Below are 57,671 nucleotides of genomic sequence, written 5' to 3'. Positions count from 1 at the left end.
CTTGACGCCGCGGGCGTGAGCCTGATGATAGGGCTTGGCGCCCTTGAAACCGGGTAGGAAGCTGTGATGGATATTGATGCAGCGACCGGAGAGGAAAGCGGCGAGATCGTCGGAAAGTATCTGCATGTAACGCGCCAGGACGACCAATTCCGCTCTCGTTTCCTCGACCAGCGCCTTGATCTGCGCTTCCTGCTGCGCCTTCGTTTCGCGGGTGACGGGCAGGTGGTGGTAGGGAATCGCGTCCATCAGCGACGTGTGAAGCACCTCGCGCGGGTGGTTCGATGCGATCGCCACCACCTCCATCGGCAGCTCGCCCAGCCGCATGCGGTACAGGAGGTCGCCCAGGCAATGGTCCCATTTGGATACCATCAGCAGCACCTTTTTGCGGCTGCGCTGATCGTTGAGCGACCAATCCATCCCGGCCGCGCCCGCGATCGGCGCGAATGCCGCGCGTACCGCATCAAGGCCCGCGTCGCTGCCGGGCCGGAACGCGACCCGCATGAAGAAGCGATCGTTTAGCGCATCGTCGAACTGCTGCGCATCGACGATGTTGGCACCGCTTTCAAACAGGAAGGTGGCGACACGCGCGACAAGGCCGGGGCGATCGGGGCATTGCAGGCGCAGCGTATAGAGTTCGGGCATCATGCGTTCCCCAAGGTGTGCCGGCGCGCGGCGCGTTCGTATCCGTGGTCTGCTGGGCCATCATCAGCATCTACACCGGTGCCGACAAGATTATCACCGCGCGGGCCGAAAAGATCAGCATGCCAGTGGCTTCGGCGCTGATACCGAGATGGACCTACGCAAAATAGCCCGGAAAGAGTTCAGATGCCGACCAGATCAGCGTCTTGACTGGTCATGGGGTGCGCAGCGGAAGCGTTTGACGCTCGCCGCGCAAGTCGCGCAGCCGGGACACCAGCGCCGTCATGTTGACTGGTTTGGGCAGATAGGCCGCATCGGCGAGGTCCGGGGGGAGCGCCGACGCGTCATAGCCGGTCGCGAACAGGATCGGCACGCCGTCCCCGCGCAGGCCGCGGCCCACTTCGATGCTCGTCTCGGCGCCGAGATTGACGTCGAGCACGGCGAGATCGGGGCGCGCGCCGCGCAGCGAAGCGAGCGCGCCCGCCGCGTTTGCGAACGGGCCCAGCACGCGGGCGCCGGCCCGCCTCAGCGCCTCGGCGATATCGTCGGCGAGGTAGAAATCGTCCTCCAGGACGAGGACGGAACAGCCCTCAAGCGATGGTGCGGTCACGATCCGGTCTCCCGTATGTTCGGCAGCGGCGGCGAATTGGTCTGCAGGATGCTGTCGCCGGCGGCGAGCGGGAAGGCGATGCGGCAACGCAGGCCATCCGCAGCGACCGTGAGTTCGCCTTCGCCGCCCAGCTCATAAGGAACGCGGCGGGTGATCAGTTCGGTGCCAAAGCCCCGGCCATGCCCCGCGTCCGCCGGGTTCTCGACCGCGCTCTCGCGCCATTCCAGCGCCAGCCAGTCGCGTTCGTCCCGCCGATCGAGCCGCCAGCCTACCGTGATCCGGCCGCGCGGTTGCAACAGCGCGCCATATTTGGCGGCGTTGGTGGCAAGCTCATGGATGGCGAGCGTCAGCACTTCGGCGGCCTTGGGCGACAGCGAGATCTGCGGCCCGGCGACCTTGACCCGGCTCTCCTCCGCGTCCTGCGCGATCAACTCGTCGCGGATGATGCCCTCCACCGCGACGCCGACGCCCGGGCCCCGCGTCAGCAGCGCCTGCGTGCGGGCCATCGCCGCGATGCGTCCGCTCAGCCGGTCGCGAAACTCCTGCGTGCTGACCGCCGCGTCGCCGCGCTTGACCACGGAGGCCACCATCGCGAGCACGTTGCGAACGCGGTGCTGCAGTTCGGCCAGCAGCACGGTCTGGCGTTCCTCGTTGCGTTTGCGATCGGTGAGATCCTGCCCGATCTTGAGGAACCCCGCGACCGTTCCGTCCGGGTTGCGCAAGGCGATGGTCTGGCCATCGACAAAGACGCGGCCGCCGCCTTTGGTGACGTGCCAGCGGAAGTCCGGCGCCTTGCCGTTGGCGCGCGCTTCCGCGCTCTCGCGCTCCGGGATACCGCTGAGGCGATCTTCGGGGGTGAAGATGTCGGCCATCGTCCTGCCGATCATCTCTTCCTCGCTCCAGCCGAACACCTCGGTGGCGCCGGGAAACCAATCGGTGATGATATCATCCTGATCGGACAGGATGATCGCGAAGCCATGCGCGTTCTCGACGACCAGCCGAAAACGCTCGTCGGTGCGCTCCAGCGCGGCCATCTTGAAGAGCCGGTCGACGATCAGCCCGAGCACCGCGCAATAGGTGCGCAGGAATGCGATGTCTTCTTGGTCGAACGCGCCTGGCGCGCGCGCGAGCGCCTGGAACACCCCATAGGGCTTGCCGCCCGGCAGGATGATCGGCGCGCCGACGATCGCGCTCACGCCCCGCGCGCGCAGGGACCGGGTCGGCGGGGCGGTGTCCTGCGTCATGGCGGGGCTTTCCGGCCCGATCGAACGCACCGCGAAGGCGGTTTCGTCCGCGTCGAGATGCGTGCCGACCATATCCGCCGCCCAGCCGATGCCGGCGCGGACCCGCGCCGCGCCGCCATCCGCGTCGAGTTCTACCACCCTGACGACGTCGGTGCGCAGCGCCCGCGCGACGATGCGGCAGCCTTCGGCAAGGACGGCGGAAAGGTCGTCGCAACGCAGCGCGAACGCGCCGAAATCAGCGAGAAGGCGGTGTCGCTCAGCGAGTTCGTCGCGGCTGGCGGTCATCTTCACCCTTTGATTTCATAGGGATGAAACCCGCTGCGGGCGCAAAGGTGCCGAAAGCCCGGCCATTGCGAGACCCGTCACCATCTCGCACTTGCACAATAGACTCTAATCATCCATATACCATCCACACAGATGGTAGGGCGGTTGCGATGGCGGAAGTTCACGAGTTCAGGCCCAAGGCCGACAGTGAGAAGATCACCATCAATCTCGGCTATGTCGATCTCGGCCATATTGACCTGATGGTGCGCGACGGCTTCTATTCGAACCGCACCGACTTCATCCGCACGGCGATCCGCAACCAGCTCGAACGCCATCGCCAGGCCGCCGAAAAGTCGGTCGTGCGCAAGCGCCTCGATCTCGGCATCAGCTATTTCTCACGCGCGCAGCTCGAGGCGGTGCGCGATGCGGGCGAGGTGCTCGAAATCCGTGTGCTCGGCCTCACCAGCATCGATCCCGAGGTTTCCCCGGAGCTCGCGAGGGCGACGATCGCGTCCCTCACCATCCTCGGCGCGCTGCACGCGACGCCGGCCGTCAAGGCCGCGCTCGCGGATCGCATCGCCTGACCATCGAAGGATATCAACATGGCTCTCAAGACATCGATGGAAGAGGCGCTGCGCCTGACACGATCGGGCAAGCTGCTCGAAGCGACCGCCTTGCTCCGCTCCGCCTTCACGCGCGGCGGCGGTGCGCCGGCTCCGGCAGGCGCGGCCGGCGGCACGTTGATCGAGAACGTCCCGTTCGGGCGGACGAAAGCCGCGCCTGACACGACCACCGCGCCCGGCCGCGAAGCGCGCTTCGAGGAGCGCAGCTACAGCGGCCCGGAGGGGACGATGCACTACCGGCTTTACCGGCCCGCGCAGGCGAGGGCGGGAATGCCGCTGATCGTGATGCTGCACGGCTGCACGCAATCGCCCGAGGATTTCGCGCGGGGGACGGGCATGAACCGGCTGGCGGACGAACACGGCTTCCTCGTCGCCTATCCACGCCAGACGCAAGCCGCCAACGCGCAGAAATGCTGGAACTGGTTCAAACCCGGCGATCAGCGGCGTGATCGCGGCGAGCCGGCGCTGCTCGCCGGCGTCACCCGTCAGGTGATTGCCGAGGAACGTGCCGATCCCGCGCGTGTCTATGTCGCGGGCATGTCGGCGGGGGGCGCGGCGGCGGCGATCATGGCGGCGGAATATCCCGATCTCTATGCCGCGGTCGGCATCCATTCGGGCCTCGCCTGCGGCGTGGCGCGCGACTTGCCGAGCGCGCTCCACGCGATGAAGCGGGGCGGCGGCACGCGCGCGACGGACACCGGGCGGCGGTTCGTTCCCGTCATTACCTTCCACGGCGACCGCGACGCGACCGTCAACGAGATCAACAGCCGCGAGATCGTGGCGGCGGCCGCCGCCGTCGCGCCGGCGCCGCTCACCGCCACGGTCGAGACCGTCCGCAATCCGGCCGGGCGCTCCTACACGCGCGAGACGAGCGCCGACGGGCGGGGCAGGGTGCTGATCGAACGCTGGACGATCGCGGGCTCCGGCCATGCCTGGTCGGGCGGAGACGCATCCGGCTCCTACACCGACCCGGCCGGCCCCGACGCGTCGCGCGAAATGGTGCGCTTCTTCCTCGAACGCAAACGCGCCACCGTCTGATCCTTCCCACGTCGCCGCGGAAAGGGCGCGTGGGCTGCGGGATGGTGGGCTTGTGCGCGCGATATCGCTGGCGGAGAGCCCTCTCCGTCGCGCCAATGCGCGCCACCGCTCCGCACGGGAAGCGGCCCTCTTACGGTGCTACCATCTCGGCGATCTTGGCGCTCAGCGCCTCGATCGCGAACGGCTTGGTAATCATCGCCATGTTGGTGCCGAGGAATCCCGCGCGGATCGCGGCATTCTCGGCGTAGCCGGTCACGAACAGGATCGGCAGGTCGGGCCGATGCTCGCGCGCAACTTCGGCGAGCTGGCGGCCGTTCATGCCGGGCAGCCCGACGTCGGAGATCATGAGATCGATATGCTGGTTCGATCGCAGGATCGGCAGCGCGCCGTCGGCATCGCTCGCCTCGATGGTATGATAGCGCAATTCTTCGAGAACGTCGCCCACCAGCAGGCGGACCGATTGGTCGTCTTCGACCAGCAGCACCGTCTGGCCGTGTCCGTCGATCGCCAGCGGCGGCGTGTCCGGCCCTTGCGCGAGCGGAGCCTGTTCGACCGGCAGATAGATTTTCACCGAGGTGCCCTGTCCCGGCTGGCTGTGGATACGCACCTGCCCGCCCGATTGCCGCGCGAATCCATAGACCATCGACAGGCCGAGTCCGGTGCCCTGGCCGGTCGGCTTGGTCGAGAAGAACGGCTCGAACACCTTCTCCAGCACCTCCGGCGACATGCCCACGCCGGTATCCGACACGCCGATCATGACATAGCGGCCGGGTTCGATATCGGGCTTCGCCGCCGCATAGGCCGCATCGAATTCGACCACGCCGGTCTCGATGGTAAGCTGCCCGCCGTCGGGCATGGCATCACGCGCGTTGATCGCGAGGTTGAGGATCGCGTTTTCGAGCTGATTGGCGTCGGTCACGGCGAAGGGAAGGCCGGGCGCCAGCGCGAAGTCGAGGGAGATGTTCTCGCGGATCGAGCGCCGCAGCAGATCGTCGAGCGAGCGCGCGAGCGCGTTGACGTCGGTCGGCTTGGTGTCGAGCGATTGCCGCCGCGAGAATGCCAGCAGGCGCGCGGTCAAGGCCGCCGCGCGCTGCGCGGAGGCGGCGGCGGCATCCATGAACCGTTCGAGGTCGTCGGTCCGGCCGCTCGCGAGCCGCCGTTTCATGATGTCCATCGCGCCGATCACGCCGGTCAGCATATTGTTGAAATCATGCGCGATGCCGCCGGTGAGCTGCCCGACCGCCTCCATCTTCTGGCTCTGCCGCAGCGCCGCCTCAATCCGGCTGCGGTTCGCCATCTCGGCTTCGAGTTCGGCGGTACGTTCGGCGACCTTCTGCTCAAGCGTGCGGTTCAACTGGTCGAGCTGCTCGCCCTCGCGCCGCAGCGCCTCCTGGGATTCGGCAAGCGCGCGCTCGGCCGCCTTGCGCGCGGAAATGTCCACGACGGTGCCGAGGAAGCGGACGCGGCCCGTGGCGTCGCGGATCGTGCGGCCGCGCGCATTCACCCAGCGGGTGACTCCGTCCTGCAAGCCGATCGTGCGATATTCGATGTTGTAATGGCCGTCGCCATCGGGATCGAGTGATCGCTCGACCGCCGCCAGCGCCCGCGCGCGATCGTCCTCGTGCAGCCCGGCGACGAACGACCCCTGATACGTCACCTCGGCATCGGCCGGCAGCCCGAACAACGCCTTGCAGCGCGCGTCATAGCTCAGCACGTCGCGTTCCGGGTCATATTCCCAGGTGCCGATGTCCGCCGCGCCGCTCGCCAGCCGCAACCGTTCCTCGTTGGTCGCCAGATCGCGCAGCCGGTCGCGCAGGTCGAATTGCCGCTGGCGCGGCCGCATCGCCGAGCGGATCGCGCTCAGCAGCGAGGCGGTGCCGAGCGGCCGTTCGAGCACGATCGTGTTCGACAGCACCTCGGCGATCCGCAGCCGCGCCCGCTCGCTCGATCGCCCCTCGATGTCGCGCCGCGAGGCGAGCAGGATGAACGGTATGTCGGACCAGGCGGGTTGCGCGGCCAGCGCGGCTTGCAGCGGCTCCAGGCCGCCCCGCAACGCCTCCTCGGTGACGAGGACGACGCCGGTTCGTTCGTCGAGCGCGGCGGCGAGGTCCGGCACGCTCCCGCGAACGCATACGTCGTACCCTTCTCCCGCCAGCAGCGCGGACACGCTCTCGGCGTCACGCCCATAAGGCGCGCTGATCAGAACCCGGTGGCCGAGCGGGGCGTGCCTATGGCTCAAGCCGGTCTTCCATCAGCGGATCGTCTCCGCCCCGATATTCGGGCGTGCCCGTCATCACCCCCTTGAACTCGGTCAAGGGCTCCCCGACGCGAACGCCGCGTGGGTCGATACGCAACTCACGGATCGCGTCCTCATGCTGGCCGCCGCGATTCTTGATGACCGAGATCGCCTTGCGGAGCCGCCCACCCGCCTCGAAGAAGCGCAGCAGCAGCACCGCGTCGGCGACATACGAGACGTTGAGATTGCTCGTCATATTCCCGAGCAAGCCTTGCTGCGGGTTGATGAGGAACGTCACGACGCCCTGCTGGCTGAGGTGGGACAGCAACTCGTGCATTTGCAGGATGAGCTGCTGTTCCTGCGGCATCGCCGCGATATAGCCGTTGAGGCTGTCGAGCACGATCATCCGCGCGCCGCGCGCCTCGACCTCGCCGCGAATCCGGCTCGCGAATTCCCCGGGCGAGATTTCCGCCGGGTTGATCTGCTCGATGCGCAGGCAACCGCTGTCGAGATGTTTTCGCAGATCGAGGCTGAACGCCGTCGCCCGCGTCAGCAGCGTTCCGATCCGCTCGTCGAATTCGTAGATCGTGGCGCATTCGCCGCGCTCGCAGGCGGCGTGGACATATTGCAGCGCGATCGTCGTCTTGCCCGTGCCGGCCGGCCCGGTGACCAGCGTGCTGGTGCCGCGCATCGGCCCGCCGCCGAGCAAAGCGTCGAGCTCCGCCACCCCGCTCGCCACCGGCTCGTCCGCATAGTCGCGGTGGTGATCGGCCGCGATCAGCCGCGGGAAAACATCGAGCCCACCCTTGCGGATCACGAAATCATGATAGCCGGCGATGAAATCGACGCCGCGCAGCTTCTGCACCTGCAACCGCCGCCGCGCCGCGCCGAAATCGAGCGTCAACCGCTCCAGCGTGATGACGCCGTGGCAGAGGCTGTGCAGTTGGGAATCGCGGCTGGTCTCCGATCCGGTCATGTCATCGACCAGCAGCACCGTGCCGCTGCGCCCGGCGAAGAACTGCTTGAGCGCGAGCACCTGCCGACGATATCTGAGCGGATCCTGCGCGAGCAGCCGCATCTCCGAAAGGCTGTCGAACACGACGCGCGTCGGCTTGACGCGGTCGACCGCGTCCTGGATGAGCTTGATGGTCTCGCTCAGCTCCATTTCCCACGGATGCAGGATCGACTGATCGCGCGTGTCCCCGAGAATCTCCGCGGCCGAATCGAACTCGAAGATCGCGAAATCGTCGATCCCCCAGCCGTGCGAGGCCGCGACCACCGCGAGTTCCTCCTTGGTCTCGGACAGGGTGATGTACAGGACGGGTTCGCCCCGAGCGACGCCTTCGCGCAGGAATTGAAGCGCCAGTGTCGTCTTGCCCGCGCCGGGCGCGCCTTCCAGCAGATACAGCCGGCTCGCGGGCAATCCACCCTTCAGGATCGTGTTCAGACCGGCATTGCCCGTGGATATGATGGTGTTGCCCGACATTTGCCCGCCATTCGCCAGAAAACACCGATCCTAAACTACGCCCGCCGGCGCGCGAAATCGTTGACTTTGAAGATTCGTCACAAAGCGCGATGATCTAAACTTGGATCAATCGAAAAAGATCCAGCCGCGCGCTTGGGTGCGTGTGGCGACTGCCGTCCCTTTGTCCCGGCTGCCGGAACGTGGCGCGGCGGATCATGCCTGCGCCCGAACCACTTGAGCTTGGAGATTTGCCGCCGCTTCGAATTTATAAATCGTTGAAAAACAACGAATGGTGACCCCTACGAGTGTAGAACTTTTGTCTCAGGCAATGCCGGGACGTCTCTAACTACACTGTAAAATCAATGATTTCTCTTGTAAGGTGTTCGCGGTCGGTCGCTCCGGTTTGCCTGAATTTGGCTCAAAATGTGGGAACGATTGTGGGAACGCTTGCCCGCTGAAAATGTGGGAACGCCCGCAATGCCCAAACAGGGAACCGAACCGATGGCACTTACAGCATTGAAGGTGAAGAACGCGAAGCCCGGTCGCCATGTCGATGGCCGGGGGCTTTGCCTGTTGGTGAAACCGAGCGGCGCGCGGACATGGCTGCTAAGGATGCAGCGGCATGGCAAGCGGCGCGACTATGGGCTGGGGTCGGCGCTGGACGTATCGTTGGCCGAAGCGCGGGACGCAGCGGCGGCGCTGCGCCGTCAGGTGCGCGAGGGAGCCGACCCGGTGGCCGAGCGGCGCAAGGCGCGCAAGGTCATGCCGAGCTTCGAGACAGCCGCGCGCGACTGCTACGAGGCGTTGAAAGAGGGCTGGAAGAACCGCCGTCATGCCAACTGGATTTCCAGCCTTGAGAACCACGTCTTTCCGATGGTCGGAACGCGGCCGGTGGATCAGGTGGACAGCGCCGCCGTGGTCGAGGTGCTGTCCCCCATCTGGCTCACCATCCCCGACACGGCGCGGCGCATCCTGCAACGCATCGGCGCGGTGCTGGACTTCGCCCATATCAAGGGATGGCTTGCCGATGAGGTATCGTTGCGCTCCGTCCGCAAGGGGCTTCCGCGTCAGGTGGACAAGGGCGGGCATCTGGAAGCCATGCCCTATGCGGACGTTCCCGCGCTTATGCAGAAGCTGGCGGCGGCATCGCCCACGACCGGCCGCGATGCCTTGCGCTTCACGATCTACAACGCCGTGCGGTCGAACGAGACGCGCTTTGCCGTCTGGACCGAGTTCGACCTGGACAAAGCTATCTGGACCATTCCGGGCGAGCGCATGAAGGCAGGCGAAACCCATGTCGTGCCACTGTCCGCGCCCGCCGTCGCATTGCTTCGCAAGCGGTGGAAGGAACGCACCAGCGACACCGGCCTTGTGTTCAGCAACGATGGCAAAAAGCCGATCAGTGACATGACCATGACCAAGCTGCTCCGCGATGACGGCATCAAGGGTGTGACCGTTCACGGCTTCCGTTCCGCCTTCACCGACTGGTCGTCGGAGCGGACGCGCTTCCCTAAGGAGGTCGCCGACAAGGCGCTAGCGCACAAGCTGCCCAACAAGGTGGAAGCGGCCTATCGCCGCACCGATTTCTTTGAGAAGCGCCGGAACCTGATGGCGCGTTGGGCCGAGTATCTGGACCGCAAGGGGAAGGACGCCGCCGCCACGGCGTCCGAGCCTATCCCGCTCCGCGCTGCCGCCTGATGAGGTCATGCAGACTGGCCGTGGTGATGCGGGTGGATTTGCCGAACTTCACCGTCTCGACTTCACCGGCCGCGATCAGCTCGTAGAGCTTGGTCCGGCCGACGCCGATCATGCGCGCCGCGTCATTAACGCGAACGCAGATCGGATCAGGAGGTAGGGGCGCGGTCATGGGCGACCCTTTCGGCACCGTTGGCGCGATAGGCGGCGGGATTGGCGATCCAGCGTTGGACGGCGGACTCATGCCAGCCAGCGCCGTGGATGCTGATTGACACTTGGCGGGGAAATGTCCCGTCCGCGATCTTGCGATAGAGGGTGGAGCGGGAAAGGCCGGTGCGTTGCAGAACCGTCTTGAGGCGGATAATCCTTTCACTGTTAGGCATAGCTTAATTTCCGTTTATGGCGTTGGCACAAACCCCCTACGAACAGAATTGGTGGCCGGGATTCGCGGCGCAAGAGCCACCCGACCGAGATATGACGAAGATACAGCTCACGGCGGTCTAAGTGTAGGCAACGGTGGGAAACGGCGGCGAACTACGGCAAACGGTGGCGTATGGCGGTGGACGGCGGCGACCGGCGGTAATAGGTGGTCTATACTTGTACGTTTATTTGCCGATCGTGACAAATAAGCCACGCCATCATGCGACTTTCTGGCAATCAATACGACCCGATGAACTTGGCGTGATTCCGATTCGCACGACACGGCGGAGCCTTCCTTTCAGGTGGCCCGCCATTGCCACGAAACCATGCTGTATCAGTTCATTCCGCCGCGCAAGAGGGGGGGCACTACAGTGCCGCCCATCGCCAACTTAGTAGCAAAAGCGCGAAATCAGTCGTAAATGCGCCAATACAGTCGCACAGAGCACAATCTTGTCCGTTCCGGCAAACGGCCGTCATAGGGCATGGCACATGATGGCCTTGGAAGGTTGCCGTTTGCTCGCTATATTGGCTCCATGACCAAGGCACACGCAGCACCGACCGAAAAGATCGTCCGCGATTCCAAGTCCGGGCGGTCTGTTGTCGTGCGCGGCGTCGGCGCGCTCAAAGGGCATTTGACGCTCAAGAAGGGCGTCGATCTTACCAAGCCCATTGCCTCGCAGGCCATGAAGGGCGCGAAAACGCGCAAGCTCGAACCCGCCCACGCAAAGCACTGACCCCTTGCCGGGAATCCTGCTCGACACGCACGCGCTCTATTGGCTCGTGAGCGGCGAGGAAGATTTGCTTGAGCAAGCCCTGGTCGCGATCGGCGAGAACCAGGAAGCCGGAACGCTGTTTGTGTCACCGATCACAGCATGGGAACTTGCGGTCGCGACCAGGAAGAACCGCGTAGCAGGCCGTCCGCATTTGGGCGACGACCCGCCCGACCGCTGGTTCCGTGAGGCGGTGCGCGTCACGTCAGCGCGGATCATTCCGATCCAGCAGCGGATTTCGTGCGAAGCCGCCAACATCGTGACCGACACCGGGCATAGAGACCCCGGCGATTGCTTTCTGATGGCGACCGCCCGCGTTCGCGGCATACCGATCGTCACGCGAGACGAAATCATGCAGTCGATCGCGGCGGAGAACGGTGGCTATCTGGACGTGATCGCCTGCTAGGTTCGGCATTGATTTCCGTCTCCGCTTCCGCCTCGAATGCGCGCTTGCCTTTACGCTGCCATAGCGCAAGAGTGTTCGCTCCTTCCTCGCCTTGCAGCTTCCCCGCGATGGCGAGGAACGCGCCGTAGAGCGTGGCGCGGTCGTCGTCGGTCAGATCGACCAGCCCGGCCTTGACGATCAGGCCGCCCAATTCGATCAGATGCCGCGTTCGCTCTCGCCGTTTCATCACCCATTCCCGCGTGTCGGTTCGCGCCTTACGTGCCTCAACGCGATGCCGCGCCGCCTTCGAGCGGTAGAGCGCCTTCCGGCTGTTGGTCAGATCGCGGCGCAGACTTGCGTTGCTTGCTGCGAAAGAAGGCCGTGCCTGCCTTGCGCCAGCCCTCCTTTACGGTTGCATCGTTGTTGGCGACGGCACCGAGCAACACACCCGCCAGCAGATCGGCGTCAAGCGCATCGGCGCCGGTTGCCGCGACGAGTTCGCCAAGCTGGCGCACGCGGCGTTCCTTAAGCGCCTTCGCCTTGTCGGCCAGCGCCTTTAGCTCCGTATCAAAGTCGCGCGGTTTACGCATTGCAGTCTCCATTCTTTGCGGATGGAGTGATTCTAGAGTATTGCTTTTCGTAATGCTGTAGAGTCGCCGGGACGTGATGACACCGCCTAGTCCCTGCTCGGATTTTATTCGAGGAGGGCGCGCTTATACGTCGTTCCGACGTGCGCTTCGCAGTAGTAAATGGATGTCGCTATGGCGATATACCATTTCTCCGTTCAGGTCATCGGCCGCGCCAGCGGGCGCAGCAGCGTCGCCGCCGCCGCCTATCGTGCGGGCGAACGCCTGCACGACGAGCGCCTTGACCGGGACCATGATTTCCGCGCCCGCGCGGGCGTCGAGCATAGCGAAATCATGCTGCCGGAGGGTGCGCCCGAACGCCTATCCGACCGCGAAACCCTCTGGAACGAGGTCGAAGCGACCGAGAAGCGCAAGGATGCGCAGCTAGCCCGCGAAGTCGAGTTCGCCATCCCGCGCGAGATGAGCAAGGCCGAGGGCATCGAACTGGCGCGGGATTTTGTGCAGGCCGAGTTCGTGGATCGCGGCATGATCGCGGACCTCAACGTGCATCGCGACATAGACGCCAGCGGCATGGAGAAACCCCATGCCCATGTCATGCTCACCTTGCGCGAGGTTGGGCCGGACGGGTTCGGGGCAAAGGTCCGCCAATGGAACGAGCATGGCAATGTCGAGCAATGGCGCGAGCGCTGGGCCGATCACGTCAATCATCGCCTTGCCGAACTCGACATAGACGCGCGCATCGATCATCGCAGTCTTGCCGATCAGGGCATCGACCTTGAGCCGCAAAGCAAGATCGGTGGTCCCGCGCAGCGCATGGACGCGCGGGGGCTAGAAGCCGACCGCGCCGAGATGCACCGCGAGATCGCGCGGGAGAATGGCGAACGCATCATCGCCGATCCCGGCATCGCGCTCGATGCGATCACGCACCAGCAGGCGACGTTCACCACGCGCGACCTTGCCATGTTCGTGCATCGGCATAGCGACGGGAAGGACCAATATGACCGGGCGATGAGCGCGGTGCGCGGCTCGCCCGACCTGATCGCGCTGGGTAAGGACGGGCGCGGCGATGATCGCTTTACCAGCCGCGACATGATCGAGGCCGAGCAACGGTTGCAGCGCGCGGCCGAGATGATCGCCGAGCGCGAGCGGCATCGTGTTTCGGAGGACGACCGGGAAGAGGCGCTTCGCGCAGCGGCGGCGCGCGGATTGGGCCTGTCGGGCGAGCAGCGCGCGGCGTTCGACCATGTGACCGACCGGCAGGGCTTGAGCATCGTCGTGGGCTATGCCGGGACCGGCAAAAGCGCGATGCTGGGCGTGGCGCGCGAGGCGTGGGAGTCTTCCGGCCTGAACGTGCGCGGCGCGGCGTTGGCGGGCATTGCCGCCGAGGGTCTGGAAAACGGCTCCGGCATTGCGTCGCGCACCATCGCCAGTATGGAACATGGCTGGGCCAACGGGCGCGACATGCTCACGTTCCGCGACGTGCTGGTGATCGATGAGGCGGGCATGGTCGGCACGCGCCAGATGGAGCGCGTTCTGTCCCATGCCGCCGAGGCTGGCGCGAAGGTCGTGCTGGTGGGCGATCCGCAGCAATTGCAGTCGATCGAGGCGGGCGCGGCATTCCGTGCGCTGCATGAGCGGCATGGCGGCGTCGAGATCACACAGGTTCGCCGCCAGCACGAAGACTGGCAGCAGGACGTCACGCGCCATCTCGCCACCGGCAGGACCGGCGAGGCCATTGCCGCCTATGCCGACAAGGGCATGGTCCATGCCGCCGAGACGCGCGAACAGGCGCGCGCCGATCTTGTCGAACGCTGGGACCGCGATCGGCAGGCCAGCCCCGACGCCAGCCGCATCATCCTCACCCATACCAATGCCGAGGTGCGCGACCTCAACGAGGCGGCCCGCGAGGCGATGCGGGCGACGGGCGAGCTGGGCGATGATGTTCGGGTGAAGACCGAGCGCGGCGACCGGCTATTCGCGTCAGGCGACCGCATCATGTTCCTGCGCAACGAGCGCAGCCTTGAGGTGAAGAACGGCACGCTGGGCACGATCGAGAAGGTAAGCGACGGCCACATGTCCGTCCGCACCGATGACGGGCGTTCCATCGCGTTCGACGTGAAGGACTATCGCGACCTCGATCATGGCTATGCGGCCACGATCCACAAGGCGCAGGGCATGACCGTGGACAGGGCGCATGTGCTGGCGACGCCGGGGATGGATCGGCATGGGGCCTACGTCGCCCTGTCGCGCCATCGGGACGACGTGCAGCTTCACTATGGCAAGGATGATTTTCGCGATCAGTCGCGGCTTGTCCACACGCTTTCGCGCGAGCGCGGCAAGGACATGGCGACCGACTATGCGAAGGCCGATCCGGCCAAGGAATTTGCCGAGCGGCGCGGGATCACCTTCGGCGAGCGCGTCGCGGAGATCATGCGCCCCGTGGTCGAGAAGGCGCGCGGGATCTTCGATGGCTTGCGCCTCTCGCTGCCGGGGCAAGATCGCGCGCCATCGGCCTCGCCCGAACCCCGGCGCAGCATGTTCGATGGCCTCGACCTTGGCCGGTTCGTAACCACGTCGGAAAATGATCCTGCCCGCCAGCAGCAGCGTGACCATGACCCGCAGCCACTCCGCGCGGGCGGCATGCGCGGGGCGGTGGAGCGTTACGCCAAGGCGGTGGACGCGATCTGGCAGACCCGCGCGCAGGGCTTGGACGCCATGCCGCATCAGCGGGAGGCGCTTACCCAAGCAAGGGACGCGCTGAACGCGGTGCGGCCCGAAGGGGCATCCGACCTCGACAGCGCGTTCAGGAGCAGTCCGGAGCTTGTCCGCGAGGCCGCCGAGGGGCGCGGCCAGGCCGCCATGCGCGCCATGCAGCTTGAGACGGAAATCCGCATCGATCCCTACAGCCGCGCAGATCGGTTTGTGGAGGGCTGGCAGCAATTGCAGCGTCAACATCAGGAGCTTGTACGCGACGGCGATTTCCGGGGCGCGAAGAGTACCGCCCAGCACATGGCCGACATGGCGAAGAGCCTTGAGCGCGACGCCCAGCTTGAATCGGTGCTGGGACTGCGCAGCCGCGAACTCGGACTGGAGATCGGCCAGCAGATGGGCCGGAGCATCTCCCACGACCTCGCATCCTCCATCCCCTTCGATCATGGCCGCGGCATGAGCCGCTAATCCCCAAGGAGACGACGACATGGACGACGAAGAACAATCGCTGCTCAATGACCCCGAACCCGACACCCGGCCCGATACCGCCGCCGAGGCGTTCGCGGCCTTGTCGCAGCGTGTGGCCGGGATGGAGGAGCGACTGGACGGGCGCATGGCGATGATGACCCGCGCGCTCGAACATATCGCCATCGAGAAGCAGAGCATCGAGATACCCGACTATAGCCCGACCCTTGCCAAGATCGGCGGGCACCTCGCGGCGCTTGCGCCACAGATGAAGAGGTTTGCCGACGCGCCCGCCATGCAATTGACGCCGGAGAGCATGGCCGAGCGTATCACAGCAGCGGCGAAGGCTGCCCGTGAGGGGGACAGGGAGACCATCGGGCAGGCGCAGGAACTCCATCGCCAAGCCTATGCCGACCAGATGCGCGTGATCGGCGCTATCCGCACCAAGCAGCAGCAGCGCCTCCATATGCTCTATAGCGGCATCAGCACGGCGCTGGCGGTATCGCTCCTGTGGCTGGTCTATCCGGGCTGGGCGGCGAGCATCGGCCCGCGAAGCTGGCATTGGCCGGAGGGCACGGCGCGTCGGGCGCTGGGTGACGCCACCGCATGGGATGCCGGTATCCGGCTCATGCGTGCCGACAATCCCGAAGCGTGGCAGGCCATCGTCAACGCCGCCGATATGGCCCGCGAGAACCGCGACGCATTCGCCGCCTGTCAGAAGGCCGCCGCCAAGGTCAAGGCTCCGGTCCAATGCGTGGTCAGGGTGGGGATACCATAATCTCGACTGTGCCGCCTTTAGATGATTTCTCTGCCGGAGAAGTGGCTTCGCTGCATGGCCGCCGCAGAGGCCCTTAGAGCAATGATGCTGAGCAAGTCGGCCCGTCGCTTGATTTCCCTGTTCGTGCCTTTCGACGGATTGGTGGACACGATCTGCGCCTAGTCGTTCTTGGAGAAGGCCCCATACGCGAGTACATCCTTGCGTGCTCCTTCCATCGTGTCGAGCTACCTATGGAACTTCTCGCGCAGGTCGTCAGTCACCTGCTCCTACCGCTGGTGCGCCATCGCATTCGAAATGTTTTTGATCACCACAGGTCTCCGCTGGTGGGCAACAGCGTGTTGCGTGCCAAAAAACGGGACACCTTGACGGCAGCGGCGTGCAAGCCCTTGTGATCATCGGCGATCACCCGCTTCAAACCACGCAGGCCCCGGTCGGCTAATGCGCCGAACATGGGTCGCGATCCTCGCGAACGTCCGTCAGGCTCCGGTCAGGTAATTTTGATGGATAGTCCCTCCCAGCATACGAGAAGAGAATATGACCAGATTGCGATCCCACCCTGAGCGCCATGCCGTTTCCCGGATCGGCTGGCTGCGAGCAGCAGTGCTCGGCGCTAACGATGGTATCGTATCCACCGCAAGCCTCCTCGTTGGGGTCGCGGCGTCAGGCGCCGACAGGCATGGCATCCTTGTCGCCGGCGGAGCGGCCCTGGTGGCGGGGGCCATGTCGATGGCGGCTGGGGAATATGTCTCGGTCAGTTCGCAATCCGAGACAGAAAAGGCCGATCTGGCGAAGGAGCGGAAGGAACTGGCCGAACACCCCCAGTTGGAGCGCCGGGAATTGGCAGACATCTATGTCCGGCGCGGGCTGAGCGATAGTCTGGCCCTGCAAGTCGCGGATCAATTGATGGCCCATGACGCGCTTGACGCCCATGCGCGTGACGAACTTGGCATGTCTGAGATCGTGGCGGCCCGACCGCTTCAAGCGGCTTTCACGTCAGCCATCACGTTCAGCGCAGGCGCTCTTCTGCCCCTCGCACTCGTTTCGGTCTCGTCTCGCCATGGATTGATCCCGCTGATAATCGCGGCCACGCTTCTTTGTCTCGCAATCCTCGGCGCGCTTGGTGCGCGGGCCGGCGGCGCGCCGCTGACACGCTCTGTCCTTCGCGTCGGCTTCTGGGGAGCTTTGGCGCTGGCCGTGACGGCAGGTATCGGGCGCCTGTTCGGTACTGTCGCCTGAACAATGCTCGGCTTGTTTCGGTCGGAGAGGGAATATCGCATAGATGCGCATTCTCGTTATTGAGGATAATGAGCGCTTGGCCCGACTCATGGTCGATGGCCTTCATCGCCGCGGTTTTTCCTGCGATATTGCCCTTCGTCTGTCGGCTGCGGACGATGCCATGGCGAGCGCCATCTATGACGCGATCATCCTCGATCTGGGCTTGCCCGATGGTGACGGGGTCGCATGGCTCGCCGCGGCCCGTCGCTCTCGCAATATGCCACCCGCGATTGTCCAGACCGCGCGGGGCGCACTGGAGGACCGGGTCCTGGGGCTTGATGCCGGGGCGGACGATTATGTCGTCAAGCCGGTCGAGGTGGAGGAACTGGCTGCCCGGCTTCGCGCTTTGCTGCGGCGACCGGGTCTGAGGGCACAGACGGTGGTCGAGGTCGGCCCGCTTCGTTTCGACACGGCGCGCAGAACGGCGCATGTCGGCGATCACGAAATCGATCTGTCGCGCAGGGAGGCCGATCTGCTGGAACTGCTGATGCGCCGTGCCGGGGCCGTGGTCCGCCGGGAGGTGATCGAGAATGCGCTCTACAATTTCCATGAGCAGGTGACCCCCAATGCGGTGGAAGCCGCGATCTCGCGCTTGCGGCGGAAGCTCGAGGATGCCCGGATGCGCGGCGTGCTCCAGACGATCCGGGGTGTCGGCTATATTCTCAAGGACACCGCCGCATGATGCGCAGGAATTCGGTATCGCGCAGGCTCATTCGCGGCCTGGGTAAGGTCGGGCTGGTCGGCACGCTTCTACTGCTCGCGGCGGTGGTCTTTTTCTATCGGCTGACCTTCAGCCATCTCGAGGCGAGCGCCGCCCTGCGACGCGCCATCCTGGAGTCGCTGGAACATGTGGCGCTGCCGGTGGTGGTGCTCATGGTGCCGGTCACCGTCCTCGGCCTTCGGGTCATCAGGCAGGCCTTTGTTCCGCTGGAGGACGCGGCCGCGAGCATTGAAGCCGTCAAGGGGCATGAACGCGGGTTCCGCATCGATACCTCGCAAATGCCCCAAGAGGCGCTGCCCTTTACCGGGGCGGTGAACGATCTTCTGGAACGTCTCGACGAGGCGGCGAAGCGGCAGGAAGCTTTCGCAGCCGATGTCGCGCATGAATTGCGCACGCCTCTGGCGCTGCTGTCGCTTGAACTCGACCAGATCGATCATCCTCATGCCCAGCGGCTGAAAGGCGATGTCGCGGCAATGCGGCGCCTGATCGATCAGTTGATGCTTCTGGCCCAGATCGACGCCGCGGCCTCCGCGCAGGTGGCGCCGGAACCGATTGGACTTGTCGAGTTGGCGCGCGATGTCGTCAGCCAGGTCGCACCGACGATCCTTGCCGAGGGCAAGATGATCGCGCTTGACGTCGATGGCGAGGTGCCTGTCATCCGGGCACGCACGGAAGCGATTGCGGCGGCGCTGCGCAACCTCATCGAAAACGCTGTCCGCGTGACGCCAATTGGCGGCACGGTCCAGGTCTTCGTTGGTCCCGGAGCAGCGATGGGCGTCAGGGACGAAGGCCCGGGTCTCGATCGGGAGCGCCTGCGCGATCTCGTGCGCCGGCACCGGCGCGCCGACCATGCGAGCAAGGATGGTGCGGGCCTTGGGCTGGCTATCGTCGACCGGATCATGGCCGCGCATGGAGGCCAGTTGGCAAGTGACCCAGGGCGACGCGAACTCGTGTTGCAATTCCCTGGGGTCTGAACACACCCGTCGTTGCCCCTCCGTCAGGCTTCCGTCAGACTCAGTGCCTAGCCGGGAGATATGCCCAGTCGAAAGATTCTGTTCATCGGCGCCGGAGCGCTCGTTGCCATTTTTGGCGGGACTGTCGGCTATCTGGCGCACTATGACCGCGTGACGGCGCCGACCTTGCCCTCATCCTCGCCGACCAATCGTGAGCCGGTCGCATTGGCCGCGTTCCAGGCACTGTCCAAGGCCCGCTGCGATTATTGCCATACGCAGGGCGCGGCGCTGCCATTTTATGCCGATGTACCAGGCGCCCATCAGTTGATGCAGCGGGATCTGGTGCAGGGCCTGCGGCATTTTCGCATCGAGGCCGTGCTGAAGGCACTGCAGGACGGCACGCCACCGCCCGAAGAGGATCTGGCGCGCATCGAATGGGTGACACGGCAGGGCCGGATGCCGCCGTCGCCTTACACGTTGATGCATTGGCGGGCGAGGCTTGGTGATGCAGGCAGGAATGCCCTGTTGACCTGGGTGGCGGCGACAAGGCGCAGATATTATGCGTCTGCCAACGTTGCCCCGCAATTCGCGGTGGAGCCGGTTCAGCCAATCATGGAGGTATCACCCGGCGATGCCGGGAAAGTTGAGCTGGGGCAGCGACTGTTCTTCGATACGCTGTTGTCGGGTGATAATAGCGTGAGTTGCGCGAGCTGCCACGGGCTCGGCAAAGGCGGCGCGGACGGTCTAGTGACGGCCACCGGCATCCGTGGGCAAAAGGGGCCGATCAATGTGCCCACCGTCTTCAATGCGCTGTTCAACAAGGTACAGTTCTGGAACGGCCGGGCACCGACCCTGGCGGCGCAGGCTGCTGGCCCGGTGATGAACCCGCTGGAAATGGGCTCGCACACATGGAGCGGAGTTGCCGCGAAGCTGAACGCGCAGCCCGGCTATGGTGCGGTATTCCTCAAAATCTACGGCCCGGGGCCAATCGACGAGCATCGCATTACCGACGCGATTGCCGCGTTTGAAGTAACGCTCTCCACACCTGGAAGCCGCTTCGACCGCTATCTGCAAGGCGATGCCCGGGCGATCAACGCAAGCGAGAAGCGCGGTTATGCGCTGTTCAAGGAGAATGGCTGCGCTTCGTGCCATGTCGGCCAATCGCTGGGCGGCCAAGGCATGGAGATCATGGGGCTGAACGGCGATTATGTCGCGGCGCGTGACGGCAAGCCGACCGATGCCGATCTCGGCAGATATACGGTCACACACGCCGCCCAGGACCGCGCTCGCTTCAAGGTGCCGAACCTGCGCAATATCGCCCTGACCGGGCCTTACATGCACGATGGCAGCGCGAAGACACTGCCCGAGGCAGTCAGGCTCATGGTGCGTTTCCAGACCCCGAAAGGCACCCTGCCAGATCAGGATATCAACGATATCGTTGCGTTCCTGAATACCCTTACCGGCACCTGGCAAGGCAAGCCGCTGGCAGCCAAGCCCGAGGCAAAAAAATGACCGCAGTGGTGCTTGCCTGCCTGTTGCTGCAATCTCCGTCATTGGCCTCTTCACCGGACAATGTGCAGACAGGCCCTGCGCAACAGACAAGCCCGACCGAGACGCTAACGGACAGCATAATGCCGAAACCGGCGGGCCAGACATCCACGCCCCCTACGACAGAGCTGGAAGCGACATCGCCCTTGCAGGGTGATCAAGGTGAGGGGCAGAACAGCATCGTCGTGACGGCCATCCGCCGCGAAACCCCCGGCGATCCCCTGCAATCGGTCAACATCAAGTCATTTGAAATGACCTATACGGTCGATAAGGCCGTTTTCCGGTCTGTCGCGCTTGCTTACAGGCATGGATTGCCCAGGCCGGTCCGCAGCGGACTACGCAATATTCTCACCAATCTCAATGAGCCGGTCGTGTTCGCCAACTATCTGCTGCAACATCATCCCGGCAAAGCGGCGGAGACGTTCGGGCGCTTCACGATCAACTCGGTGATCGGCGTGGCGGGCCTGTTCGATGTGGCGAAAACCCACAGGTTCAATCTTCCGCATCGCCCCAATGGTTTTGCCGATACGCTTGGCTTTTATGGTGTAAGATCTGGGCCGTTCCTCTATCTACCGCTGATTGGTCCATCGAGCGCGCGCGACCTGTTTGGCGATGTCGTTGACCGACTCACTTTGCCCTTGAGTGTGGGGCGCCCCTTCAACAGGCTGGCCTATTCTGTCCCGACAACCGCGATCCGGCTCATCGACCGGCGCGCTGAATTCGACGATCGCCTGCAAAGGCTGCACGAGGATCCGGCCCATGCCTATACGACGTCGCGCGCCCTCTATCTGCAGGCGCGTCAGGCAGAGATTGATGCGCTGCATGCTCGACATCGCTCCGAATAACTCGACGAAGAGTCGGCCGAGAAACGATCGCTGGCAGGATCGGCAGAAACCGCGCATCGCCGCGCGATCGCCTGCGAATGAAATCAATGTGGCAGCATGCGCCTGAGTGTGTTGTCGCGCAGTCCATAATGATGAAACAGGGCCGCCGCAGCATGAAGGCCGGCCAGCAGGATGATCGCCCAGCCAACAAGGTCATGGGCCTCGCCGATCGTCCCGGCGAAAGCCTTGTCGGGCGGGAATGCCGAGGGAACAGCGAACAGCCCGAAAAAGGTGAAGGTTTCGCCTTGCGCCCAGCGGAACAGGAAGCCCAGCACGATCTGGCCAATCAGCAGGGCATAAAGCAGATGGTGCGCGCCCTTTGCTGCCCAATAAGGTATCTGCGATTCCACTGCCGGGAGGCGACGGCCACGGCTGACGCGCCAGACGATCCGCAGGATCAGGACGGCCGCCAGGAGGATGCCCAGCGAAATGTGTAGTGCCTCAAGGTTATGACGGGTGCCGCGCGGAAAGAAGCCCCAGGATTCAGCTAGTGCAAAGAGCGTGACGACAAGCAATGCCGTCACCCAATGGAAGGCGATCGTGAGAGGGTCATAGCGTAATTTCTCGTCGGTCATGGCCTGCTCCTGCACCGTATCGCTCATTCCTTATTTTCCTTTTCCTCGTCCGGTGCCCAGATGCTGTGGGAATCGATCTGAAGCTTGAGGAGCGCGCGATCCGCTTGCGACCGCGCGTCGATTTCATAGCGACGCGCATCGTTGGCCTGGCGCCGGGCATAGAGCAGATCGGCGAGGTCGATCTGCCCGAGCTGATAGCCGCGTTCGGTCCGGCGAACAGCATCGAGGCTGCTCCGCGCAGAATCCTCGGCGCTTCGCCAGGCTTCGAGGCGGGTCCGCGCATTGGACAGGTCGGTATCGGCAATCGCGGCGATATTGCGCTGGATATTGGCCAGTTCGAGCCGGGCGGCGCTCGCTTCCGCAGCCGCCTGGTCTGCCGCACCCCGTCGATAACCGCCGCCAAACGGTATCGACGCCACGACACCGGCGCCTTTCTCCAACCCGCCTTGCTCGCTGAACACGCGGATACCAAACGATGGATCGGCGATCCGGTCGGCACGCACCCGCTGAGAGACGACGCCCAGGCGCTGCGCCTCCCGATCAGCTGCACGGATTTCGTGGCTGCGCTGGACCACCAGATCCCGCATCCTCTCAAGGCCCTGCGGTGCAGGGCCGGGAATGGCGAGATCGGGCGGTTCCATCGGAAGCGGCAGGTCGGGAAAGGTGGCTGCCAGCGTGACTCTGGCCTGTTCCCTCGCCGCCAGCGACGCCGCTGCCTGTGCCTTGGCCTGGGCGAGTGCCGCCGACGCCTGGTCAAGATCGAGTTCGGCCGCATCGCGCAGCGCCACGCGGCGACGAAGCGCAACCAATGCCCGCTCGAGGCCGCCCACCGCATCTCCGTCGTTTCGATACTGGCTGCCGGCGGTCAGCCAGTCATACCAGAGACCCGAAAGGATGAGCGCGGTCTGGTGGCGGGCGTCCTCCATCCGGTTTTCGGCGACTTCGATTTCGAGCGCGCCGGCCTCACGGTCGAGGGAGGCTTTGCCGGGCAGGCGGAACGCCCGGGTGATGGTCGCGTCGAACTCGTCACGGCCACCGAACCCATCGACATTGCGGCGGACATAGCTACCCGATAACGTCACTTCATGCGGACCTCTCGCGAGCATTCCGCTATGCGCGCGGGCTGCCGCAACCCGTTCAGCAGCGGCCTCGACAGTCGGATGCCTGTCGAGTGCCTGGTTGACCTGTTCGGCAGGCGGCAGGTCTATCGTTTGCGCCCATATTGTGCCGGGAATGCAGCTGCTCAGGAGGGCGACAGCAAGGGCGCGAGGTGTCATGCGGCTCTCCCGTGCGTCAGGACCGGGACGGCGTGCCAGCGCACCGGCAGTTCCCGCTTGGCCGCCGAGACGGCATCGACCAGATCGGTCAGCGACTTTTCATCGACGATAAGCTCGACCGCGTGACGGCGCAGCAGGCCGGATACCTGTTCCGCCGTGCTGGCATCGGCATAGTCCCAGCCTCGCACGGTCTTTTCGGAAATATGGACAGGCGTCTGAGAGCATGCACGAAGGGTATCCGTGACGATCTCGGTGTCCGGCAAGGCGCAGTGGAAAGTCAGCAGGACGTCAGCCATTGGCGATTTCCTCGGCGCCCTCGCCAAACCGCGCGAACAGGATCGGCAGCAGGATGAGCGTCAACAGGGTGGATGTAACCAGCCCGCCGATCACGACGATCGCGAGCGGTCGCTGGATTTCCGAGCCGGGGCCGCTGGCGAACAGCAAGGGCACCAGGCCGAAGGCGGTGATGCTCGCGGTCATCAGCACCGGCCGAAGCCGCCGCTCGGCGCCCAGGCGCACGGCGTCCGCCATGCGGTGCCCTTCGGCGCGCAGCTGGCGAAAATAGGATACCAGCACGAGGCCGTTGAGGACGGCGATGCCGAGCAGGGCGATGAACCCCACCGATGCCGGGACAGAGAGATATTCGCCCGAACCCCAGAGCGAAACGATTCCCCCCACCATCGCAAAGGGTATGTTGACGAGGATGAGAGCAGACGCCCGAAGCGAACGCAGGGTGGCAAGCAGCACGAAGAAGATCAGCAGCAGCGCCACCGGAATCACCAGCATCAGCCGCGCCGAGGCCCGCTGCTGGTTTTCGAACTGCCCGCCCCAGACGATGCGATATCCCGATGGGAGCTTCACCTTCGCGGCGACCGCCGCCTTGGCCTCGTCCACATAGCCGACCAGATCGCGGCCGGAGACGAAGGCCTGCACCAGCGCGAAGCGCGAACCGTTCTCGTGATCGAGCTTGACCGGGCCTTCGGTGCGCCGGACCTGCGCCATGTCGCTCACCCGGGCGAGGATGCCGTCCGGCGTGCGCAATTGCAGATCGGCGAAGCGCGCCGGATCGGAGCGCAGACTCTCGTCGCCGCGGATCATGATCGGCACGCGCTTCTGACCCTCGGCAACAATCCCGGCGCGCACGCCCTCCGCCTGGGCACGCAAGGCATCCTGCATCTGATCGATAGGCATGCCGTAACGGCCTGCCGCCGCACGGTCGATGTCGAGCTGGAGATAGTCGACGCTGTCGTTCGCGACCGTCAGCACTTCGGACGCGCCGCGAACGCCTGACAGGGCATGCTGCACCTGCCCGGCAAGGGAGGCGAGCGTCCCCAGATCCGGGCCGAAGATCTTGACCGCAAGATCGCCGCGCGCGCCCGTCAGCATTTCCGAAACGCGCATCTCGATAGGCTGGGTATAGCTTGGCGTAATTCCCGGTAATCCGGCCATGGCCTTGCGGATCTCGCCGACCACGAAGGCCTTGTCGCCGCGCCATTCCGATTGCGGCTTCAGCCGCACGAAGCTGTCGGTTTCGTTGGGGCCCATCGGGTCCAGGCCGATCTCGTCCGCGCCGACACGAGCGATGACGTCCTGGACCTCCGGTACGGTTCGCAGCACGCGTTCGGCGGCCATATCGCCCTGGATCGACTGGTCCAGATTGATCGACGGCAATTTGGTGAGCTGGACGATCACCGAGCCTTCATCCATGGTCGGCATGAACGCCTTGCCGACGGCGCCGTAGGCCATCCCTGCGATCACGAGGCCAGCGACGGAAAGGCCGTAGACCAGCGCCTTGTGGGCGAATGCGGCGTCCAGCAGGCGGCGATAGCGTGGCGCCAGCTGGCGCATCACCCATGGCTCGCCGTGATGCCCGCTCCTGAGGCCGAAGGAAGACAGCACCGGAACCAGCGTCAGCGCGAGCAGCAGCGATCCGGCGAGCGCGAAGATGATGGTAAGCGCCACGGGCGCGAACAGCTTCCCCTCCAATCCCTGCAAAGACAGCAGCGGCAGGAATACGAGCGCGATGATCGCGATGCCGGCCGATACCGGCACGACCACCTCGCTCGCCGCCTGGAAAACGAGGTTCAGGCGTGGGCGGCCTTCCTCGCCGGGGCGCCCCAGCCGGTCGACGATGTTCTCCACCACGACCACCGCGCCATCGACCAGCATGCCGATCGCAATTGCCAGCCCGCCGAGGCTCATCAGGTTGGCCGACAGGCCCATGCCGCGCATGAACAGGAAGGTGATGAGCGCGGCCATCGGCAACGTGACGGCGACGATGGCAGCCGCGCGCCAGTCGCCGAGGAACAGGATGAGGAGGACGACGACCAATATGGTCGCCTCGATCAACGCCTCCTCGACCGTGCCGACGGCTCGCTCGATCAGATCCGAACGGTCGTAAAAGACATCGATACGCGTGCCCGCCGGGAGTGCCTTCGTGACCTCGGCGAGCCGCGCCCGTACGCCCTCAACCACCTGCCGGGCATCGGCGCCGCGCAGGGCGATCACCAGGCCCTCCACCGCCTCGGCCTGCCCGTTCTTGCTGACCGCGCCATAGCGCGTAAGGCTGCCGGTTGCGACGGTCGCGACGTCGCCCAGCCGGACGATCCGGCCGTTCCGGCTGACGATGACCAGCGACCGCAGATCATCGACAGTGCGGATCGCGCCCACGGCCCGGACGATCAGCGCCTCTTCGCCCGATTTCAGGCGGCCGGCCCCGTCATTGCGGTTGCCGCTTTCGATCGCTGTGCGCAGGTCCGCGATGGAAAGCTGCGCGCCGGCAAGCGCGACCGGATCCGGCCTGACCTCGAAAGTGCGGACATAGCCGCCGAGCGCGTTGACATCCGCGACACCGGGAACCGTGCGGAGGGCCGGACGGATGGTCCAGTCGAGCAATTCCCGCTTCTGCTGAAGCGACAGCGGACCTTCGATGGTGAACATGTACACATCGGACAGCGGAGTCGAGATCGGGGCCAGCCCTCCGCTCACCGACGCAGGCAGGTCCGCCATCACGCCGGACAGCCGTTCGGCGACCTGCTGACGCGCCCAATAGATATCGGTCCCTTCGGCGAAATCGATCGTGATGTCGGCGATGGCGTATTTCGCGCTCGATCGGAGGATCGCCTGATTGGGAATGCCGAGCATCTCCATCTCGATCGGCGTGATAACGCGACTTTCCACCTCCTCCGGCGTCATGCCCGGCGCCTTGAGGATGATCTTCACCTGCGCCTGGGCGATATTGGGATAGGCGTCGACGGGCAGGTTGATGAACGCCCAGACGCCGAGTCCCGCGACCGCCAATGCAAGGGCGATAATGAGCAGCCGCCAGGACAGGGCTGTCGCGACCAGTGAACGCAACATGGCGTGCTCCTAGCGCGAGAGGGCGAGCGCCTTCAGCGCGCTCGTTCCGGTGGCGACGACTTGCTCACCGGGCTTTAGCCCCGACAGGATCACCACCTGGTTTCCGGCCGCCGCACCGTGCGTGACTTCGCGGATCGCAAAGCCACCTCGCACCGCCACGAACACGACATCCTTGCCGTTCACGACCGTCACGGCCGCCTCCGGCACAATCACCGCGCCCGGTGGTGCGGAGTCGAAAATCGTCAGACTCGTCGTCCGCCCTGAAACGATATCCGGCCCGGCAGGGATTTCAGCCTTCAGGCTCGCCGAACGAGTCGCCGGATCGATGGTCGATCCCACAGCGATGACGGGACCGCGGATATCGGGGGCGATCTGGACGATCATGCCCGGATGCACCGAGCCGATCAGACGTTCGGGCAACTGGCCGACCACCTCGTAGCGACCGGCCGCGTCGATGACATAGGGTGCGGTCGTGCCGTCCACCGCAGTTCCAGCCTGGATGGCGGCGGAGGTGACGCGTCCGGCGATCGGCGCGGTCAGCGTGTAGGTGCCGCGCTGCCCGTTGCCGTTGACCCTCTTCAGGATGCGTGATTTTTCCGAGGCATCGGCTTGAACCTCGACGGTCATTGCGTTGGCCTCGTCGGCACGCGCGCCCGCGATGATGCCTTCGCGACTAAGCTGTGAGAGGCGGGCGGCATTCGACCTTGCCACGCCGAGGCGCGCGTTGGCGCGGGTGAGATCGGCCCCCAAGGTAAACATGTCGCGGCTGGAGACGATGGCAAGCGGTTGACCCTGCCGGACGGTCTCGCCCTCCACCACGAGCGTTGTTGCCACGACCCCAGGGAAAGTCGCCGCGACCGCGACGCGCGCGTTGGCCGGGGGCTGGATGATCGCGGGGATCGTCGCGATGGGAACCCGGTCCGCCAAGGTGACCGGCGCGAGGTGGATGCCAATCTGTCCAGCGTGACTTGCATCGACCGAAAGAATGTTCGGCGTTCCCGATCCCGCACGTGGGGAGGGGGGTGCTTTGGGCGAGGCGCCTTCCGTCCCGGTTCGGCCCGCGACGTACCACAGGGCGATCAGGATCAATCCGGCGGCAGAGGCAGCGACAAGCAGGTAGGTTCGTCTTTGCATCCTTCCCGGCTAGGGAGCGAATCTGACCGAACCCTGACGAAAAAGACCGCTAATGATTAGGGAATGAACGAGTTCCATCGCGAGTTGAGCGATCGAATTGTGGAGACATTTTGTGGCCACCTCGCAAATGTCCCGTTATGTTCCGAATCATGCCATCAGTGCCCACAGAAAATGTGGGAACGCCTGTGGTATCGGATTTCGTGATTTCTCAAATTATCACGCAAAATGAACGCGATAAATCGCTTGACTGGTGAGCCAGATTGTTCACGTCTCGAACTTTTTCTTGGTTCCATCCGTGGAGTCTCGAAAATTGGTCGATCGCTATCGGGCCGCGATACAGGATGCAGCCTAAGCTTTGCGCGTCATTTCAAGGTGGGCAGGGCCGCGCCGTTCGATGACAAATCCGGCTGGGCAGTGAGTTCGGCAGTTCAGCACTCTTGCGAGTGTGTGGCACATCCGAGCGGTAGCCAAGCCGGGGCGGATCGTTCGGCGCTTCAGGTGGAGTGACGTTCAGCAATTCAGCGCTCTTGCGAGCGTTTGGACACCCAATATTGCATTTCACATTGTCAAAGAGCAACCGCCAGTGAACTTGCTGGAAGTCCGATTGAAAGCATTCTGCGGCAGTTCAGCGCCCAAAAAGGTCCTGTGGCACGTCCGCTGTTTGCCTCGATGTACGGTGTGATGCGCAGGCTCTGTCGAACATTCAATAGGTAGGGCATTGAGATGCCGAATGAGGCATTCAGTTGCCGATTTCGGCGCATGCCTGCCGCTGAGCGGGGCAAAGGCACCCTGTTCGACTGGGCCCCACCTCTTTCCGAGCTGATTGTGTTCTCGGCCTGACGGGGCCTTTCGGCATAACGGCAAAAAGTGTGCGCTGCCTGAGGCCCCTCAAGCGGAGTAGCGAGCCTCAAGCAGGTTATCACGCGGCTGACTCCCGAAAGCAGCGCCATGAACAGCCGGTTCCTTCCGGCGCTGCGAAGCAGCGAGGGGCATGTAGTCGTCGAGCAATCTCGGCGCACGCTCGTCCTAACGCCATTCCATGAGATCAAAGAGGAGCCGGGCCAGTTCGTCTGCGGCTGTCGCCTCCCCCAGCGATCACGTTGCCTGACCCGAATTTGTCACACGCAGAAACTAACGAACACTTCGTTACTAACTGTCCTGGGGACCGTCATGATTCGCGCGCACCACCTGCTACTCGCCTCGACGGCTATTCTATGCATACCGTCCAACGCATTCGCTCAGACAAGCCAAACTGGTGTTCCGCAGGATGGCATACAAAGCCAAGCTGACACTCCCCAGAATAAGGCCGATCGGCAAGGCGATATCGTTGTCACGGGCATGCGCGCCTCGGTCGAACGCGGCATTCAGATCAAGAGAAATGCTGCGCAGATCATCGACACCGTGTCGGCGAGCGAAATCGGTCAGTTGCCCGACTTCAATGCGGGCGACGCGCTTCGCCGGGTGACTGGTGTAAATACGCTACTCTATCAAGGTGAGCCGCGCTTCGTGATCGTGCGCGGGTTGAACCAGGGCTATAACGATGTTCTCGTGGATGGGTTCGGCCTCGCGTCAACCGACATCAACATGGGGATGTCCACGACCAACGGCCGCCAGATTTCCATGGAGGTGCTGCCGGCCAACCTCGCGTCGCACATCGACGTTATCAAGTCGGCGCTGCCGGAAACGGAAGGCAATTTCATCGGCGGCCTCGTCAACTTTGCAACGCCGAGCGCATTCGACTTCTCCAAGCCGACGCTTTCGGCGGCGGTGAACGGCGGGATCGCGCTTCAGGACAAGGGTGACGGTGGCAATCATTTCGGCGGCCAGGCGCAGATTTCCGGCGCGACCCGCTTCGGCAGCGACCAGCAGTTCGGCATCTATGTTTCCGCGACTTATTGGCGGCGCGAAATCAACGTGCCGCAGGAGGAAGCGGGCAGCACGCGACTGTTTTTCACCGATGCCGGCAAGCAGACAAGCGCCTATGGCGGCAACGGCTATGGCGTTCCGGCTGGTCGGCTCTACTATAACTATCAGAACACCCGGCAGCGCTTCGGTGTCCAGGGCCGGCTCGACTGGCAGCCCAGCGACCGAGTGAGCGCCTACCTGACCGGCTATAACTTCTATCAGCAGGAAGATTCCAACCGCGAGACCACCAACGCGGCGGTGCAGTCCTCGGCCACCGTCAGCAATCAGACGCCAACCTCGGGCACACTGAGCAATGTGCAACAGACAGAGCAGCTCGGTCGCTACATCTGGAAGCGCAAGGTCTATGGCCTTTACGGGCGGGTCAAGGCAGACCTCGGCAATGCCTGGGCGGCGGATTTCGGCGCGAGCTGGAGCCATAGCTCGGTCAACAACCCGCAGATCAGCGATACCTACGTGCAGAACGGGCTGGCGTTCAACTATGATACCAGCGGCTATGCGCCGATCTTTACCGCTGTAAATCCAGCGCTTGCCAACGATTACAGCCGCTACAACACGACCTCGCGCACGACCCAGCAATATTCGCTGTCGTCGAACCGCTATGACATTCAGGCCAATATCGGGCGCAATGCCGGCAAGGACGACATGGGCTTTGGCGTCAAGGCCGGCGTCCGCTTTGCTGCGACCCGCCAGTCCGTGAGTCTTTATCAGGTCGATTATACCGCGCTGCCCTACACGCTTGCCGATGTCGCCAAGGGGGCGGGTCTCTGTGGCTACCAATGCGATACGCCGATCCCGGCCATCGACCCCGGACTGGAAGATCAATTCTTCAATCAATACAGTTCCGCCGGGAAAACCACTGTCAATGTTTCGTCGAACAACGGCGGCACCTACAGCCTGGCTGAGGATATCTGGGCGGGCTATCTGCAAGGCCAGTATCGTGCCGACCGCCTGCTGGTGATCGGCGGCGTCCGGTTGGAGGGAACCAAATTCTCGTCCAGCAGCACGCAGGCGACCAATGGCGTCTTTGCCCCAATCAGCGCCAACTCCTCCTATTTCAACGCCCTGCCGTCGCTGAGCGTGATCTTCGATACAAGCAGCAACAGCAAATTGCGCTTCGGTGCCAGCATGAGCATGGGGCGTCCGCCGTTCAGCGCGCAGGCGCTGCATGGCGGTGCCCTGAATACGACCGCCAATCCCCCGACGCTCAGCTCCGGCAATCCCGATCTCAAGGCCCGCGAAGCCAAGAACCTGGACCTGAGCGAAGAAATTTACTTCGATCACAACAGGGGCATGTTTGCCGTTGCCGGGTTCTACAAGTGGATCAAGAACGAGATTTATTCGTTCGGGCAGCTTGAGAATATCGATGGCGTTTCGCAGCCGGTCCTCGTGACCGAAATGCGAAACGCGACCGGGATGACGCGGACCTATGGCCTGGAAGTGACGGCATCGCATGAGCTGAATTTCCTGCCGGCGCCATTCGATGGCTTCGGAATCAGCGCCAATGCCACGTTCACCCGCGCCCATTTCCCCATCACGCTCAGCGATGGTTCCCTACAGGTGCTGAGCAACCTGGCCGGCCAGCCGGGGCACATGTACAATGTGTCGCTCTATTACGACAAAAGGAAGCTGCATGGCCGGATTGCCTGGAACCATCTCGGGAATCTCTGGGATGACCGCTATCCGAACTTCACGCCTGCCGGCTTCTACGCCAACCGCATCCAGCAGGCGACCAACAACGTCGATCTGCAATTGGCCTACGACGTGACCCGGAATGTCTCGGTCAGCTTCGATGCCCAGAACCTGACCGCGCAGGGCGCGTCCTATCGCTTCGGCTATTCGCAGGAATGGCTTCAGTCCACCTGGAAGATACCGACGCAAATTCTGTTCGGCGTAAAGGTGAAGCTGTGACCCAGCGCAGAAACCTGCTCAAGGGCGTCGCGGGCGCGGTCCTCGCCGGAATGATGGCGGATCGGGTGGGCGGTCAAACCCGTCCCCTCCCGGATGTCGGGCGCAAGTTCTCGAGCGACGGGCGCGTGCTGCCCTTCCTCGGAAACACGATCATCTGTCACTTGCCGCAGCAGGGCGAGGGATCGGAGGCATTCGACGCGCTGCTCGACATCTACCGCGAGCTGCCCGGCGATGCCTGGACCCGGAAGCTCACGGCGACGCCGCCTTCAAGCTATCACATGACCGTATTCGGCGGAGCGGACGACAGGGACAGACGCTACCCGGTTTGGCCGGCGGGCCTGCCTCTCGATGTGCCGATCGAAGACTGCAACCGGATATTGGGAGAGCGGTTGAAGAGTTTTCGACTTGGGGAGGACGCGCCGCCCTATCGGATGCGCGTCAACCTGGCTGAACCACCGGCCAATGAGAGTCCGCTCAATATCCGTTTGTTGAGCGCCGACGAGGATACCGAGCAGCGGCTACGGCGGCTGCGTGATCGGCTGGCTGTCACGCTTGGCATCCACGATTCCGGGCACGATAGCTATCGCTTCCACGTCACGCTTGGCTATCTCGTTGCCGATCTCTCGACCGAGGAGCACGCAGCTTATCGGCGTTCACTGACGCGTTGGAAGCAACTGCTGGCCCAACGGGTGCCTGTCATCACCCTCGGAGCGCCCGAGTATTGCGTGTTGCGCGATATGTTCGCGTTCAAACGGCAGTTCTTCCTGGCTTGAGCAGGATCACTTGAACGGCGATTTGGAGCGGTCTCAGCCGGGCAACCGAGCAGGTCGCCCCCAGGACTTTCCAATTTCAAATCTGGACATGGAAGGGGTTTTCAACCAACAAAGTAGCATAAAGTTAGTTTCGGGATTTGCTACCGCCATGCCTCGCCGATCCTTGCCGGAAAACCCGCGACCCGCGTTTGGAAGGCCTGCCCCGTTTATGGACCCCTTTCGCCCTCTGTCGCCAAACGAGCGCCAACTCCTGATCTTGCTTCGGCAGCAAGCCCCGCTGTCCCGCGCGGAACTCGCGCGGCGGACCGGCCTCGCGCTTCCCACCGTCAGCCGCCTTGCCGACGGATTGATGGGCGACGGCCTGATCGTGGCCGAAGAAAAGGTCATGATGGGAAAAATGGGCCAGCCAAGCCTGCCGCTCAGCTTGGCCGAGCATGCCGCCTATTCCTTCGGTGTTTCGGTTCGCGCCGACGGTTTGTCGGTCAATCTGGTCCATCTTTCCGGGAAGGTCATCGCCGATCGCACCGAAATCCACGATGGTACCTCGCGTGATGGCGTCGTGCAGCGGATAATCGGCTTGATCGGCAGCCTGACGTCGAGTGCGGACGTCCCGCCGGATCGCGTGTGTGGCATCGGGCTTGCCCTGTCCGGTTTCTTCATGGCCGATCCTCGGCGCATCAATGCGCCCTTGGGCATGGAGGCGTGGGCGGCCGCCGATCTCGAACAGCTTTTGCGCGACGCCCTCGGCCTGCCCGTTCTCATTGAAAACGATGGGAGCGCCGCCGCTTTCGGGGAATATCTTTATGGCGAGGGACACGGGTATCCGAGCTTCGCCTATCTCTATGTGGATCGCGGCCTGGGCGGCGGCGTTGTTCTGGACGGGAAGCTGATGCGCGGCCGGCGCGGCAACGCCGGGGAGTTTACCGGCATGTTGCGGCCGGAGGAGCGGAAGAACCGACCGACACTCACGCTGCTGCAAAGCCTGCTGGCGGACGATGGCATCCGCTTTGACAGCATCGCGGAAATGGTTCGCGGATTCGACCCGGCATGGCCGGCGGTCCAGCGATGGATCCAGACGACTACGCCCGTCGCCAATGACATCGTTTCCGCGATCGGGGCCTTGGTCGATCCAGATGCGGTTGTGATCGGAGGGCGGCTCCCTCCTATGCTCGCTGCTGAATTGGCCCGCAATCTCCAATTCCATAGCGTTCCCGTACGGGGAGATGAGCGGCGCTTTCCTGAGATTTTGGTATCTACGCTCACGGGAGATGCTGCTGCCCTGGGTGCCGGAGCGCTCTGCTTTGGTCGCTATTTCCTCTAGATTTGCCGCCGTGCCAGTGGGAGGCTAGACTGCCAAGACGCGACCAGCACCCAAACAAATCCCGCCAGGATGGAAGGCAAGACCATCGCGCTGACGAGCAAACCGCTATCTTTTCCGCGATAGTCCGCCGAGCCGAAATGCTCCCGCTGCTCGCGCACCTTCCCGATCGGCGCACTTGCTCGTCTTCACCAGCGCGTCACAAAGCTGGTGTCTGGGAAAGCGTTATCAGCACGGAAACGGGAGGCGCGACATCCTTGGCCAGGCGGACAATTGGCGATCGACCATGGTGTATGGCCTCGCCCATCTGGGCAAGAGCCTGTTCTGGTATTCGAGCGAGATCCTCTTCGCGTATTTCCTCACCGAATATGTCGGCCTGTCCGCCTCCCGGATGGGCATGGTGCTCGCGGCCGGCTTCCTGGTCAGCGCGCTGATCGACATCGCCATGGGCGTTGGCCTGCGAAGATGGCTGGCGGCACCAGGGTCGGCAAGCCGTATGCAACTGCTCGGCGCCGTGCTGTGTTCGGTGGCCCTCGCGCTGGTGTTCCTGGGTGCGATGATACCAGCCGAAGCGCGCTTCCTTTACGCGCTCGGCGCAGGCGTGACGTTCCGGTTCGCGTTCGCGGCCTATGACATTCCGCAAAATGCGTTGATGGCACTGGCGACGCGCGATGCGGACAGCCGCTTTCGCGTCGCATCGACCCGGATATGGTTCAGCGGCGCGGCGACCCTGATCGTCGCCGCCGCGGTCGGCCCCGTCATCGGTATGCGCGGCAATGCTGGCGGGTCCTGGCTCCTGCTGGGCCTGACCGGGCTGTTCGCGCTCGTGGCGATCAGCAGCGCCTGGCTGCTGTTCCGGCTGCTCGGCGACGCGGAGGCAGTGGTCACGCCCAAGCAGCATCCGTCGCCGAGGGGATCGTCGCTGCCTGCGGATTTCTGGTGGCTGCTGTTCGTAATGTTCGTAACGTCGATGTTCACTCCCGCCTTTTCCAAGCTCGAACCTTATTACGCAACTTATGTGCTGCGTTCCGCCTGGTGGGGCGGCATCGTGATCCTGCTCATGGCGACCGGCATCTTCGCCGGACAGCCTTTATGGGTGCACCTGTGTCGGCGCATGTCGTTCGGCGCGGTGATGTTGATCGCTGCGGTCACACAAATTGTGGCGCTGCTTGTCTTCTGGCTGACCGGCGCATCGGCGCCCGCCATCGCCGCAGCGGCGGCATTTGCCTTCGGGCTCGGTAACGGCGGCGTCGGCATGGTGCAATGGGCGGCGTTCAGCGCGTCCGTGACTCGCCTCGGGCCCGATCGCGCCGGCCTCAGCTACGGCCTGTTCGCCGCGACCGGCAAGGCCGCGCTGGCTGCTGGCGGCCTGCTGCTGGCGGCAGCCCTGGTCCGGGTCGACCTTCGCGGAACCGATGGGCTCGATCTAATCACGGTCATGATGGCGATTTCGTTGGCCGGCGCCATTTCGTGCGTCATCGCGGCGATCGGCTTACATGCCTGGGCGGGCCGCGCGGGCACGCGAGTTCCGCTCTGACGCCGATTCAGCGCATGCAGTTTAATTCGCTTCGCAGCGAACTAACAACACGCGCCGGAGCGGCACATCAGATCGGGGACGGACGGTCAACGATGAAGGCCGTGACGTCGCAGATAGCGCAGCAGCGCCTCGGGCTGATTGGTCAGGATGACCGTGAACCCCTGGCCGATGAGCTTGCCCCACACACCGTCCGGATCTTCCAGTGCCGTCGCATCGGACACGCCCCCGGCCTGCTCCGGCTTGAGCGAGTTGACCCATAGGCGGGCAGACTTCCGAGCCGCCGCGGCAACTTCCGGCGTGAGGAAGGCCGGGTTCTCGAAATTCAGTTCGAAGCCGACCGGGTGGTAGCGCGCGTAGCGCGGCAGCAGCTCGCCGAGCGCCCGGGTACAGAAGGTTCCGATCTGCATCTTGGCGTCGCAGGCGAAGATCACCGGCATAAACATGGACCGGGACGCGAATTTGCTGTCCGCCAGCGCCGGGACAGCGGGGTCTTCCTGCATCTTCATGACGACCTGATCCGCCATGCCGGCTTTTTCAACCGCCTCGAAGACGCGCTCCTGCACGGGATCCTTGGTATCCATGTTGATGAGGATATGGCCTTTGGCGGCCTGCAGGGCTTCCTCAAGCGTCGGCACCTGGCGATCAGTCAACTCGGTCGCCTTACGGCCACCATCGGCAGGCTTGAGCCGGAGCTTGCGGATCTCCTCGAACCTGATCTCCGACACCTTCCCGTGGCCATCGGTCATCCGATCGACCGTGGCATCGTGCATCAGCACGAGCTTGCCGTCCGACGTCGCGCGGACGTCGATCTCGATCATGTCGATGCCCAGCGCGATGCAGGCGCGAATGCCGTCGATCGAATTTTCGGACGCCTGCTTCCAACAGGCGCGGTGGCTGGCGACCAGGACGCCCGGAAGCGTCGGGTCGCGCAGCAACCGCTCGTTGGAGGCGAGCGCAGTGTCTTTCGCCACCGCGCCGACTGGAAGCATCGCGGCCATGACGGCAAGCGCCGCAAACGAAAGGTCCTTCATATCGCCTCCGCTGGTCAGAATGACGCCCGAAGGCTGAATTGAACCGTCCGTCCCGAGGTGAACAGGCCATCGGTCAGGCTGGGGTCATAGACCCATTCGTAGCGGCGTGTGTTGAGCAGGTTGAGAACGTCGACTGTCGCCGTGATGCCTTTGAGCAGCTTATACCGGGCCGAGAAGTCCAGCTGCCCATATCCCGCACGGTATTTGATCCCGTCCGTCACATTGGGGGCGGCGCGAAGATATTTGCTGCGATAATTATAGGCGAGGCGGGTGCTGAAGTCGCCGTCCTCATAATAGCCGATGATGTTGACCGTGTTCTTCGAGTTGTTCTGCAACTCGTAGGTGAGCGTCGTGCCGCTCACCGTCTGGCTGAAATTGCTGTTGGTGAAGGTGTAGTTGGCGACCATCCCAAGGTGGCTGAGCGGTCCAGGCAAGAAAGTGAAGGGTTGCTGATAGCTCACCTCGACGCCCTGGAGCCACGCATTATTGCCGTTGACCGGCTGCGTTTGCACGTAGGTCTCGCCCTGATAGGTGACGGGCCCCGAAGCGGTCATGATGAAGGATTCGATGTCCTTGTAGAAATACCCCACCGAGAGTTGGCCGCCCTTCCCGAAATACCATTCGGCCGACACATCGACCTGGTTCGCGCGGAAGGGCTTGAGGTCGGGATTGCTGGCGGAAATGGTCTTCGCGTTGTCGTCGATCACCCGATAGGCGGCGAGATTGCTGAGGGGCGGACGAGACATCACCCGAGCCGCTGCGGCACGCAGGAACAGGCCGCGGGCAAGCCGGTAGCGCAGGTTGAGGCTCGGCAGCACGTCCGTATAGTCCGATTGGACATCGCGGAGCGTGTAGGTTTTCGAGGTCTGGTCATATTCGGTGCCGGTCGAGCTCAGCGAGGTGTGGACGACCCGGACGCCGAGATTGGCCAGCCAGCGACCTTGCCGGTAGGTCGTCATGCCGTAGCCGGCCCAGGTCTTCTCATCGACATCGAAATAGTTTGTGAGGTCCTCGGCCGACGAGACGTCGAGATACTGGCCGTATCGCTCATAGGCCTTGTCCTGGTCGGCGATCGCGAACGAATGCATGGAACCGGAGCCGTCCATGAAGCCATCATAGGTCGTGCCGATCAGCGAGAAGGGCTCGTTGACCTTCGTCTTCTTGACGCCGTAACGCTGGCGTGTCCGTTCCTCTTCCTCGAATTTCGTGCCGATCTTCAGTTCGACATGGGGGAAGATCGGGCCTTTGAGTTCGAGGCCGGCCGAAAAGTCCTGGTCGCGCGTGTAGATGAGGTTTCGATCGGCCTCGGACGTCGTGAATTTGTTCGGGTCCGCGATATCGGTCGACGTGATCTTGTAATATTGAAAGTTGTCGCCCGTCGTATCGTAGGACGCAGGCCCGGTGGCGTCGCCGAAATAGACATATTCATCGGAGTTTTGCTTGCTTTCGCTCCTGGACGCGAAAGCCTTCAGCTTCCAGCGGTCGAACTTATATTCGGCGCTCAGCGTGCCCTGATACATGGTCGACTGATTGGTCAGGTAGTGGTTCTCGGACCGTTGCGTGACCGATCCGAAGGAAACGGACCGGACCGCATTGTTGGTCGGGTCGACATCGATATCCAGGACCGTCTTGCCCGCAGGGAAGTTCCAGATCGGGCTATCGCGCCAATAATTCTGGCGGAAATCGGCATAGATGCCATCGGCAAGAATGGTCAGATTGTCGGTCGGCTTCCATTCGACGCGGCCGGCGGCAGCGATCCGGCGCACATCCTGTTCTTCATGGATGAGCCGGGGATACATGATGAGGGCGCCCGGATAATCGACCTTCTTGTCGCCATTGACGTCGATATTGGTGGCGGCCCAACGAACCGAGTCATAGGAGTCCGAGGCAGCCGAAAACTTGCCGACGGTGATCGCGCCGACCACACCGAGCCGGGACGTGATCTGTCCGCCGGCGACCGCGGAAACTTCGGGATCGAGCTTGCCCGTGATCTCGTTATAGTTTCCCCCAACTGAGACGGTGAACAGCCGCTTTTTCAGGGAAAGAGGGCGAAGCGTCTCGAGCGCGACGGTGCCACCGACGCCGCCTTCGACCATGTCGGCGGTGGGCGACTTGTCCACGGTGATCTTCTGGAAAAGTTCGGCCGGCAGGATGTTGAAATTGAAGGTCCGGCCGTCGCCGTTGGTCGGCGCGGACTGACCGTTGATCGTCACCTTCGTATAGTCGGGCCCCAGGCCGCGGATGCTGATCTCGTTGCCGACGCCGCCGGCATAATCGCGCGTGATCTGGACGCCCGAAATGCGCTGAATGGCTTCGGACAGATTCTTCTGGGGAAACTCGGCGATGTCTTCAGCGATGATTGAATCGGAGACGTTGACGGCATCCCGCTTCGCATCCCGCGCGGCCTCGACGCTCTCACGATAGCCGGTCACGACGATATCGGAGCCGGGTTTCTGATCGACGCCGTTCGCCGCGTCCTGCGCCCTATCGGCGGGCGGCGCGTCGTCGGTCGACTGCGCTTGCGCCGCTTGCACTGTGGCGATCACCGCCAACCCGCACCCCATCAAAAACCACTGTCGCATCGTCACACCCCATCGAGTCGTTGAGCCGATTGCCCGGATGCAGTGCCCTTACGAGGGGATTGTGACACTTTAAATTTAAGAATGCAGATAAATATTAAATGCCGAGGCCGCGCGCGATGGCGCCTCGACATTTTATTGCAGATATATATTTAGTAGGCCAAATTCGGCCAATATCGCCTTAGGAGACTGTGTGCGCCCGCAACCCGAGATCCAGCTTGCCGATGAGCAGAAGCGTCTCATTCACCTCCTGCGCGCGGAGGCCCCGCGCTCCCGCATCGAAATTTCGCGGCTGCTGAACATCAACAATGGTGTCGTGACGCGGCTGAGCCGCGAGCTGATTTCCTTGGGCCTGGTGTCGGAAGCCGGAGCCCAGGCAACGCCGCGCGGCCGGCCGACCCTGCCACTCTCTCTTCGTGCCGACGGCGCATATGCGATCGGATTGGCGACCCATCCTGGCCGTGTCGACATCTGCGTCCTGGATTTTGGCGGCACGCCGCTCGCGCAGCACAGCGTTCGATGGGACGAGGGAGAACCGGAGCAGTTCGCCAGGATGGTAGCGCAGGAGGTCGAGGCCATCACCGCGCCATTGCGGCTGCGCCATTCGCGATTCCTCGGTTACGGCGTCAGCGTTCCAGGTTTTTCGATAGGGTCGCAAGCAAAGCGCCACACGGTCGAGCGGATGCGATCATGGCGGGATGTCGACCTGTCGCACCTGCTGGGCGAGATCCTCGGAGGGCCGGTCTGGATCGACAATGACGCCAATGCGGCAGCCGTTGCCGAATATTATGATGACGGCAGCGCGACGGGCGCCTCGATGCTGGTGCTGTTCCTCGGCCATGGCGTGGGCGGCGGGTGCGTCGTGGCGGGGCAACTCTTCTCGGGCGAGCATGGCAATGCCGGTGAGATCGGCATCCTCTATCCGCTCGACCAGCCGCGCCCGTCCGCCATCGATCTCGCCAGGCTCCTCCAGTCGGAGGAGGGCAATCCCATCGACCTGTTCAATCTCGCCTCATGCATCGACCGCCACCCTGAGACGGTGCAGACGTGGGTCGCCCGAGCTGCGCAGCAGCTAGGGCTTGCCGTCCTGAGCGGCATCGGCTGGTTCGATCCGGCGACGATCGTCCTCGCAGGCGTGCTACCAGCCCATGTGCTGGAGGCACTCGCCGCACAGCTCAATTCCGTCGACTGGGCGAAGAAGCTGGGCAGGTCCGACACCCCTGCAATCCGCGCTTCGCGCCTTCAGGGACAGGCGGGGGCGATTGGCGCCGCGTTCCTGCCCATCCATCACATGCTCGCGCCGGAGACCGGGTTCGGTCTTCAGCGGCAGCTATAGTTGCTCCGACAGCGACCAGAAGAGAGCGAGTCCGGGACGGTGACGATCCCCTGTGCGACACGACGCCGCGGCGACACCGGATCAAGAATCATTGGCGCATCGGCTTGGTCCGATTACGAACATCGAACCATGAGCAGTCCGTCACATTCAGCATCCCGCATCATCATCGCCACGCCCCGTGCGATCTTCCGCGCGTTCGTCGATCCGGAGGTGCTCGTGAAATGGCGCGCTCCGACGGGTATGGAAGCGGAACTCCTGGCTTTCGATCCGCGCCTCGGCGGCGGCTACACGATGGCGCTGCGTTATCTCGACGCGAAGGGAAGCGGCAAGTCGACCGCCGACACCAATATTGTGGTCGCGCGCTTCGTCGAGCTGGAGGCTGAAGAACGGATCGTCGAGGCGATCAGTTTCGAAAGCGCTGAACCGGCCTTCGGCGGTACGATGCGGCTCACGACCACGATGAAACCGGTCACTGGCGGAACCAAGGTCACTTTCCTCGCCGAAGAAGTACCACCCGGCATCAACGACAGTGATCATGTCGCCGGGATGGAGTCCGTGCTCAAGAATCTCGCCAACCTGCTCGAATAGGCCGCGCCCCGATGGAGGATTATGTGTTCGTGACCAAGCTCGCTAGAATCCGTGCGCGCCATGGTTCCGAATCGCGAGACGACAATGACAGACGAGAACACTGAAGATTATGTCGGTAAGCTTCGTCGCGCGCTCGTGAAAGCCATTTGCGAAGCCTCAGTACCGGAGCCGGACCCTGCCACCGGCGCGCGCGGCGATACGCTGTATATTGGCACTTCCGAAGTCTGCGACGCGCTGATCATCGTCCTTGCCGAGTTCCTGGAAGGTGTGCCGGGCCTCGAAACTCCAGCCCACATTCGGGCCATATCAGACACTGTGGCCAAGAAGCTGCGAAGGGCGATCCCGGAAATCCGAGCGATTCGTGCCAGAACCGGTGCCATGCCGCCGCCGTCGATCATCATCCGCTCGCACTGAACCCCTAATGCCAGTGGTCGAACCGTTCACGGACACGCATTCCGTAGCGAGCAAGACCACCGCATGGGCATGGAATCCGCCCTCAAGAATTCCGGCTAACCTGCTGGAATAGGCACCTACGGGGGAACCAAGCTAGCCAAGCCGCGGCCTTCGTGCTGAGCCGCCCCTTGGCGCTAGATCGAGGAGAGAAGGGGGCGGGGTGATGGAGTCGGTGAGCCGGCATCACGTCACCCTTTCCCGGAACCCCTACCATGGCTGTACATCATAATCCGCTTCTCGAATCCGCCGGCAAGAAGATCGTCGAAGACCTCGGGGGACGTTGGCACGCCGGCAAAGGCATGTGCCGCTGCCCTGCCCATGGCGACAAGACCCCAAGTCTCTCCGTGCGCGTCGGCGACAAGAGCCTGCTCTTCCACTGTTTCGCCGGCTGCAACACGCTCGACGTCCTTCAAGAGCTTCGCGTGATGAAGATGGCGGTGCCCATCGACGGCTCGGCCACCCCATCCACGAACAACGATCCCGCGGGCGATCGAATGCGCGCGCGCGCCCGCGAGCTTTGGGACGAGGCACAACCGATCGCCACGGGGATCGCCGACCGCTACCTGCTCAGCCGAGGCTTGGAGATGCGGCCCGCCGCACTCCGCTTCCATCCGCGCACGCCCTTCGGCCCTGGCCGCTATCCCCGGCGCCGGCCGTCGATTCTTGCCGCGGTCGCCGAGCCGGGACGCTTCACCGGGCTGCAGCGCATTCCCCTGGAGCCGGACGGGTCCGGGCTCGCGCGTGACCTCCCCGAACCGAAGCGCGGGCTGGCTCGACCGCTCGGCGGCGCCGTCCAGCTCTTCCGGCCCGGACCCATCCTCGGGCTCGCCGAAGGGGTCGAGACCGCGATGTCAGCCGCATTCCTGCTCGGCATCCCGGTCTGGGCGGCACTCGGCGCAGAACGGCTCCACCAGATCATCATTCCGCGCATGGTCGAGCGGCTCCTTCTGCTCCCCGACAATGATCGTGCCGGCAGCATCGCGGTCGGACGGGCCGAGACCGCCTATGCCGGCCGGCCTTTCGATCTCGATCTCGAATGGCCCTGGTTCGGCCTCAACGATTGGAATGACGTCCTGCGCCGACCCGAACTCTGGGAGGGGAGGGAGGGGGTGGGTGGGGTGCGGTTGGCTGCGTGATTGGCACACGGCGCCGCACCTGGAGACCTACCATGACCAGAACGAACGACCAGAAGACGGCGCCACGCATCATCTATGTGCGTGCGCTCGATTGCGTGCGGGCCGACGACAATATTCGCACCGTCAGCAACGCCGCCCGCGACGCCGAGCTTGCCACCCATATCGGCAAGACCGCCATCGTGATCCAGAACCTTGTCGGCCTCGCCATGCGCGGCAAGGACAAGGGCAAATATGCGATCTACGCCGGCGGCCGCCGCATCGATGGCGTCCATGCGAGCATCGCGGCCGGCGAACTCCCCGAGGACTATGAAGTGCCGCTGCTCCCGGCGCGCAGCAAAGCCGAAGCACTTTCGCTCAGCCTGGCGGAAAATTTCCATCCGCTGCCGATGAACCCGGCCGATCAGTGCCGCGCCTTCCAGACCGTGATCAAGGCGGAAAAGATCGCCGCGGCCGACCTGGCGGCGCAGCACGGCATGTCCGAGAAATTCGTGCTCGGACGGCTTCGCCTCGCCAACCTCGCGCCTGTCGTCTTCGAGGCGCTGCGGATGGGCGAGATCACGCTCGACATCGCCAAGGCTTATGGCTGGACCAGTGACGCCGACCGGCAGGCCAAGGTCTTCGAACAGATCAAGAGCAGCTACTCGCGCAGTGCCGGCGAGATCCAGCGCATGGTGACGGCCGGCTCCTACAAAGGCGGCGATCCCAAGGCCCGTCTCGTGGGTCGCGACGTCTATCTGGCCGCCGGCGGTGGCATCGATGCCGACCTCTATTCGGACCACGACACCGAGACCTGGCGGGACGGGGCGCTTGTCGACCGGCTCGCCGACGAGGCCATGGCCGTCGCTGCCGAGGAATTGCGCCAGCAAAGCGGGTTCGCCGAGGTCCGACCGCTCGCCGCCGCCGTCATTCCCTATCTCGACACCTATCAGCTTCGCACGATCGAGCCCGAGCCGCTGCCGATGTCGGAAGAGGCTAATACGCGTCACACCGAGATCGAGGCGGAACTCGCCGAGATCGAGAAGGCGGCCGAGGACGAAGACGCTTACACCGACGAACAGATCGCGCGGATCGAGATCCTCGAAGCCGAGCGTGACGAGTTGGTCCAGACTGGCTCGGAACTGACCGAGGCACAAAAGGCCTGCTCGATCGCCTATGTCCTTCTCGACAAGGACGGCAAGCCGCACCTCCACACGGAATTCTATGCGGACCCGACCGCCGAGGATGCTGATGAGGACGGCTCGCCCGAGGACGGCGACGGTGACGACGAAGGAGACGAGCAGGACGCCACGCCTGGCGACGCAAGCGAGGATGACGACGACGAGGGTGGCGACGCGATCGGCTACAGCCAGAAGCTGCGCGACGAGATGGCGATGATGCGCAGGACCATCCTCTCCCTCCATGTCGCGAGCGATCCACAGTTCGCGCTCGATCTCGGCACGTTCATCATGGTCGACGATGCGTGCAAGAAGGGGTGGAACGGCATGCCGAGCGATCTGCGCGCCCGCGAGCCCTCGCTTCCGGTCAACGGCTTCCAGGACGACTCGCCCGCCGCCCAGGCCTGGAAACAGCTCGACGATGCGCTCGACCGGTCCTGGCTGGATCACAAGACGCTCGAGGCGCGCTACGACGCCTTTTGTGGCCTTGCTGACGAAGCTCGGGCGGCATGGCTCGGTTGGGCGGTCGCGCGCACGCTTCATGCGACGCGCGATGGCGGCACCGGTCGGTCGTTCCTCGATCATCTCGGGACCAAGCTCGGGATCGATTCGGCCAAATGGTGGCGCCCGACCTTCCGCAACTTCTTCGACAGGCTGACCAGGTCGAAGATCCTCGATCTCTTCCAGGGGATCGGCGGGCTGGAGCTTCGGAGCCGCTATTCGGGCTCGCGCAAGATCGATCTCGGCACCTCGGCGGAGCGGCTGTTCAGCGGCGAAGCGATCATCGAGCCCGAGGTTAAAGCACGCGCGATCGTCTGGCTGCCCGAGCCGATGCAGTTCCCGTCGCTCTCGGCGGCCGGGGACGAGGAGGCGCTGGATGTCGTGGCCGGCACCAATGAGCCGATGTCCGATGATACGGACGCGGACATCGTCCTGGTCGACACGGTGGTGACGCCGATCGATCCGGATGCGGCCGACGTCGATCTCGACCCGGTCACCGAGCCGGCGGGCGTCAACGACGACGCGATCGACGACCTGCCCCAGGCCGCCTGATCGAAAGCTTCTGCCGGGGATCATGGTCTCGCACCATGGTCCCCGGCGGACTTGTCCGATGGCCATCGAGATCGTCATAGGTCTGCCCCACCTCAATGAGGGCCCCATCCTCGCGCGCGCTCGCCGCATGGTCCAACCCGCGCTCATCTCTGCGAACGCGCTGTCCCGCTGGTCGAAAGCCAAAGGCTGGCCCGAATGGCGCGGCTGGCGGCTCGCGCAGCTTGCCAATGCCCAGGGCCTTGCCTCGCTCGACCTCGATAGCGCCGGCTTCGTCGCCATGAAGCGCTATGGCGGTTATGCCTGGAGCGTCGACGATTATTTCCGTCTCGCGACCGCCTATCCCTTCAGACGGATCGCCAGCCTCGATTATTGCACCGAACACGAGATCGCCGGCGATCGCGAAGAAGTTCTCGATCGAATCTCGCGCACCATCCGGGCCAATCGCGACTGCCGAGATCGCGCCCGCGATCTCGGCCTCGCGGACCGCTTCATGCCCGTATTGCAGGGTCGAATGCCCGCCGATTACGAGCGCTGCGCCGAAGGCCTGTGGTGGTCGATGCAGCCCGGCACCGTCGTCGGCGTCGGCTCGATGTGCCGGCGCGAGATTGCCGGTCCGAACGGCCTTGTCGCGGTGGTCGCGCATCTCGACCGCATTCTTCCCACCGGCGTCCGGCTCCACATCTTCGGCGCCAAGGGCGCCGCCTTGCCGTGGCTCAAGGATTTCGGCGAACGGGTCGCCTCGATCGATTCCCAAGCCTATGGCATCGCCGCGCGCCGCGACGCGCATCGGCGCCGCGTCTCCAAGACCGACGCGCTTGTCGCCGAGCATCTCCAGCGCTGGACGCGGCTCCAGTTTCAGCGCCTGCGCGAACCGGCGCGGCGCGCGGCGCCCATCGTCGCGCCAGCTATTCCCGAGCTGACCCTGGATCCTTGGGAAGTCGCCATCGCCGAAGCGCGCGCCGAGATCAGGGCGCTAATTGAAAGCGGCGATCTTGAACATGACGAGATGACCATCGGCTGGATCGAGCAATGGGCTGCCGATCTTTACCGGACGCAACTCGATCGGGCTGACGCGTGAGCCACGCCTCCACTCTCGTCCAGGTTCGATCGCCGCGGCACCTTGTGGCTTGGGCACCATGATCCATGCCGGGCATGTTCGTCATCGACTGCGCAAACGCGGGCCCTTCGGCGAGGACTGAGCTCGCAACCAGCAGGGGAGATAATGCTCTCGTGACAGAGCGTCTATTGCGGGGAGGAGAGCGGCTCAGCGCCTATTTGCAAAGCCCAGAATTCGACCGCCGCAAGGAGGAAATATGCCAGGGGCAGCCAGTTACCTTGCAACTCTGCTTCCCGCACTCTGAGTATATATCCTCCGCGGGAGAATATCGCGATCTCTCGAAGTGGGAGATATACACGAGCCGCAGACGCGGTGCGATCAAGCAGCCTATTGGCGACGATACGGGCCACGCGCCCGTTTCCGTCTAGAAACGGGTGGCAGTTTGTCAGGGCCACGAGCGAGACAACAGCGTCAAAGCTGCGCGCGCGGGTGGCCGGAGCGGCAATCGACGCTTCGAGCAGTTGAAGCTGTATCGGCACGGATTCGGCAGGAGGGTAGACAACAAACCGGTTGCATCGATCCGGCCGATTGCGAACCGGTTGTCCCCGCAGCGTGCTGATGCCCACAGCCCCGTACGCGATCTCGCATAGGACCTCGGTCATGCTTGGCCGCCCGGTGCCCTTCATCGATGCGCTGAGATCATCGAAGTGACGGTTCAGCAATGAGAACTCGCTTCTCGAGCGGTCCAACGCCAATTCCTCGGTGACCGGCGGAAAGAGGGGCGTTAGTCGATGATGTATCCCCCGAATGCCCTCGAGAGGCGCGGGAAGCGAACGGTCTAGTCCTGCCCACGCGTAAGACTTGGTTCTCTCAGCCAGGCGCTCGACAGCCTCATCGATCCGCCAGAGAGCGCCGCGAGTCTCCTCGGAAAGTTGATCGAAACGCGGCAAGTCCAGCGGCCGGCGCTCTCTTGCGCGGGGAATAGCTTCCGGCAGCACGCTTCGCGTCAGACCAATGCAGGGCAGAAGGTCTTCACCACGATGACCGCGCGCAGCGCCCCGCAGTCGCGGCTCGGAGACCGCGCCGCATGCAGGATGTTGCCCGGGAAGTGAACAAGCCTGCCCGGGCGCGGGAACACTGCTTTGACCACATCTTCGCCACTCGGATCGAAGAACAAAGTCTCGCCCCCCCAGTTTGTCTTCCATTCGGGGTGCGCATAATAGATCGACGTGAAATGCCCTGGCCGCTCACTATCGGTGTGTGCGTGACCGTCCGATCCGAAGGTGTGCCCGTTTGCGTAAACGCGCACCGGTATATGGCCCGGAGCCAGGTTGTCGCGAACATGCTGCCAGAGGGCGAGAACCGGCGCCATCAGCGGCCGATCTTGGAGCTCAAACTCGCAGGACGCCTCTGCCTCCTCATTGTCTCCGGCAAAATGGGAATGCCAGAAATGGTGCGCGGTCTGGGTCGGTGAGGCCTTCCATCCATATCTCCAGATGTTGCGCTCGGTCAGCGCAGTGAGGCCGTCGCGAAGATGTTTCGGCACGAAGTCGTCAAGGATGCTGATCTCGCCGGCGCCGCTGTTGCCCGTGACGACCGGCGTCACCGCGAGCCGCCGGCTCGGTATGACGTCGAAGCCGAACGCTGCCTCGATCTCTTCCATCGCAAGCGGCAGGAGCAATGGCTTCACCCGGCGAAACAGTCCGACATGCATGGACCGTTGCATAGCGCGCATGCGCGGCAGCTGCTCCAGCCAATTAGCCATGAAGATGTGGAGCAAATCCAGCTTGCTGGCCGCATCGAACCGGTCGCTGTCGCGTAGTTGACCGCCCGACGCCTCTAAATCGGCCTCGATCTCCGCGAGGAACGATCGGGTATTGAGCATGCAAAAGCCATAGGCCAGCTTCTCGGCTTCCTCTCCAATCACGGCGCTCACCGCAGGACGTTCCGACATCGACACCGTCTGTTGGCGAAAATTGTCGGTTCCATAGACGGAGTGATAGAGCCCCGCCCGACAAAGTGCGTCGCGGGCGCCCCAAACTTTCAGCTTGTCGTGCACAGCCAGCAAATGCTCGATCAACGTGCCGCCCGAATGGGGCGCGCGAACTCCAGGCCGGCCCAGAAGAAAGTCCAGAGCCTCCCCGCCCGCCCCCGAGCTGGACTCTCCCGCTAAAAGCTCCTGCTGTGCAATCATCATCGGAAACCTCGCCGTCATCGAATTGCGATGGTCCAAATTGTTGCCTCGTCGCCCGACAAAGCAACTTCGAATGGTTCCGGAACTGGTGGGAATTGGCGTACTTTATATGCCAAGCGCGACTTTATTTCCTGGCCGGACCGCCTACGAAGATTTTGGTGAGGACTTTATAGCTCTCCTCGGAGAGCCGCAAAAACACGCGCCTGCCGTCTCTCGGGTCTCGCTCGCGCACCACAATGCGCTTCTGCTGCAGGAGTTGGCAGCACCGCAATGCAGACGTAAGGGGCACTGCGGCCGCGATGCACGCATTGCCGACCGTTACGGGCATTCCGTCGCCATATGCCACATAGAGTTCGATGAGAATGTTCCAAGCGGGATCAAAGAACAGCTCGCCGCCGAGAACCTTGTCGCGCATCCGTCGCACTGCGAGCGCGTATTTCGCATTCGCAAGAGCGATATCCTCTTGCTGTTCATCTGACGGAGCCACGCCAATCAGGTTATCGTTGGAGACATCGGGCGCCAGAAACACGCGCCCCATTAGTTCCTCTACGCGCTCTACTAGACGACCAATCCTACGCTCAAGGTCAGCGTCGCCTGCCGCCTTGTCAGCTGAAATGTCCCGGGCGTCGGTGTGATGCGACTCGACAGACATCAGTCAACTCCAACTACGCAACCAACTAATCGACCTCTATCCATCAAGTGGACAAGCCACCGCGGGGAAGACACCCGCAGTTTGGTTAGATAAGCCCTGAATGGATACTATCGAGATCCCCGTATCACATTGAATTCTGCCAGATTCGGCAGCCTATCATCACCCGATCGAAACCTGAAGTTTGCTACCAAAAATATTAGGTCCATTATTGCAGTAATTTATGGGAGCTTTGACGCGAATTGAGTAGGCGTCGATTGCGGCAGCGATCATCTTGTGGCGGCTCTTTACAGAGCCGCCACAGCCTCGGCGCTGTAAGCTTTGCTCCTTTTTGTCACCCGCGCCGTTCGCTCGCCTCCCGGCGCAAGTCCCGGGTGCCGCGACCTTTCTAAAAAGTCCGCTGGGGACGGCAATCCAGGAGTACCAGCCCCCGGACAATTTCTAGTGAACCGCTATTCTTGCTGTAGAGTGTGGTAAAAAACGATACCGCCTTGATCAACAACAGAGGATCGCCGTCGATCGGTATAAGGCGCGCGTCGATCCGACGGCTTTTAAGCTGCTTCTGGAACTTCGACAGATGCTTCGAGGGAGATTCGCCCTCGATAACCTCGTAGAAGACCACGCAATCTAAATCGGATGGGTCCGGCTTCGGACCAATCGCGCTGCCACCGATCAATACTGCTATCGGCTTTGCCCCGATCGACGGAAGTTGATCCAATCCTACACTGAGTTCAGCGAGAAACGCTGCCCGGTTGGACAGAAAACCGTCTTCCTGCACGTCGCTTATATGCGCCATGTAGGGCGTCGCGTTCAGCGGCGTACTTTCTCGCTCGGGACCAACGAAGGGGGGAAAGTTCGACCGGACCGCGAGTTCACGGCTGCCGCGTAGGATTTGACTGATGTCGACCAAGGCATATGCCCTTCAAAGCGAAAACGACGGTCCCATAGCTGAGCGACAAAAACCCAATCCGCAAGATCGACCGGCCGAACCGCCGCCAGTCCAGCTGTATCGGCCCGAAGCGCTCGATGGCCTGCGCAATAAGCACGGGCGGCCGGCACCACTGGTCGACGTGTCGATCTGGATCATGGTCGCGTTCGTACTCGCCTTGCTCCTCGCAGTAGGCCTGTTCTTCAGCTTCACCACATTCACGCGCAAAGAGACGGTGGAGGGTTGGCTGCAGCCGGACGCCGGCACGGCAACGATCAGCCTGTCACGATCCGGAGTGGTCAGCCGTATCCGGGTAACCGAGGGCCAGTTCGTTCGCAAAGGCCAAGGTCTGTTCGTCATCTCGCTTGAACAGACGCTGGCCGACGGACGGACTCTGGGGGAGCGACTGCTCTCGGCAAACAAGCAGCAGACGGACGAGCTTCAGCTCCAACTCAACGCCGCAAGCGCGTCAGCCCGATCGCAGCAACGAACGAGCGAAGAGAAGATCGCGAGCGACCAAGCGCAAGTTCGCTATTTCGAAGGGTCGATTTCACTCCAGCGCGCGCGCCTTGAACTCGATCGCGCGACGCTCGCGAACTACGAGGAGCTTGGGGCCAAGGGCTTCGTTTCTAAGGTCCTCGTGCGCCAGCAACGCGCACAAGTGCTGACGACACAACAGGCGATTAACGAGACAGAGCGCCAGGCTGCCCAAAGCAGGGCCGACATCGCCGAGGCGCAGTCCGAGCTCGCGCGTCAACGCTTCGATGCGTCCCAGGCGGCAGCGCAGCTCCGTCAGGGAAGGGCAGCGCTACAAGAGAAGCTCGCCCAAAACGATGCTGAGCGGACCATCATCATTCCCGCGCCGCAGGATGGCCGCATCGTGACCCTGCGCGCTACCGCCGGCGCACCCGTTGTGCCCGGCGCGCCGCTAGCAACCCTCCTTCCCACGGACTCGCACCTGGAGGCCGAACTATGGGTGCCGTCGCGGGCGGTCGGCTTTGTGCGGGTCGGCGATGAGGTAAGGCTGATGTTTGATGCCTTCTCCTTCGAGCGATTTGGGACGGGCAAGGGGCGGGTGATCTCTATTTCGACGACACCTGTCGACCCGAAGGAGCTTCCCGCGCCTGTCGAGGCAAAGGAGGTGCTTTTCCGCGTGCGCGTCGCGCTGACCAGCCAGTCCATCACCGCGTATGGACGAAGCTGGCCGCTGGCGCCTGGCAGCAGACTTCGCGGCGATCTCATTCTCGAGCGCCAGTCGCTGTTCGACTGGATTCTCGATCCTCTGCGCGCAATCAAGGGACGGGGACTGTGAGCGCCCCCTCGCTGCGCAACCTGCAATCTGAAGCCGCCGAATGCGGGCTGGCGTGCCTGGCGATGGCCGCCAACATGGTCGGCTCGGAGATCGACCTCGCTTGGTTGCGCCAGCATTTCCCCTCCAGCATCCGGGGAATGAATTTGCGTCAGATGGGCGACGTCGCCCATTCGATCGGCATGACGGCTCGCGCGGTTCGGTGCGAACCCGACGAGCTCCAGAAGCTTCAAACGCCCGCCGTTCTCCATTGGGGTCTGCATCACTTCGTGGTCCTGCAACGCGCCCGCGGCAGTCGCATAAGAATATTTGATCCCTCGCGCGGATACCGAAATGTGCGCGCCGAAGAAGTGAACTTGTGCTTCACCGGCGTCGCACTGGAACTCGCGGCATCTCCCAGTTTCCAGCGTCAAGCCGAGCGCCCACCATTCAGCCCTTTCTCCCTCATCCGCTGGTCGCGCGAAGTGAAGAGCGGCCTGATCCAGGCAATGCTGCTGTCGTTCGTCCTGCAAGTCTATATGATTGCCGCACCGCTCTACATGCAAACAGCGATCGACGGTGGCGCGTTACGGGGCGACAAGGGACTGCTGATAACGCTCGCGATCGGCTTTGCCTGCTTTGCCCTGTTCAATGCCGGCGCCCAGGCCTTGCGAGCGATCGTCCTGCAGAGACTGAGCGCGGTCCTTAGCTGGGACATGAGTCGTCGCCTTTTTCACCACCTCATTCGGTTGCCGCTTCCATGGTTCGAGCGGCGCAAGCTCGCGGACACCATGACGCGCTTCCAGGCAATCGAGCCGATCAAGACGCTCATCACCACCGGGCTGGTCGGATCTATGCTCGATGGGTTCTTGTCGATCAGCATGCTGGCACTGATGTTCGTCTACTCGCCGTCGCTCGCCGCCGTCGCTCTCACAGGCTTTCTCCTCTATCTCATCGTGCGCGTTGCGACCATTCGACTCACCGTCAGTTACGCCGCCGAAGCTTTCCGGGCCTCAATCTCGGAACAAGGCAAGCGGATGGAAACCCTGCGATCGATCCAGACGATCAAGATCATGTCAGGCGAGAGCCAGCGCGAAAGCGTGTGGGCAAACAAGCAGGCCGCTCTGGTCAAGGCGCAGCAGGGAAACACCTTGGTCACAAGCCTTATCGGCGTGTTTCAGCAGCTCATCGAAACCTCGACGATCATCCTGATCGTGTATCTTGCGGCCAGCGAGATCATCGAGGGTCGCTTCAGCGTAGGCGCCCTGTACGCTTTTGTCTCTTACCGCCAGCAATTCTCGACAAAGATTAGCGGGATGGTGGACCAGATGATTTCGTGGCGTCTGCTCGACGTCTATAACACTCGGATCGCCGACGTAGTGCTCACCCCGATCGAGCACGGCATCGAGAGCGAGCCCAACAGTCTCCCCGAGCTTCGAGGCAATCTCGAAGTCGCATCGGCCGCGTTTCGATATGGTCCGGGTGAACCCGTCATCTTCAAGGATGTGTCGTTCACCATCGAGGCCGGCGAATCCGTGGCCATCGTCGGCCGCTCAGGCTGCGGCAAGTCCACCCTCCTGAAGGTGATCTGCGGCCTCTATCCCCTGACGGCGGGAGAGATCGGCGTGGACGGGCTTCCGCTCTCCGTGTGGGGACCTCGCGCAATCCGTTCCGCTTTCGGCGTCGTCATGCAGAATGACGATCTCCTTCCGGGATCGGTTCTCGAAAACGTGGGGTTCTTCGATGAGGAGATTGATGTCGATCGCGCCTGGGAATGCCTGCGCCAGGCGGCCGTCGCCGATGAGATCCGCCGATTGCCCATGGCAGAACACAGCTATGTGGGCGACATTGGCTCGGCGCTATCAGGCGGCCAACGCCAACGGATCCTCCTGGCTCGCGCCCTTTATAAGAAGCCGCGGTTCCTCGTCCTGGATGAGGCTACCGCGCATCTCGATGGCGAGCGCGAGAGCCGGATCAATGAATATCTGCGCTCTCTTGCCATAACCCGTCTGGTAGTCGCGCACAGGCTCGAGACCATCTCCGCTGCGGACCGAGTACTTCTCCTGACACCCGAAGGCGTCGTCGAACTCGGTTCGGGCGCGGAGTATCGGGCAAACGCGGAATTACACGCCACCATGCGCGTCGTCCAAGGATAAGCTTGGTCTCCGCGAGCGGGGCTCAGGCCTCCCGGAGAGCATGCTGCGCACCGAACTGAAGTCTGCGACCCCGCCCTTGCGTCGGGCGAAGGATACGAAATCAAGTCAGTGGAGCAAAGATTGGCGACCCGATGGACATCTGCCCAGGGATCCACTGTCTAGATGGATGAGAAACCCGGAAATCCAAGCCAAGCCTGAATACTTTCGTCCTTGATGGAGAAGAGGCGACCTTGGAGATTCTATATGCCAATCTGGCAAGGAGACTCATCATGCGTGACCTCACACTTGAAGAACTCGAACTCGTCGCAGGCGGAAACGACAGCGATATTGTGGTTGTCGGCGACCGGGGCGGCGACTCCGGCGACTATGGCGGGGATTATGGCGATTACGGCGACTATGGCGACTACGGCGGTGACGGCATCACCGGCGGGGATACGGCCCCTCCCGCGCCACCTCCGCCGACTCCTCCGGTCACCGTCACGCCCGATCCGACGCACCACGCTGCGACCGTCTCCATTCCGATCCCGGGCACGACCGCCTCAGGCGGCTTTACTGTCGACGATACCGGCCTGAAGACGCTCAACTTCGACCTGAAGGAAGGAAGCGACACGTTCCATACGACTCTTGACCTCTCGCACGGAATAGTCGGCGAGTCCTACACGGCGACCCTTTCGAACGGACAGACGCTCACCGTGAGCGGCAGCACCGACGGAAGCTCGGGTTCGGTCAGCATCGGCTATACTCTGAAATTCTAAGACGTCGACACCTGCGGTTGGTTGGCTCGGGCCATGTTCCGTGCCAACCAACCGTTCGACGCAGGCGTCACACCATCGGAGCGCAAAGCATGAAGCGACCAGCCCTCTTCTTCTTGGCCATCTTTTATCCCACCTTGTGTTTCGCTATGCCCACCTCGGAGTTTGTATCCCGCTGGAAGGCGGTCATTCCGAATGCGCAGCATCTACGACCCGAAGAGTTCGCGAACCAGCCTGAGGTCAAGGCCTTGAACGCGGAATTCGGAAAGGCGTTTGACCAATACAAGGCAGCGATTCTGAAGGCACGCGCGGACAACGCGGTGCCACGCTCTTGTCCCCCGAAAGATGCGAATCTTCAGCTCAACGACATCCTTGCGGCCGCAGAAAAGCTGCCGGCCGATTGGCAGTCACGCGAGTTCACCGACAGCTTCGGGAAAATTATGGATGACCGCTATCCATGCCCGAAGGATGCAAAGTCCTGATCTAAACCCCGTTCGCGGCAATCAGCTGCCGTCTGTCCGGCGCTCGATCGTCAGTCGCTCAGCGACTGGCGATAGGGATCAGGAATAACTTTTTTGCCTGGACATCAAGCACGACGTCGAAATGGCCCAGATATCCGCCGCCAAGCAAACCATCCGATCCACGGGGATCGCGACCCCTATTGACGATGTCTATCCCGGTGGATGTGGCAGCACCGAGCTTTAGGGTATTATCGGACGACCTTAGAGAGGTCCTGATCACCCCTTCGCCGTTCGTGAATTGGCTCTTCACGACGGGCGAGGTGCTCGGAATGACGCGTTGCCAGGCATCATCCGACAAATTGACGATGCCGTTTGATCCTAGGTCGACATACAACCGGACCGGCTTGCCGTTGACCTCGGCTTCGACCTGCGTGCCATTGATCAGCGGCACGGCTATTCCCGCATTTGGCGTAACCTTGCCGCTCGGCATCAGATACAATGAGCGAGTGCTGGTAATCACGCCCACCGCCATCGTATTCAACACATCGCCGCCGAGAACCGCGTCGATCGGATGGCCCATGATTTTCGCCAACGGCGCGAGATCGCTGGTCATAAATGTCCCGGACGCCGTCAAGTGATGGGGAATCGCCATTTCCACATTTTTGACTAAACGCTCCGGAACTCGGGCTGATCCAGTATCGACACCCCGGTTCGGTCCTTCGGGCCTGAGGCCCGCCCGTACCGCGAAACCCGTGTCGAGCTCGCTAGAACCTGTCCCATTGTCGAGAAGCACATTCGCCTCGACCCCATTGATCGTCGCTTTGAAAAAGATCTCGTTGCGATACCGCTCAAACGGGACCGCGGCCCACCCTTCGGTGGATCCGACGTATGTTATCTGCACCTGGCGGTGCGTTTTGTCCGGCCCCGGCGAGACCTTGTCCTGCCCGACTGCGGCGGTCGAGGTCATCAGGGGAAAAAATCCTGTCGTGCTGGCCACCGCGAGAAGAAGCGCCCGCTTCATCCTGGTCCGAAGGAGCGCCTGGATGGCGTTCGGTGTACCAACCTGTTTTGCCACCTTCGCCGCCACAGCCATTCTCCTGAAAATTGGTTGCGACGGCTTGTCCTATCGTCACGAAACTCAATCCAGATATCCGCGCCGCGACTAAATCCTAGCCTGCCCGCGTCCCGACGCACAGACGAGAATCGTTTTAGATTTGGATAGATCTCTCGATTTCAGCGTCCGAAACACGTCGGTACAGCGTCTCCAACTTGATCCCTGGCCGGATCCAATATCTCGCACATGACGAAGTGATAATCGGCTGGATCAGGGGATGATCTGCCGATCTCTACTCCGCCGCCGGCCAATATGAGGAGGGGAGGGAGCGGGGGTTGGGGGAGGGTCTGGAGCCCTCGGACAAATCCAGGAGTCCCCGCCATGAACATGCCATTCGTCGCCGCAGCCGCCGGCGTCCCCGACACGCGCTCCAAGCCCGCGTCTCTTCTCCTAGTTGCCCGGGCGATCAAGGAACGCTTCGAGCGCGGCGCATCCGTCTCGCGCCAGACTCTCAAGAGCCTCATGCAGCAGCATGTCGGTGGCTCTGATGCATGGGGCGACTGGTCGATGCGCGAGGCTTATGACGCGCTCGAAACCGCGCAAATGTTGCACGCGCTCGACCCCGCCAGCCAGCTGATCCAATGGGAAGATCCCGGCGTCGCCTTTGCCGCGCGCGACAATCTGGCGCGGCGTCTTCCCACCCAAAGTTACCGCAGCGAACGGCAAGTCGAGATGCAGCAATTCTCGACGCCGCTGGGTCTCGCCTGGCTCACCGCCTGCGCAGCCAAGATCCGCTCAGCCGACCTAGTGCTCGAACCATCCGCCGGCACCGGCATGCTCGCCGTCCATGCCCGCGAACGCGGCGCCGAGCTGATCCTCAACGAACGCGATTCCGGACGAGCCGAATTGCTGGCGCTCGCACTCGGCCAAGCCGTCACGCAACATGATGCGGAATTCATCGACGATCTCCTGGCCGATCGCCGCCGACCGAGCGTCGTGCTGATCAACCCGCCCTTCGCGCGCAGCGAAAACCGTGGCCGCGACCGACACGCCGGCGCACGCCATCTGGAATCCGCGCTGCGGCGGCTCGCGCCGAACGGGCGCTGCGTCGCGATCATGTCGCCGGCATTTGCCCGCGACGGCACCGGTGCGGTGGGTTACCGCGTCGTCTCGGAAGTCGCGGCGCCGCGCTGGGAACTGACTATCCATGGCCAGCCTTATGCCAAGCACGGCACCAGCATCTCGGTGCGGATCCTGATCTACGACAAGGGCTGGACCGGCACGCCGCAATGGCATGTCGCCGATAGCCTCTCCGACGCGCTTACGCTGCTCGCGACGGTCCCCGAACGGCTCGACGACCCGGACCACCCGCCGAGTAATCCCACGCCGTCGGCCGCCGCTCCGGTGCGGCCGCTCCCCGTGCGACGGCCGGGTGGCCTGCTATCCGGGCTCGCTGCGAAAAAGCCGCTCCCGCCCGCGGCCAAGCCCCGGCCGGACGACCAGCCCGAACTGCTGGACTATGAAGTCCTCGCCGAGGCGCCCGACGCCGGCGAGCCGATCGGTATCTATCTGCCCTGGCGTTCGACACGTCTCAGGATCCCCGCTGCCAAGCCCCACGCCAATGAGCTGGTCGAGTCGGTCGCGATGGCGTCGGTGGCGCTGCCGTTCCCAACCTACCAGTCCATGTTGCCGCGATCGACAGTGGCGGCGCTGTCCGATGCCCAGCTCGAAACGTTGGTCTATGCCGGCCAGGCGTTCGAGCGCGACCTGCCCGGCAATTATCTTCCGAACGCCGCCGGAACGCTTCTCGTGGCCAATGCCGCGGGCTCTCCGTACCGCATGGGCTTCATGGTCGGCGACGGCGGCGGTGTCGGCAAGGGCCGGCAGATTGCCGCCTGCATTCTCGATCAATGGCATCGTGGCCGACGCCGTGCGATCTGGATCTCCAAGACGGCCGACTTGATCGAAGACGCCCGCCGCGACTGGACGGCGCTCGGCGGTCTTGCGATCGACGTCCATCCCCTCGATTCCTTTCCGCTGGGCGATCCCATCGCGCTTGACCAGGGCGTCATCTTCTTCACCTATGCGAGCCTGCGTTCCCAACGCGACGACGGCGCCTCGCGCCTCCAGCAGATCCTCGCCTGGCTCGGTCCGGATTTCGAGGGGCTGGTCGCGTTCGACGAGGCTCATGAGATGTCGAACGCGGCCGGCACCGAGACCAAGTTCGGGAAGCAGAAGGGCTCCGAACAGGGTCTTGCGGGTGTTCGGCTTCAGAATCTGCTCCCGCGCGCGCGCATTCTCTACAACAGCGCGACCGGCGCCTCCGACCCTGCCAATCTCTGCTACGCCATTCGGCTTCCCCTCTGGGGCACTGATGCGTTCGAGACCCGCGAAGCCTTCATGACGGCTATCGAAGGCGGCGGCGTCGCGGCGATGGAAATCGTTGCCCGCGACCTGAAGGCGCTCGGCCATTACACGGCCCGCGCGCTCAGCCTGCGCGACGTCGAATATATCCCGCTCGAGCACAAGCTGACGCCCGACCAGATCGAGACTTATGACGCCTATGCCGACGGCTGGGCGCTGTTATGGCGAGCTGCGCATAAGATCTCTTATCGCGAGGAAGCGGTAATGCGGAGGAGCGCGGCGTAGTCCTGCAAAGCTGCGGAACATTTCGCCACGTCCTTC

The 57,671-nt window shown here is 63.4% G+C and carries 49 protein-coding genes (1 of these 49 running past the window's edge); 27 read left to right on the top strand and 22 right to left on the bottom strand.

Annotation, left to right across the window (positions count from 1 at the left end):
• The 3 genes from purU to PX554_RS18870 all read right to left on the bottom strand — a co-directional run.
• A protein-coding gene (gene purU, locus PX554_RS18880; protein ID WP_275504024.1) for a formyltetrahydrofolate deformylase crosses the window boundary here: on the bottom strand, positions 1-642 show its 5' portion. It extends 216 nt beyond the left edge of the window; 642 of the gene's 858 nt are visible here — the first part of the coding sequence; its start codon is at positions 640-642; its stop codon lies beyond the left edge, outside the window.
• 211 nt (positions 643-853) lie between these two features.
• Positions 854-1,249, bottom strand: a complete 396-nt coding sequence (locus PX554_RS18875) for a response regulator (protein ID WP_093221594.1) — start codon at positions 1,247-1,249, stop codon at positions 854-856.
• Positions 1,246-2,778 carry a sensor histidine kinase gene (locus tag PX554_RS18870; protein ID WP_275504023.1) on the bottom strand — a complete coding sequence of 511 codons (1,533 nt, stop codon included), beginning with the start codon at positions 2,776-2,778 and terminating at the stop codon, positions 1,246-1,248. The genes PX554_RS18875 and PX554_RS18870 overlap by 4 nt, the downstream gene beginning before the upstream one ends.
• A gap of 149 nt (positions 2,779-2,927) precedes the next feature.
• On the opposite strand from PX554_RS18870, the gene PX554_RS18865 reads away from it, so the two are divergent.
• Positions 2,928-3,341 (top strand): CopG family transcriptional regulator, encoded by a 414-nt coding sequence (locus tag PX554_RS18865; protein ID WP_093221588.1) that lies wholly within the window; start codon positions 2,928-2,930, stop codon positions 3,339-3,341.
• 18 nt (positions 3,342-3,359) lie between these two features.
• Positions 3,360-4,418, top strand: coding sequence for an extracellular catalytic domain type 1 short-chain-length polyhydroxyalkanoate depolymerase (locus tag PX554_RS18860; protein ID WP_275504022.1), 1,059 nt, complete (start codon positions 3,360-3,362; stop codon positions 4,416-4,418).
• Between the two features lie 130 nt (positions 4,419-4,548).
• Here the strand turns inward: PX554_RS18860 and PX554_RS18855 are convergent, their stop codons facing one another.
• Both PX554_RS18855 and PX554_RS18850 read right to left on the bottom strand, forming a co-directional pair.
• Positions 4,549-6,657 carry an ATP-binding protein gene (locus PX554_RS18855; RefSeq protein ID WP_275504021.1) on the bottom strand — a complete coding sequence of 703 codons (2,109 nt, stop codon included), beginning with the start codon at positions 6,655-6,657 and terminating at the stop codon, positions 4,549-4,551.
• A complete protein-coding gene (locus PX554_RS18850; RefSeq protein ID WP_275504020.1) occupies positions 6,647-8,140 on the bottom strand; it encodes an ATPase domain-containing protein in 1,494 nt (497 codons plus the stop codon). Before PX554_RS18850 ends, PX554_RS18855 begins: the two co-directional genes overlap by 11 nt.
• A 456-nt stretch (positions 8,141-8,596) precedes the next feature.
• Here PX554_RS18850 and PX554_RS18845 point away from each other — a divergent pair, with 456 nt between their 5' ends.
• A complete protein-coding gene (locus PX554_RS18845; RefSeq protein ID WP_275504019.1) occupies positions 8,597-9,817 on the top strand; it encodes a tyrosine-type recombinase/integrase in 1,221 nt (406 codons plus the stop codon).
• Here PX554_RS18845 and PX554_RS18840 read toward each other — a convergent pair.
• On the bottom strand, positions 9,792-9,986 hold the full coding sequence (locus PX554_RS18840) for a helix-turn-helix domain-containing protein (RefSeq protein WP_275504018.1): 195 nt from the start codon (positions 9,984-9,986) through the stop codon (positions 9,792-9,794). The genes PX554_RS18845 and PX554_RS18840 overlap by 26 nt on opposite strands.
• Positions 9,964-10,197 (bottom strand): helix-turn-helix transcriptional regulator, encoded by a 234-nt coding sequence (locus PX554_RS18835; protein ID WP_275504017.1) that lies wholly within the window; start codon positions 10,195-10,197, stop codon positions 9,964-9,966. The genes PX554_RS18840 and PX554_RS18835 overlap by 23 nt, the downstream gene beginning before the upstream one ends.
• A 519-nt stretch (positions 10,198-10,716) precedes the next feature.
• On the opposite strand from PX554_RS18835, the gene PX554_RS18830 reads away from it, so the two are divergent.
• On the top strand, positions 10,717-10,968 hold the full coding sequence (locus tag PX554_RS18830; protein WP_275504016.1) for a hypothetical protein: 252 nt from the start codon (positions 10,717-10,719) through the stop codon (positions 10,966-10,968).
• A 4-nt stretch (positions 10,969-10,972) separates the two neighbouring features.
• Positions 10,973-11,410, top strand: a complete 438-nt coding sequence (locus tag PX554_RS18825; protein WP_275504014.1) for a type II toxin-antitoxin system VapC family toxin — start codon at positions 10,973-10,975, stop codon at positions 11,408-11,410.
• Here the strand turns inward: PX554_RS18825 and PX554_RS18820 are convergent.
• Both PX554_RS18820 and PX554_RS18815 read right to left on the bottom strand, forming a co-directional pair.
• The gene (locus tag PX554_RS18820) at positions 11,355-11,636 is read right to left on the bottom strand and encodes a conjugal transfer protein TraD (protein ID WP_275504013.1); all 282 of its coding nucleotides are present in this window, start codon (positions 11,634-11,636) and stop codon (positions 11,355-11,357) included. The two genes, PX554_RS18825 and PX554_RS18820, sit on opposite strands and share 56 nt — an antisense overlap.
• Positions 11,637-11,673: 37 nt before the next feature.
• Positions 11,674-11,979 (bottom strand): conjugal transfer protein TraD, encoded by a 306-nt coding sequence (locus PX554_RS18815; RefSeq protein ID WP_275504012.1) that lies wholly within the window; start codon positions 11,977-11,979, stop codon positions 11,674-11,676.
• A gap of 171 nt (positions 11,980-12,150) precedes the next feature.
• Here PX554_RS18815 and traA point away from each other — a divergent pair, with 171 nt between their 5' ends.
• On the top strand, positions 12,151-15,153 hold the full coding sequence (traA, locus tag PX554_RS18810) for a Ti-type conjugative transfer relaxase TraA (RefSeq protein WP_275504011.1): 3,003 nt from the start codon (positions 12,151-12,153) through the stop codon (positions 15,151-15,153).
• A 19-nt stretch (positions 15,154-15,172) separates the two neighbouring features.
• Positions 15,173-15,928: a DUF6118 family protein gene (locus tag PX554_RS18805; protein WP_275504010.1), complete on the top strand. Its 756-nt coding sequence runs from the start codon at positions 15,173-15,175 to the stop codon at positions 15,926-15,928.
• 304 nt (positions 15,929-16,232) lie between these two features.
• Here the strand turns inward: PX554_RS18805 and PX554_RS18800 are convergent, their stop codons facing one another.
• Positions 16,233-16,379: a hypothetical protein gene (locus PX554_RS18800; RefSeq protein ID WP_275504009.1), complete on the bottom strand. Its 147-nt coding sequence runs from the start codon at positions 16,377-16,379 to the stop codon at positions 16,233-16,235.
• Positions 16,380-16,462: 83 nt separating this feature from the next.
• On the opposite strand from PX554_RS18800, the gene PX554_RS18795 reads away from it, so the two are divergent.
• Genes PX554_RS18795 through PX554_RS18775 form a run of 5 tightly spaced genes read left to right on the top strand, consistent with a single transcriptional unit; the run spans position 16,463 to position 21,270 of the window.
• The gene (locus PX554_RS18795) at positions 16,463-17,164 is read left to right on the top strand and encodes a VIT1/CCC1 transporter family protein (protein ID WP_275504008.1); all 702 of its coding nucleotides are present in this window, start codon (positions 16,463-16,465) and stop codon (positions 17,162-17,164) included.
• 43 nt (positions 17,165-17,207) lie between these two features.
• Entirely contained in the window at positions 17,208-17,885 is a 678-nt protein-coding gene (locus PX554_RS18790; RefSeq protein ID WP_275504007.1) for a winged helix-turn-helix domain-containing protein, read from the top strand.
• Positions 17,882-18,898, top strand: a complete 1,017-nt coding sequence (locus tag PX554_RS18785; RefSeq protein WP_275504006.1) for a sensor histidine kinase — start codon at positions 17,882-17,884, stop codon at positions 18,896-18,898. The genes PX554_RS18790 and PX554_RS18785 overlap by 4 nt, the downstream gene beginning before the upstream one ends.
• A 60-nt stretch (positions 18,899-18,958) precedes the next feature.
• Complete coding sequence (locus tag PX554_RS18780; protein ID WP_275504005.1) at positions 18,959-20,389, top strand: cytochrome-c peroxidase; 1,431 nt, start codon at positions 18,959-18,961, stop codon at positions 20,387-20,389.
• Positions 20,386-21,270 carry an MlaA family lipoprotein gene (locus PX554_RS18775; RefSeq protein WP_275504004.1) on the top strand — a complete coding sequence of 295 codons (885 nt, stop codon included), beginning with the start codon at positions 20,386-20,388 and terminating at the stop codon, positions 21,268-21,270. Before PX554_RS18780 ends, PX554_RS18775 begins: the two co-directional genes overlap by 4 nt.
• Positions 21,271-21,353: 83 nt before the next feature.
• Here the strand turns inward: PX554_RS18775 and PX554_RS18770 are convergent, their stop codons facing one another.
• The 5 genes from PX554_RS18770 to PX554_RS18750 are packed head-to-tail and all read right to left on the bottom strand — an operon-like array spanning position 21,354 to position 27,655.
• Positions 21,354-21,911, bottom strand: coding sequence for a cytochrome b (locus PX554_RS18770; RefSeq protein ID WP_275504003.1), 558 nt, complete (start codon positions 21,909-21,911; stop codon positions 21,354-21,356).
• The gene (locus tag PX554_RS18765) at positions 21,908-23,161 is read right to left on the bottom strand and encodes a TolC family protein (RefSeq protein WP_275504002.1); all 1,254 of its coding nucleotides are present in this window, start codon (positions 23,159-23,161) and stop codon (positions 21,908-21,910) included. Before PX554_RS18765 ends, PX554_RS18770 begins: the two co-directional genes overlap by 4 nt.
• Entirely contained in the window at positions 23,158-23,457 is a 300-nt protein-coding gene (locus PX554_RS18760; RefSeq protein ID WP_275504001.1) for a DUF3240 family protein, read from the bottom strand. Before PX554_RS18760 ends, PX554_RS18765 begins: the two co-directional genes overlap by 4 nt.
• Positions 23,450-26,521 (bottom strand): efflux RND transporter permease subunit, encoded by a 3,072-nt coding sequence (locus tag PX554_RS18755; RefSeq protein WP_275504000.1) that lies wholly within the window; start codon positions 26,519-26,521, stop codon positions 23,450-23,452. The genes PX554_RS18760 and PX554_RS18755 overlap by 8 nt, the downstream gene beginning before the upstream one ends.
• 9 nt (positions 26,522-26,530) lie before the next feature.
• Positions 26,531-27,655 carry an efflux RND transporter periplasmic adaptor subunit gene (locus tag PX554_RS18750; protein ID WP_275503999.1) on the bottom strand — a complete coding sequence of 375 codons (1,125 nt, stop codon included), beginning with the start codon at positions 27,653-27,655 and terminating at the stop codon, positions 26,531-26,533.
• A 1,170-nt stretch (positions 27,656-28,825) separates the two neighbouring features.
• Between PX554_RS18750 and PX554_RS18745 the strand changes: the two genes are divergently transcribed.
• From PX554_RS18745 to PX554_RS18730, 4 genes are all read left to right on the top strand, one after another.
• The gene (locus PX554_RS18745) at positions 28,826-31,489 is read left to right on the top strand and encodes a TonB-dependent receptor (RefSeq protein WP_275503997.1); all 2,664 of its coding nucleotides are present in this window, start codon (positions 28,826-28,828) and stop codon (positions 31,487-31,489) included.
• The gene (locus PX554_RS18740; RefSeq protein WP_275503996.1) at positions 31,486-32,262 is read left to right on the top strand and encodes a DUF1868 domain-containing protein; all 777 of its coding nucleotides are present in this window, start codon (positions 31,486-31,488) and stop codon (positions 32,260-32,262) included. The genes PX554_RS18745 and PX554_RS18740 overlap by 4 nt, the downstream gene beginning before the upstream one ends.
• 208 nt (positions 32,263-32,470) lie before the next feature.
• Positions 32,471-33,583, top strand: a complete 1,113-nt coding sequence (locus PX554_RS18735; protein WP_275503995.1) for an ROK family transcriptional regulator — start codon at positions 32,471-32,473, stop codon at positions 33,581-33,583.
• A 283-nt stretch (positions 33,584-33,866) separates the two neighbouring features.
• Positions 33,867-35,117, top strand: a complete 1,251-nt coding sequence (locus PX554_RS18730) for an MFS transporter (RefSeq protein ID WP_275503994.1) — start codon at positions 33,867-33,869, stop codon at positions 35,115-35,117.
• A gap of 86 nt (positions 35,118-35,203) precedes the next feature.
• Here PX554_RS18730 and PX554_RS18725 read toward each other — a convergent pair whose 3' ends face one another.
• On the bottom strand, positions 35,204-36,052 hold the full coding sequence (locus tag PX554_RS18725) for a glycerophosphodiester phosphodiesterase family protein (RefSeq protein ID WP_275503993.1): 849 nt from the start codon (positions 36,050-36,052) through the stop codon (positions 35,204-35,206).
• A 110-nt stretch (positions 36,053-36,162) separates the two neighbouring features.
• Positions 36,163-38,730 (bottom strand): TonB-dependent receptor, encoded by a 2,568-nt coding sequence (locus PX554_RS18720; RefSeq protein ID WP_275503992.1) that lies wholly within the window; start codon positions 38,728-38,730, stop codon positions 36,163-36,165.
• A gap of 190 nt (positions 38,731-38,920) precedes the next feature.
• Between PX554_RS18720 and PX554_RS18715 the strand changes: the two genes are divergently transcribed.
• The 6 genes from PX554_RS18715 (at position 38,921) to PX554_RS18690 (ending at position 45,525) form a co-directional block, all read left to right on the top strand.
• Entirely contained in the window at positions 38,921-40,063 is a 1,143-nt protein-coding gene (locus tag PX554_RS18715) for an ROK family protein (RefSeq protein ID WP_275503991.1), read from the top strand.
• 39 nt (positions 40,064-40,102) lie between these two features.
• Entirely contained in the window at positions 40,103-40,651 is a 549-nt protein-coding gene (locus PX554_RS18710; protein ID WP_275503990.1) for an SRPBCC domain-containing protein, read from the top strand.
• Positions 40,652-40,735: 84 nt separating this feature from the next.
• Complete coding sequence (locus PX554_RS18705; protein ID WP_275503989.1) at positions 40,736-41,065, top strand: hypothetical protein; 330 nt, start codon at positions 40,736-40,738, stop codon at positions 41,063-41,065.
• Between the two features lie 251 nt (positions 41,066-41,316).
• Complete coding sequence (locus tag PX554_RS18700) at positions 41,317-42,240, top strand: DUF7146 domain-containing protein (protein WP_275503988.1); 924 nt, start codon at positions 41,317-41,319, stop codon at positions 42,238-42,240.
• A 32-nt stretch (positions 42,241-42,272) separates the two neighbouring features.
• On the top strand, positions 42,273-44,447 hold the full coding sequence (locus tag PX554_RS18695) for a ParB/RepB/Spo0J family partition protein (protein WP_275503987.1): 2,175 nt from the start codon (positions 42,273-42,275) through the stop codon (positions 44,445-44,447).
• Positions 44,448-44,505: 58 nt separating this feature from the next.
• On the top strand, positions 44,506-45,525 hold the full coding sequence (locus tag PX554_RS18690; protein ID WP_275503986.1) for a deazapurine DNA modification protein DpdA family protein: 1,020 nt from the start codon (positions 44,506-44,508) through the stop codon (positions 45,523-45,525).
• 164 nt (positions 45,526-45,689) lie between these two features.
• Here PX554_RS18690 and PX554_RS18685 read toward each other — a convergent pair whose 3' ends face one another.
• The 4 genes from PX554_RS18685 to PX554_RS18670 form a co-directional block, all read right to left on the bottom strand.
• A complete protein-coding gene (locus PX554_RS18685; protein WP_275503985.1) occupies positions 45,690-46,253 on the bottom strand; it encodes a Fic family protein in 564 nt (187 codons plus the stop codon).
• Between the two features lie 257 nt (positions 46,254-46,510).
• Positions 46,511-47,737 carry a DUF6817 domain-containing protein gene (locus tag PX554_RS18680; protein WP_275503984.1) on the bottom strand — a complete coding sequence of 409 codons (1,227 nt, stop codon included), beginning with the start codon at positions 47,735-47,737 and terminating at the stop codon, positions 46,511-46,513.
• Positions 47,738-47,822: 85 nt separating this feature from the next.
• Positions 47,823-48,350: a helix-turn-helix domain-containing protein gene (locus tag PX554_RS18675; protein WP_275503983.1), complete on the bottom strand. Its 528-nt coding sequence runs from the start codon at positions 48,348-48,350 to the stop codon at positions 47,823-47,825.
• A gap of 385 nt (positions 48,351-48,735) precedes the next feature.
• A complete protein-coding gene (locus tag PX554_RS18670; protein WP_275503982.1) occupies positions 48,736-49,257 on the bottom strand; it encodes a DUF6932 family protein in 522 nt (173 codons plus the stop codon).
• Here PX554_RS18670 and PX554_RS18665 point away from each other — a divergent pair.
• The 4 genes from PX554_RS18665 to PX554_RS18650 all read left to right on the top strand — a co-directional run bounded on the left by PX554_RS18665 (position 49,247) and on the right by PX554_RS18650 (position 53,953).
• Positions 49,247-50,587, top strand: coding sequence for an HlyD family secretion protein (locus PX554_RS18665; RefSeq protein ID WP_275503981.1), 1,341 nt, complete (start codon positions 49,247-49,249; stop codon positions 50,585-50,587). The genes PX554_RS18670 and PX554_RS18665 overlap by 11 nt on opposite strands.
• A complete protein-coding gene (locus PX554_RS18660) occupies positions 50,584-52,719 on the top strand; it encodes a peptidase domain-containing ABC transporter (RefSeq protein WP_275503980.1) in 2,136 nt (711 codons plus the stop codon). The genes PX554_RS18665 and PX554_RS18660 overlap by 4 nt, the downstream gene beginning before the upstream one ends.
• A 269-nt stretch (positions 52,720-52,988) precedes the next feature.
• On the top strand, positions 52,989-53,474 hold the full coding sequence (locus PX554_RS18655; RefSeq protein WP_275503979.1) for a hypothetical protein: 486 nt from the start codon (positions 52,989-52,991) through the stop codon (positions 53,472-53,474).
• 89 nt (positions 53,475-53,563) lie between these two features.
• Positions 53,564-53,953, top strand: a complete 390-nt coding sequence (locus tag PX554_RS18650; RefSeq protein WP_275503978.1) for a hypothetical protein — start codon at positions 53,564-53,566, stop codon at positions 53,951-53,953.
• A 58-nt stretch (positions 53,954-54,011) separates the two neighbouring features.
• Here the strand turns inward: PX554_RS18650 and PX554_RS18645 are convergent, their stop codons facing one another.
• Positions 54,012-55,019, bottom strand: coding sequence for a retropepsin-like aspartic protease (locus PX554_RS18645; protein WP_275503977.1), 1,008 nt, complete (start codon positions 55,017-55,019; stop codon positions 54,012-54,014).
• 348 nt (positions 55,020-55,367) lie between these two features.
• On the opposite strand from PX554_RS18645, the gene PX554_RS18640 reads away from it, so the two are divergent.
• Positions 55,368-57,635 carry a strawberry notch-like NTP hydrolase domain-containing protein gene (locus PX554_RS18640; RefSeq protein WP_275503976.1) on the top strand — a complete coding sequence of 756 codons (2,268 nt, stop codon included), beginning with the start codon at positions 55,368-55,370 and terminating at the stop codon, positions 57,633-57,635.
• Positions 57,636-57,671: the final 36 nt, after the last annotated feature.

Source organism: Sphingomonas pollutisoli (assembly GCF_029167165.1).
GTDB classification, from domain to species: Bacteria; Pseudomonadota; Alphaproteobacteria; order Sphingomonadales; family Sphingomonadaceae; genus Sphingomonas; species Sphingomonas pollutisoli.
Note: the sequence above shows the minus strand (reverse complement) of the source record. Positions and strands in the feature narration are given on the sequence as shown.

What these genes read in the sequence shown, in the direction of transcription:
- PX554_RS18870 (WP_275504023.1), bottom strand. Translation starts at nt 2,778, where the DNA reads ATGACCGCCAGCCGCGACGAACTCGCTGAGCGACACCGCCTTCTCGCT.
- PX554_RS18865 (WP_093221588.1), top strand. Translation starts at nt 2,928, where the DNA reads ATGGCGGAAGTTCACGAGTTCAGGCCCAAGGCCGACAGTGAGAAGATC.
- PX554_RS18860 (WP_275504022.1), top strand. Translation starts at nt 3,360, where the DNA reads ATGGCTCTCAAGACATCGATGGAAGAGGCGCTGCGCCTGACACGATCG.
- PX554_RS18850 (WP_275504020.1), bottom strand. Translation starts at nt 8,140, where the DNA reads ATGTCGGGCAACACCATCATATCCACGGGCAATGCCGGTCTGAACACG.
- PX554_RS18845 (WP_275504019.1), top strand. Translation starts at nt 8,597, where the DNA reads ATGCCCAAACAGGGAACCGAACCGATGGCACTTACAGCATTGAAGGTG.
- PX554_RS18840 (WP_275504018.1), bottom strand. Translation starts at nt 9,986, where the DNA reads ATGACCGCGCCCCTACCTCCTGATCCGATCTGCGTTCGCGTTAATGAC.
- PX554_RS18835 (WP_275504017.1), bottom strand. Translation starts at nt 10,197, where the DNA reads ATGCCTAACAGTGAAAGGATTATCCGCCTCAAGACGGTTCTGCAACGC.
- PX554_RS18830 (WP_275504016.1), top strand. Translation starts at nt 10,717, where the DNA reads ATGGCACATGATGGCCTTGGAAGGTTGCCGTTTGCTCGCTATATTGGC.
- PX554_RS18820 (WP_275504013.1), bottom strand. Translation starts at nt 11,636, where the DNA reads ATGAAACGGCGAGAGCGAACGCGGCATCTGATCGAATTGGGCGGCCTG.
- PX554_RS18815 (WP_275504012.1), bottom strand. Translation starts at nt 11,979, where the DNA reads ATGCGTAAACCGCGCGACTTTGATACGGAGCTAAAGGCGCTGGCCGAC.
- traA (WP_275504011.1), top strand. Translation starts at nt 12,151, where the DNA reads ATGGCGATATACCATTTCTCCGTTCAGGTCATCGGCCGCGCCAGCGGG.
- PX554_RS18805 (WP_275504010.1), top strand. Translation starts at nt 15,173, where the DNA reads ATGGACGACGAAGAACAATCGCTGCTCAATGACCCCGAACCCGACACC.
- PX554_RS18800 (WP_275504009.1), bottom strand. Translation starts at nt 16,379, where the DNA reads ATGTTCGGCGCATTAGCCGACCGGGGCCTGCGTGGTTTGAAGCGGGTG.
- PX554_RS18795 (WP_275504008.1), top strand. Translation starts at nt 16,463, where the DNA reads ATGACCAGATTGCGATCCCACCCTGAGCGCCATGCCGTTTCCCGGATC.
- PX554_RS18790 (WP_275504007.1), top strand. Translation starts at nt 17,208, where the DNA reads ATGCGCATTCTCGTTATTGAGGATAATGAGCGCTTGGCCCGACTCATG.
- PX554_RS18785 (WP_275504006.1), top strand. Translation starts at nt 17,882, where the DNA reads ATGATGCGCAGGAATTCGGTATCGCGCAGGCTCATTCGCGGCCTGGGT.
- PX554_RS18780 (WP_275504005.1), top strand. Translation starts at nt 18,959, where the DNA reads ATGCCCAGTCGAAAGATTCTGTTCATCGGCGCCGGAGCGCTCGTTGCC.
- PX554_RS18775 (WP_275504004.1), top strand. Translation starts at nt 20,386, where the DNA reads ATGACCGCAGTGGTGCTTGCCTGCCTGTTGCTGCAATCTCCGTCATTG.
- PX554_RS18770 (WP_275504003.1), bottom strand. Translation starts at nt 21,911, where the DNA reads ATGAGCGATACGGTGCAGGAGCAGGCCATGACCGACGAGAAATTACGC.
- PX554_RS18765 (WP_275504002.1), bottom strand. Translation starts at nt 23,161, where the DNA reads ATGACACCTCGCGCCCTTGCTGTCGCCCTCCTGAGCAGCTGCATTCCC.
- PX554_RS18760 (WP_275504001.1), bottom strand. Translation starts at nt 23,457, where the DNA reads ATGGCTGACGTCCTGCTGACTTTCCACTGCGCCTTGCCGGACACCGAG.
- PX554_RS18755 (WP_275504000.1), bottom strand. Translation starts at nt 26,521, where the DNA reads ATGTTGCGTTCACTGGTCGCGACAGCCCTGTCCTGGCGGCTGCTCATT.
- PX554_RS18750 (WP_275503999.1), bottom strand. Translation starts at nt 27,655, where the DNA reads ATGCAAAGACGAACCTACCTGCTTGTCGCTGCCTCTGCCGCCGGATTG.
- PX554_RS18745 (WP_275503997.1), top strand. Translation starts at nt 28,826, where the DNA reads ATGATTCGCGCGCACCACCTGCTACTCGCCTCGACGGCTATTCTATGC.
- PX554_RS18735 (WP_275503995.1), top strand. Translation starts at nt 32,471, where the DNA reads ATGGACCCCTTTCGCCCTCTGTCGCCAAACGAGCGCCAACTCCTGATC.
- PX554_RS18730 (WP_275503994.1), top strand. Translation starts at nt 33,867, where the DNA reads ATGGTGTATGGCCTCGCCCATCTGGGCAAGAGCCTGTTCTGGTATTCG.
- PX554_RS18720 (WP_275503992.1), bottom strand. Translation starts at nt 38,730, where the DNA reads ATGCGACAGTGGTTTTTGATGGGGTGCGGGTTGGCGGTGATCGCCACA.
- PX554_RS18705 (WP_275503989.1), top strand. Translation starts at nt 40,736, where the DNA reads ATGACAGACGAGAACACTGAAGATTATGTCGGTAAGCTTCGTCGCGCG.
- PX554_RS18700 (WP_275503988.1), top strand. Translation starts at nt 41,317, where the DNA reads ATGGCTGTACATCATAATCCGCTTCTCGAATCCGCCGGCAAGAAGATC.
- PX554_RS18695 (WP_275503987.1), top strand. Translation starts at nt 42,273, where the DNA reads ATGACCAGAACGAACGACCAGAAGACGGCGCCACGCATCATCTATGTG.
- PX554_RS18690 (WP_275503986.1), top strand. Translation starts at nt 44,506, where the DNA reads ATGGCCATCGAGATCGTCATAGGTCTGCCCCACCTCAATGAGGGCCCC.
- PX554_RS18675 (WP_275503983.1), bottom strand. Translation starts at nt 48,350, where the DNA reads ATGTCTGTCGAGTCGCATCACACCGACGCCCGGGACATTTCAGCTGAC.
- PX554_RS18665 (WP_275503981.1), top strand. Translation starts at nt 49,247, where the DNA reads ATGTCGACCAAGGCATATGCCCTTCAAAGCGAAAACGACGGTCCCATA.
- PX554_RS18655 (WP_275503979.1), top strand. Translation starts at nt 52,989, where the DNA reads ATGCGTGACCTCACACTTGAAGAACTCGAACTCGTCGCAGGCGGAAAC.
- PX554_RS18650 (WP_275503978.1), top strand. Translation starts at nt 53,564, where the DNA reads ATGAAGCGACCAGCCCTCTTCTTCTTGGCCATCTTTTATCCCACCTTG.
- PX554_RS18640 (WP_275503976.1), top strand. Translation starts at nt 55,368, where the DNA reads ATGAACATGCCATTCGTCGCCGCAGCCGCCGGCGTCCCCGACACGCGC.